Origin of the sequence: Colwellia sp. E2M01 (assembly GCF_018860585.1) — a bacterium.
Classification (GTDB): domain Bacteria; phylum Pseudomonadota; class Gammaproteobacteria; order Enterobacterales; family Alteromonadaceae; genus Colwellia.
The window spans coordinates 1-41,554 of record NZ_JAHKPR010000047.1; the positions used below are offsets into that span (position 1 = coordinate 1).

39 protein-coding genes, 3 tRNA genes and 1 rRNA gene are annotated in these 41,554 nt (G+C 36.9%); 25 read left to right on the plus strand and 18 right to left on the minus strand.

Annotated features, from left to right (window positions below):
• Positions 1–230: 230 nt before the first annotated feature.
• The 3 genes from rrf (at position 231) to KO502_RS10165 (ending at position 2,495) form a co-directional block, all read left to right on the plus strand.
• Positions 231–345: ribosomal RNA gene (gene rrf, locus KO502_RS10155) — 5S ribosomal RNA — on the plus strand.
• Between the two features lie 289 nt (positions 346–634).
• Positions 635–1,822, plus strand: a complete 1,188-nt coding sequence (locus KO502_RS10160) for a hypothetical protein (RefSeq protein ID WP_216022469.1) — start codon at positions 635–637, stop codon at positions 1,820–1,822.
• A gap of 199 nt (positions 1,823–2,021) precedes the next feature.
• A complete protein-coding gene (locus tag KO502_RS10165) occupies positions 2,022–2,495 on the plus strand; it encodes a L,D-transpeptidase family protein (protein WP_216022470.1) in 474 nt (157 codons plus the stop codon).
• A gap of 67 nt (positions 2,496–2,562) precedes the next feature.
• On the opposite strand, the gene KO502_RS10170 is transcribed toward KO502_RS10165, so the two are convergent.
• Positions 2,563–3,516 carry a histone deacetylase family protein gene (locus KO502_RS10170; RefSeq protein ID WP_216022471.1) on the minus strand — a complete coding sequence of 318 codons (954 nt, stop codon included), beginning with the start codon at positions 3,514–3,516 and terminating at the stop codon, positions 2,563–2,565.
• A 37-nt stretch (positions 3,517–3,553) separates the two neighbouring features.
• The gene (locus KO502_RS10175; protein WP_216022472.1) at positions 3,554–5,428 is read right to left on the minus strand and encodes a GNAT family N-acetyltransferase; all 1,875 of its coding nucleotides are present in this window, start codon (positions 5,426–5,428) and stop codon (positions 3,554–3,556) included.
• 470 nt (positions 5,429–5,898) lie between these two features.
• On the opposite strand from KO502_RS10175, the gene KO502_RS10180 reads away from it, so the two are divergent.
• The 3 genes from KO502_RS10180 to KO502_RS10190 all read left to right on the plus strand — a co-directional run bounded on the left by KO502_RS10180 (position 5,899) and on the right by KO502_RS10190 (position 7,963).
• A complete protein-coding gene (locus KO502_RS10180; RefSeq protein WP_354668320.1) occupies positions 5,899–6,534 on the plus strand; it encodes a sulfotransferase in 636 nt (211 codons plus the stop codon).
• A gap of 121 nt (positions 6,535–6,655) precedes the next feature.
• Entirely contained in the window at positions 6,656–7,228 is a 573-nt protein-coding gene (locus KO502_RS10185; RefSeq protein WP_216022473.1) for a tRNA-(ms[2]io[6]A)-hydroxylase, read from the plus strand.
• A 168-nt stretch (positions 7,229–7,396) separates the two neighbouring features.
• The gene (locus tag KO502_RS10190) at positions 7,397–7,963 is read left to right on the plus strand and encodes a sugar O-acetyltransferase (RefSeq protein ID WP_216022474.1); all 567 of its coding nucleotides are present in this window, start codon (positions 7,397–7,399) and stop codon (positions 7,961–7,963) included.
• A gap of 17 nt (positions 7,964–7,980) precedes the next feature.
• Here KO502_RS10190 and KO502_RS10195 read toward each other — a convergent pair whose 3' ends face one another.
• Positions 7,981–8,517, minus strand: coding sequence for a DUF1697 domain-containing protein (locus KO502_RS10195; protein WP_216022475.1), 537 nt, complete (start codon positions 8,515–8,517; stop codon positions 7,981–7,983).
• 137 nt (positions 8,518–8,654) lie between these two features.
• Here KO502_RS10195 and KO502_RS10200 point away from each other — a divergent pair, with 137 nt between their 5' ends.
• Complete coding sequence (locus KO502_RS10200) at positions 8,655–9,068, plus strand: hotdog domain-containing protein (RefSeq protein ID WP_216022476.1); 414 nt, start codon at positions 8,655–8,657, stop codon at positions 9,066–9,068.
• A 100-nt stretch (positions 9,069–9,168) separates the two neighbouring features.
• Positions 9,169–9,513, plus strand: a complete 345-nt coding sequence (locus KO502_RS10205) for a YajD family HNH nuclease (RefSeq protein WP_216022477.1) — start codon at positions 9,169–9,171, stop codon at positions 9,511–9,513.
• A gap of 51 nt (positions 9,514–9,564) precedes the next feature.
• Here the strand turns inward: KO502_RS10205 and KO502_RS10210 are convergent, their stop codons facing one another.
• Complete coding sequence (locus KO502_RS10210; protein ID WP_216022478.1) at positions 9,565–9,768, minus strand: hypothetical protein; 204 nt, start codon at positions 9,766–9,768, stop codon at positions 9,565–9,567.
• Positions 9,769–9,838: 70 nt separating this feature from the next.
• The gene (locus KO502_RS10215; protein ID WP_216022479.1) at positions 9,839–10,666 is read right to left on the minus strand and encodes a viroplasmin family protein; all 828 of its coding nucleotides are present in this window, start codon (positions 10,664–10,666) and stop codon (positions 9,839–9,841) included.
• A 200-nt stretch (positions 10,667–10,866) separates the two neighbouring features.
• Between KO502_RS10215 and KO502_RS10220 the strand changes: the two genes are divergently transcribed.
• The 3 genes from KO502_RS10220 (at position 10,867) to KO502_RS10230 (ending at position 14,302) form a co-directional block, all read left to right on the plus strand.
• Positions 10,867–11,748: a hypothetical protein gene (locus KO502_RS10220; protein WP_252730711.1), complete on the plus strand. Its 882-nt coding sequence runs from the start codon at positions 10,867–10,869 to the stop codon at positions 11,746–11,748.
• Positions 11,749–12,032: 284 nt separating this feature from the next.
• On the plus strand, positions 12,033–12,965 hold the full coding sequence (gene ylqF / locus KO502_RS10225) for a ribosome biogenesis GTPase YlqF (RefSeq protein WP_216022480.1): 933 nt from the start codon (positions 12,033–12,035) through the stop codon (positions 12,963–12,965).
• A gap of 224 nt (positions 12,966–13,189) precedes the next feature.
• The gene (locus KO502_RS10230) at positions 13,190–14,302 is read left to right on the plus strand and encodes an endonuclease/exonuclease/phosphatase family protein (protein WP_252730712.1); all 1,113 of its coding nucleotides are present in this window, start codon (positions 13,190–13,192) and stop codon (positions 14,300–14,302) included.
• Positions 14,303–14,455: 153 nt separating this feature from the next.
• Here the strand turns inward: KO502_RS10230 and lipA are convergent, their stop codons facing one another.
• The 13 genes from lipA to leuS form a co-directional block, all read right to left on the minus strand.
• Positions 14,456–15,442: a lipoyl synthase gene (lipA, locus tag KO502_RS10235; protein WP_216022481.1), complete on the minus strand. Its 987-nt coding sequence runs from the start codon at positions 15,440–15,442 to the stop codon at positions 14,456–14,458.
• On the minus strand, positions 15,432–16,142 hold the full coding sequence (gene lipB / locus KO502_RS10240; protein WP_216022482.1) for a lipoyl(octanoyl) transferase LipB: 711 nt from the start codon (positions 16,140–16,142) through the stop codon (positions 15,432–15,434). The genes lipA and lipB overlap by 11 nt, the downstream gene beginning before the upstream one ends.
• A gap of 49 nt (positions 16,143–16,191) precedes the next feature.
• Positions 16,192–16,455 (minus strand): DUF493 family protein YbeD, encoded by a 264-nt coding sequence (gene ybeD / locus KO502_RS10245; RefSeq protein WP_216022483.1) that lies wholly within the window; start codon positions 16,453–16,455, stop codon positions 16,192–16,194.
• Positions 16,456–16,648: 193 nt separating this feature from the next.
• Positions 16,649–17,761: a serine hydrolase gene (locus tag KO502_RS10250; RefSeq protein ID WP_252730715.1), complete on the minus strand. Its 1,113-nt coding sequence runs from the start codon at positions 17,759–17,761 to the stop codon at positions 16,649–16,651.
• A 305-nt stretch (positions 17,762–18,066) separates the two neighbouring features.
• Positions 18,067–19,077 carry a septal ring lytic transglycosylase RlpA family protein gene (locus KO502_RS10255; RefSeq protein WP_216022485.1) on the minus strand — a complete coding sequence of 337 codons (1,011 nt, stop codon included), beginning with the start codon at positions 19,075–19,077 and terminating at the stop codon, positions 18,067–18,069.
• 169 nt (positions 19,078–19,246) lie between these two features.
• Positions 19,247–20,362 (minus strand): rod shape-determining protein RodA, encoded by a 1,116-nt coding sequence (rodA, locus tag KO502_RS10260; RefSeq protein WP_216022486.1) that lies wholly within the window; start codon positions 20,360–20,362, stop codon positions 19,247–19,249.
• A complete protein-coding gene (gene mrdA, locus KO502_RS10265) occupies positions 20,362–22,326 on the minus strand; it encodes a penicillin-binding protein 2 (RefSeq protein WP_216022487.1) in 1,965 nt (654 codons plus the stop codon). Before mrdA ends, rodA begins: the two co-directional genes overlap by 1 nt.
• Before the next feature lie 157 nt (positions 22,327–22,483).
• Positions 22,484–22,954, minus strand: a complete 471-nt coding sequence (gene rlmH, locus KO502_RS10270; protein WP_216022488.1) for a 23S rRNA (pseudouridine(1915)-N(3))-methyltransferase RlmH — start codon at positions 22,952–22,954, stop codon at positions 22,484–22,486.
• 253 nt (positions 22,955–23,207) lie between these two features.
• The gene (rsfS, locus tag KO502_RS10275; RefSeq protein ID WP_216022489.1) at positions 23,208–23,528 is read right to left on the minus strand and encodes a ribosome silencing factor; all 321 of its coding nucleotides are present in this window, start codon (positions 23,526–23,528) and stop codon (positions 23,208–23,210) included.
• 92 nt (positions 23,529–23,620) lie between these two features.
• Positions 23,621–24,403 carry a nicotinate-nucleotide adenylyltransferase gene (gene nadD, locus KO502_RS10280; protein ID WP_252730713.1) on the minus strand — a complete coding sequence of 261 codons (783 nt, stop codon included), beginning with the start codon at positions 24,401–24,403 and terminating at the stop codon, positions 23,621–23,623.
• An 8-nt stretch (positions 24,404–24,411) separates the two neighbouring features.
• A complete protein-coding gene (holA, locus tag KO502_RS10285; protein WP_216022490.1) occupies positions 24,412–25,476 on the minus strand; it encodes a DNA polymerase III subunit delta in 1,065 nt (354 codons plus the stop codon).
• 94 nt (positions 25,477–25,570) lie between these two features.
• Positions 25,571–26,104, minus strand: a complete 534-nt coding sequence (lptE, locus tag KO502_RS10290) for an LPS assembly lipoprotein LptE (RefSeq protein WP_216022491.1) — start codon at positions 26,102–26,104, stop codon at positions 25,571–25,573.
• A gap of 3 nt (positions 26,105–26,107) precedes the next feature.
• Positions 26,108–28,699: a leucine--tRNA ligase gene (gene leuS, locus KO502_RS10295; protein WP_216022492.1), complete on the minus strand. Its 2,592-nt coding sequence runs from the start codon at positions 28,697–28,699 to the stop codon at positions 26,108–26,110.
• Between the two features lie 343 nt (positions 28,700–29,042).
• On the opposite strand from leuS, the gene KO502_RS10300 reads away from it, so the two are divergent.
• The 14 genes from KO502_RS10300 to KO502_RS10365 all read left to right on the plus strand — a co-directional run bounded on the left by KO502_RS10300 (position 29,043) and on the right by KO502_RS10365 (position 41,404).
• Positions 29,043–29,528, plus strand: coding sequence for a zinc ribbon-containing protein (locus tag KO502_RS10300; RefSeq protein ID WP_216022493.1), 486 nt, complete (start codon positions 29,043–29,045; stop codon positions 29,526–29,528).
• 129 nt (positions 29,529–29,657) lie between these two features.
• Positions 29,658–32,075 carry an ATP-binding protein gene (locus KO502_RS10305; protein ID WP_216022494.1) on the plus strand — a complete coding sequence of 806 codons (2,418 nt, stop codon included), beginning with the start codon at positions 29,658–29,660 and terminating at the stop codon, positions 32,073–32,075.
• Between the two features lie 126 nt (positions 32,076–32,201).
• Complete coding sequence (locus tag KO502_RS10310; protein WP_216022495.1) at positions 32,202–32,843, plus strand: hypothetical protein; 642 nt, start codon at positions 32,202–32,204, stop codon at positions 32,841–32,843.
• Between the two features lie 604 nt (positions 32,844–33,447).
• Entirely contained in the window at positions 33,448–35,238 is a 1,791-nt protein-coding gene (locus tag KO502_RS10315) for a DEAD/DEAH box helicase (protein ID WP_216022496.1), read from the plus strand.
• 242 nt (positions 35,239–35,480) lie between these two features.
• The gene (ybgC, locus tag KO502_RS10320; protein WP_216022497.1) at positions 35,481–35,915 is read left to right on the plus strand and encodes a tol-pal system-associated acyl-CoA thioesterase; all 435 of its coding nucleotides are present in this window, start codon (positions 35,481–35,483) and stop codon (positions 35,913–35,915) included.
• A complete protein-coding gene (gene tolQ, locus KO502_RS10325) occupies positions 35,905–36,591 on the plus strand; it encodes a protein TolQ (protein WP_216022498.1) in 687 nt (228 codons plus the stop codon). The genes ybgC and tolQ overlap by 11 nt, the downstream gene beginning before the upstream one ends.
• A gap of 9 nt (positions 36,592–36,600) precedes the next feature.
• Positions 36,601–37,023 carry a protein TolR gene (tolR, locus tag KO502_RS10330; protein WP_216022499.1) on the plus strand — a complete coding sequence of 141 codons (423 nt, stop codon included), beginning with the start codon at positions 36,601–36,603 and terminating at the stop codon, positions 37,021–37,023.
• A 2-nt stretch (positions 37,024–37,025) separates the two neighbouring features.
• Positions 37,026–37,970 (plus strand): cell envelope integrity protein TolA, encoded by a 945-nt coding sequence (gene tolA, locus KO502_RS10335; protein WP_216022500.1) that lies wholly within the window; start codon positions 37,026–37,028, stop codon positions 37,968–37,970.
• Between the two features lie 64 nt (positions 37,971–38,034).
• Positions 38,035–39,396, plus strand: coding sequence for a Tol-Pal system beta propeller repeat protein TolB (gene tolB, locus KO502_RS10340; RefSeq protein ID WP_216022501.1), 1,362 nt, complete (start codon positions 38,035–38,037; stop codon positions 39,394–39,396).
• Between the two features lie 72 nt (positions 39,397–39,468).
• Positions 39,469–40,026 carry a peptidoglycan-associated lipoprotein Pal gene (pal, locus tag KO502_RS10345; protein WP_216022502.1) on the plus strand — a complete coding sequence of 186 codons (558 nt, stop codon included), beginning with the start codon at positions 39,469–39,471 and terminating at the stop codon, positions 40,024–40,026.
• 37 nt (positions 40,027–40,063) lie between these two features.
• Positions 40,064–40,849, plus strand: coding sequence for a tol-pal system protein YbgF (ybgF, locus tag KO502_RS10350; RefSeq protein WP_216022503.1), 786 nt, complete (start codon positions 40,064–40,066; stop codon positions 40,847–40,849).
• A gap of 184 nt (positions 40,850–41,033) precedes the next feature.
• Positions 41,034–41,109: transfer RNA gene (locus KO502_RS10355), tRNA-Lys, on the plus strand.
• 108 nt (positions 41,110–41,217) lie between these two features.
• A tRNA-Lys gene (locus KO502_RS10360) sits at positions 41,218–41,293 on the plus strand.
• 35 nt (positions 41,294–41,328) lie between these two features.
• Positions 41,329–41,404, plus strand: a tRNA-Lys gene (locus KO502_RS10365).
• Positions 41,405–41,554 lie beyond the last annotated feature (150 nt).

Genomic DNA, 41,554 nt, shown 5'->3' on the forward strand with positions numbered 1-41,554 from the left:
ACACCCAAGTGGTTTTGTATTGACAGGTAAAGTCAAATACTAACTTAGTAATGAAAAATTCGTGTAGAAAAGCCACACGTCATTTTGAATTACGTCGTTATTAGTTGATTTACCACTGTCATTAAGTTTGACAAAGACTATTGAAAAATAGCAATCACGTACTCGTGTTACTTAAAACAAATTTCTTAAATTATTTATATTACTTTCCCAGATAGTTAAACAAGTTTTTATCTAGCGACAATAGCGCTGTGGCCCCACCTGACTCCATTCCGAACTCAGAAGTGAAACGCAGTTGCGCCGATGGTAGTGTGGGAGTTCCCATGTGAGAGTAGGACATTGCTAGGTTTCTATTTAACCAGTAAATGAATCGCAACAGCGCCGATGGTAGTGTGACTTATGTTACAGAAAAGCCCATGTGAGAGCGAAGCGGGACATTACTAGGTTTCTATTCGAGCGAAAGCTCACGAGAAAAGCCCGTTACTAATGTAACGGGCTTTTTGCTTTCTGGTGTTTTTATAATTTGAGTGTTTGCTTGTGGCGATACTTGACTCTCTTATGCTAATACCATTATTTATAACCTTATCCCATTATTTGTTAAATCTTTCACTTATTACATTCGGAGCTGTATTAATAAATGAGAAAGTTATTATCTTCCCCTGTAAAAATGGCATTAAACGATGCTGAAAATTTTTCTTATCAAACCGCGTTAAAACACGTTACTGAAATTAGTTTAAACCTAATGGCAGTTAAAGTAGAAAACCGTCCTGATGACTACTTAGGTTGGTGTAAAGAGTTAATTGACGTATGTCGTAATCGAATTAACATGGATCTTTTAGAAAATGAACAATTACCTAGCTTAAAAAAACTAGAGCAAAGCTTAGTATTGGGTGCTAGTGCTAGTCAGTTCAAAATGGCTCGTATTGCACCTTGGCCAATTTTTACCGCCTTTATTGAGCAACAAGCCAATATTCATGGATTAGATGAACGATTAGCTTTATTAGATTACATTCAATTAATTAAAAGTAAAAAGTTAGCTGATATGACGGAAGTTGAACGATTAGCTTTTGTTGGTAAACATACACCACACCATATACATACAGAATATAACTTTGATGTTGAATGGTTTGCGTCAACTAAAACCGCCAAAGTATTTCATACTTTGATAGCAGAGCATCCTGAGAAATTTGATATAGCACTCAGTTTTATACCTGATGTAGGTGATGTAACTCCTAAACAATATCAAGATTTTGTGAATGCTTATAAAAAAATATTTTCAGATTATAAAGAAAATAAAGAATCAGGTGAAAAAGCACCGTTATCCCCAGCAACACGCTTATTAGCAATGAAACGTCCTGATCAGTTTATTGCGTTAACTAATACAAAAATTGACGTATTATGCCAAGGTTTATCTATTGCTAAGTTTAATAATTTTGATTTTGATAGTTATTGGCAAGATATGATTGGTACGTTAAGAACTTTTGCTTGGTGGCATCAAACTCAACCAGAAGATGAACAAGAATATAAGCTATGGCAAGCTCGTGCAATACTCATAGATTTATTTTTATTTGTAGATGAAGACTTTGCTTTTAATTCAAATTATCTACGACTTAGAGATAAAGCCCAGAATAAAGTAAATACGCATCAATCAACAATTTCCCGAAGCCGAATAAAATTAACCACTGAAGAGTTAGTAGATCAAGCTCTTGCTGAAGAGGGGATGCCTGAATATATTTTAACGAAACGAGATACTATCGTTAATCAAGTTAAAAAAGGTAAAAATACTGATGAAGTGATAGGGTTAATGAGAGCTATTTTTGGATAAAACTTGAATATATCATTACAGCTTTGTTGTTTATTTAATAACCATAACCTTGGTATAATATAATAAAGCTGTAGCTATATTAATCATAAACTTTAATTTTTATAGGTTGTATAATTCAGTACAAACTACGCAATATTTATTTACCTACTTTATAAAAACTATGAAAACCACTATTAGAAAATTATCGATTAAATTCATCATGAAAAAAATTATATTACTCTCATTTTTATATTCATTTCCAAGCTTTGCTTTTGTTGACTTAGTTATGGTTGATAAGTCAGATAATAAAATGTATTTGCTTTCAAGTGGCAAAGTGATAAAGGAGTACCATGTAGCACTCGGTAAAAACCCTGAAGGGCATAAAGAGCAAGAAGGGGATAAAAGAACACCAGAAGGCTTATACACCTTAGATTATAAAAAAGAAGATTCTGCTTTTTATAGAGCCATGCATATCAGTTACCCTAATGAAATAGATTTAGCCAATGCTAAGGATAAAGGTGTTTCTGCAGGTGGCTTAATTATGATCCATGGGCAACGTAATAATTTTGAAGGACTTCCACGTTATACTCAACAATCTAATTGGACGAATGGCTGTATTGCGTTAACAAACCCAGAAATAGACGAATTTATGTCGCTAGTTGATGTTGGTACCCAAATTCATATTAAATGGTAAATAAATAGTTATAAGCTATAAAGGTGAAGTTATTACATTATTATTCAATAATTATACATTACTTATATCAATTACCAATTAAGCCATTGATATGTGCTACAACGCTTCTACCTAAGGCACTTGGCGCATAACCACCTTCAAGCACTGAAATTATTCTTCCTTGGCTATATTCTGTTGCTATCTTTTTAACTTCATCGGTGATCCAGCGAAAGTCTGCTTCAGTTAAGCTTACTTGTGACATTTCATCTTCAATATGAGCATCAAAACCAGCTGATATCAAAATTAATTCAGGTTTGAATTTATGTAACGCAGGTAACCAATGAGCAGTTAATTTTTCTCTAAATTGCTCACCTTTTGTGGTTGCAGGTAAAGGCGTATTAATTATAGGTGGTATGTCACTTTCGGTTACTTCAAAAGGAAATAGAGGATACTCATAACTCGAACAGAATAAATAACCTTTATCGTCTTCAGGTGTCGCTTTAAAATGATTTCTGATGATATCTTCAGTACCATTACCGTGATGCACATCAAAATCAACAATAGCGACACGCTTCAATCCATATTGTTGTTTAGCATAAGCTGCGGCAATGGCGACATTATTGAAAAAACAAAAGCCCATGCCTTTATCGTGTTCTGCGTGATGCCCTGGTGGTCTGGTAGTACAAAAAGCTGAGGTTAATGTATTATCCATCACTAAGTCAACAGCATCAACTGCTGCACCTGCAGAGTAGAGTATTGAAGTTAATGACTTTTCATTCATGACACTATCAGGGCCAACAACAAATTTATCATCACCCTCTTTAGGTGCGTTATTTAAAACAAAATCTATATATTCAGTAGTATGAGCTAGTGATAGTAGTTTTTTATCTATTGGCTTCGAGTCAAATTGGCGCACGACGTAATCTAATCCACTACGTATTAGCTGATCAGATATAGCGCTTAAACGTTTACCGTTTTCAGGGTGATGATCACCCATGTCATGTTCGCTACATTTATAATGTCCAATAATTCCAACCGTCATAATTACTAACACCTTTTATTCTTATTTTATATTTTACTTATGAGTTTTCAGTCTCAGTACTTTCAGCTAATGGAAGTTTTAAATTAACTTCATCAAAGTCTTCACTTGGTTGACGTAAAAAGCCAGCTCTTTCAAATACTTTCAACATAGAGCCATTATCACGTCGAACACTCGCCACTAAGCTATCGAGTTTACGTATTCTGGCAATAGCGATAATTTCAGCTAGTAATGCTGTTGCCATGCCGCGTCCACGTAAGCTTTCTTTTATCACAAAAGCAACTTCACCACTATTGATACTTTCAATATAATAATATCGCGCAACGGCTTGTATAGCTTCACCCAAGGAATCTTTTTGGGTAAAACATAAAGCCAGATCTGTGTGTTGATTAACACTAACCAAGTTACATGACTTTTCACGAGTCATTTGCGTAATGTGGTGGTTATAACGCATGATCAAGGTTTCTTTATTATGTGAATAAAAGAATTCTTGTAACTTACGCTCATCAGCAGGGGCTAATGGACGTAATATGTAATTAGTATTAGCAAAGTTAAATCGCTTCATTTCAATTGAGCCTAATTCAGGCACTGAGCTTGGCGAGCTTTCTTGGTACTCAGGTACCCAATAATGCTTACGAACGTCACTAAGTAATTTATCTCTGAACTTAGGATGAGCAATACGAATTAACTCTAAGGCGCGCTCTCTAATACTTTTACCCTGTAATGAAGCAATACCAAACTCGGTAACCACATAAGATACATGTCCGCGCGAGGTAACTACGCCGCCACCTTCGGTAATGTGCCCGACAATTCGAGATATCTTGCCATCTTTAGTTGTTGAAGGCAGAGCGATAATCGCTTTGCCACCTTTGCTTAAAGAGGCTCCACGTACAAAATCAACTTGACCACCAATGCCGCTATAAAATTGATAGCCTATTGAATCGGCCACAACTTGTCCTGTTAAGTCGACTTCAATAGCACTATTAATAGAGACCATATTATCATTTTTTGATATTTTGACAGGTGAATTAATATGCTCTGATGGATAGAACTCAATGTGCGGGTTACCATCAACAAAATCGTATACCTTTTGACTACCAATACAAAAACTGACAACCGCTTTACCTTTGTGGTAAGTTTTCCGACGGTTATTAATAACGCCTTTTAGCATGAGATCAATCACGCCATCTGAGATCATCTCGCTGTGAATGCCTAAGTTTTTATGGTTGCCTAAATAAGTTAAAACCGCTTCAGGAATTTTCCCTATGCCAATTTGTAAAGTTGAACCGTTTTCAACCAACATGGCAACGTATTGTCCAATTTGCTCGGTTCGTTGATCTATTTCTGGCGCAATAATTTGCGGTAACTCTTGGTCAACATTAATCCATGAATGAATTTGATTTACGTGCACAAAGCTATGGCCATTAGTACGTGGCATTTTGGTGTTTACTTGGGCAATAACATATTTTGCTGCTTTTACAGCGGCAGAAACAATATCAACACTCACACCCATTGAACAATAACCGTATTCGTCAGGCGGGCTGACCATAATGAGGGCGACATCAAGGGGTAATATTTTTTCATGAAACATCTGTGGTACATCAGAAATAAAACACGGTGTGTAATCACCGCGTCCTTCAGCTACCGCTTCTCGAATATTCTTGCCGCCAATAAATAAACTGTTTACTTTAAATAAATCTTTATGCTCTGGTTTTGCCCAAACATTTTCAGATAAGGTGAGCATGTGCACGGTTTCTATATCATGCAAACCTTGGCTATTTGCAATAAGATCATCAATTAAAGCATTAGGTACGGCAGCATTAGAGCCGATAAAAATACGGTTACCCGATTTTAAATAGTCTGCCCATGTAATGGTTTTTTGTTCGGTATATAGGTGTCCATCTTGTGCTGTCATGAAATCCCCTAGACTAAATTTATAAATTGAATATCGATTAAGTATGCGCGCTTAACATGACTATTTATTGATCCCTATCAATTGGATCTTTGTTAAATGAATAAATACGTTATAATCGCCCATTCTACCGTATTTTCATTTTCAATTTCCATGTGACTTTAGTCTCAATGGAAGAATAATAGATACCCGTTTTACTTGAATATGCAGGATTCAGCTGGAATTAGAAACGCCTTTAGGCAAGGCATTGATTGTAGAGAATGGTTATTCCCTTCTCAAAATCAATAACGCTGCGTAAAGCGTTTCTAAACCAGCCTTCGGGAAAGACTGAGCAAATCATACTCAGTGTTACATTTCTTTTTAAGGGAATAATCCTTGATAAAAAATGTGCCTTGATTATGAATCGCTCAGACTTTCTGAAATGAGCATCTTCAAGTGGAACGGGTATACATATAATTAAGGACTTACTTTACGTGTCGACAGAAAAAATATTTATTATTGGTTTACCTCGTACTGCAACCACCAGTGTTTGCTTAGCTATGTTAGAGCAAGGCTTAAAAACAGCACATAATGCCTACACTCAAGAATCCTTTATCCAAGCACAAGTATTAGCCGACACGCCGATATTTTGTGATTATCAAGCCTTAGATAAGCACTTTAGCAACAGTAAATTTATTTACTTAACGCGTAAAGCTGAACTTTGGATCCCGTCTATAAAACAGTTATTACAACGGATGATGGTCAATTTACAGCGAACTGATGGTGGTTTTAATCCACATTTAAAACGTTGTTATAGTGAAACTTTTGCACCATTAACCCTTGATAATGTTAACAGAGATGATTTTTTATTAGATTGCTATAATCGTCATCAGCAAGGTGTTTTTGAGTATTTTAAAGACAGACAGCAAGATCTATTAACCATTGATGTAAGTGATGATGACAGTTATTTAAAGTTATTAACCTTTCTTAATATTGATAATGATAAAGCGCGAGAGGGCGGTTTTAAACAAATTAATATTGGTGGCAAAGTTCGCGCTTGGCAGCATCTTAATAATGACTTTAAGGTGGAGTCGACTAATAAAGGTCGTATTGATAAGAAACTGTATTAATACATCTATAAGAGCTGATGAATAACGCTAGCTATTGTAGGACATAAGCTTCACAGGTAAAATTACGACAATATATTAAAAGCCAATTATCTAAATAGAATTGATGTAGAGAATAATTATTATGTTTGAGTTAAAACACCACACAGGCCAAGACTGGGTTGATGCCGTTATGGCTGATTTTGATAAGTTTTTACAAGATCACGCCGCAGCAGAAAAAAAAGCATCAGGCATGGCAATGGCAATGTTATCGCATTATCCAGACAAAGCTAAGTTAGTTCGTGCGATGACAGATTTAGCTATTGAAGAATTGATCCACTTTAAACAAGTATTAAAGTTGTTAGTTGCCCGTGATGTTACTTTAGGACAAGACAAAAAAGACCCGTACATTACGCAAATACGTGCATTATTTCGAAACGGCACCAGCTATTTTATGATGGATAGATTATTGGTAGCAGCGGTTATTGAAGCGCGTGGTTATGAAAAATTCTTTTTAGTATCAGAAGCATTGCCGCCAGGTCGAGATAAAGACTTTTACGTTGCTATCGCAAAATCTGAAGAGAAGCATAAAAACTTGTTTGTTGAATTAGCTTATGAATATTGTGATAAAGCGGAAGTTGATGCACGGTTAGAAGAGATTTTAATTGCCGAAGCAGAAATTTGTAAGAACTTACCTATTCGTGCAGTACTTCACTAATAGAGACTTATCTTAATACTGTAAAGCATCTTTTCGGCATCAAAATTAAGGCATCAAAAGTACTTATTAACTAACGTTAGTTTTTATTTGAAATTGTCGTACTTTTTTGTAATTACACCTTACAGCTTAAGCTAAATCACTATTGTTAAATTCAATCGATAATATTCTATGAAAATAGCCTTTAACAGCATTACTCCTGATCTGATTGCCAAACGAAAGTCGGTGCATGAGGTCTGTAATCAGTTTCGACGTAGCCCAAGTAAAGGTAATTTAAAACGGGTAAAAGCACTATTTCAACAGTGTGGCGACGGCGTCATTATTGAGTCAGGCATCCACATGGATTACGGCGATAATATTATTGTTGGTGATAGGGTGTATATCAACATCAATTGCACGATGCTTGATGGCGTAGTCACTGACAATCTTACTGATGATGCGACTAGTGATAATACTCCTTTAATTACTATTGGTAATGACTGCCTGATTGGCCCGAATGTTCAACTGTTAGCTGTTTCTCATGATGTTGATCCGCAATTACGTCGCGAGAATAAAACTAACTATGTTGAAAGCATAACTTTAGATAATAATGTTTGGCTTAGCGGAGGTGTTATTGTGCTTAGCGGTGTAACTATTGGTGAAAATAGCGTGATTGGTGCCGGCAGTGTAGTAACTAAAAATGTTGCAGCCAATAGTTTTTATGCGGGTAATCCAGCAGTTAAAATACGCGATTTATAATGCTGGTTATGCTTTATCTAGCCTTTCTTAAGCATACTACTAATCTTATTTACAGTATTTAAATTACGTCCTGTTGCCGATTGCCCAAGACACGCTTCAATATTTGCGACTAACTTAGAGCGGCCAATACCATTTGGCGCGTATAAGTAAAACACCTTATCCTTAACGGTATAATTTTCCGACTTTTCAACCTCTGCAAAAGAAGCTAAATATTTATTTACTTTTTCTTGATTGAGTTTGATATCGCCATGACAAAAATAACAATGCACAAATTTCCCCTCAAACGTTTGATAGGGATTTTTTGACTTTGCCGTAGTAAACTCACCTTCAGTGAAAATAAATAATTCTGGTGAAAAGCCAAAGTTGTCCAATACAATTTTTTGAATCAACTCTTTCGGGTTATTTTCACTGTCTAACACGACATTGCCGCTTTGAATATATGAAGCAACATTTTGAAGGTTATGTTGTATTAATAAAGGCACAAGAGATTTCATTGGTAAAATATTATTGCCACCAACATTTATCCCTCTAAATAAAATAATATAGGTTTTCATTTTTTTCCTTTATTAACAGTCTAGTTTTGTGAGTTTAAATGTTCGGCTATTAAAAGTATTTATAAATACCTTTATATAGCATCTTTACGTTATAGTCATTAATCGATAATTCAGTAGATCATTATATAGGATCAATTATGCATTTTCTTTCTCGTCGTCTTGTTATGCCAAGTGATTTAAATTATGCCAATGCACTATTCGGTGGTCGCGTACTTGAATGGATTGATGGCGAAGCAGCGACTTACGCCATTTGTCAATTAGGCACTAACAGCCTCGTTACCAAACATATTGGTGCCATAAGTTTTCAGTCACCAGCAATACAAGGTGATGTTGTTGAGTTTGGCTTAGCCACGAAGAAAGTAGGGCGAACGTCAATTACGGTAACCTGTTTAGTGCGTAATAAAGCGACTAAAGCTACCATTTGTTTGGCAGACGATATTGTTTTTGTACAACTTGATCCTACTACAAGAAAGCCAGTACCACATGGTAAAACTATGGCAGGTTTAGTTGAACAAACACAAAAAGAGTTAAGCACACTCAATATTAGTTGAGATTAGTTAATGTTTATAACATCGTTGATTTCGTTTCTTGATATGCATAAAGCATAGCAATACACTAGTAACATTATTCCGTTAATATAAAAGTAGAGCTATGTCCTCAGATCGTTTTGGCACCACTGTCCATTACAAACAACAAGAAAAAGGTTACCGAGATCGCGCGTTAAAATTATACCCTTGGGTTTGCGGACGTTGTGCGCGAGCTTTTGAATTTTCTAATTTGAAAGAACTAACGGTACATCATGTAGATCACGACCATACCAATAATCCAAACGATGGCAGCAATTGGGAGTTGTTATGCATATACTGCCACGATAATGAACACGATAAATACACTGATCAAGCTAAATATCAGCGTGAAGTCACAGCTGGCGACAGCAACCAAGATACGGCAACGTATAATCCTTTTGCTGATTTAAAATCAATGTTGAAGAAATAATAGACTTTTCATAAATCAGACAGTTAAAATAACTAAAGTAGATGAGCTATTTTACTCATCTTCTTTAGTTAAGTATTTCTCATAACCATTCACACCAAAAAACCTTAACGACTTTTTTTGCTTTAATTTCTTAGCAATCAAAAGCTCACCACAGTAAATCTTCACCACTTGTTTCTCACCATTACTATCAGTTTCATAATTATGAAGCGGATTTAATCTCAAATTATCAAATTCAGTTTTCATAATAAGTTTCATAGTGAATCCTTCGATTTTAATACTTTTGTTAGGTTAGCATTAGGTTAGCTGTTTAATTTTATGGTAAAGGTTAACCTGATTCCATAGCAAGAATTGCTTTGATATCGATAGCTTCAGCATAACGAGTCATATTTTCTTGCTGTTGCTTTCTAGCCAATACCGCCATTCTATCTGCTAATTCATTACCTTCTATATTGGCATGACCTTTCACATGACGAATGGTGATTTTTGACTGAATGGTTTTATATAGCGCGTAACATTGCTGAACTAAAGCGAGGTTTTTAACTTCCTCGCCTTTACCGCGAGTCCAACCTTTAGCTTGCCAGCCTTTTGCCCACTTGGTAATACAATCTATTGAGTACTTTGAGTCAGACAAGATACAAATACTGTAGTCAGTACCTGCTGTCTTATTTCTTTCAATAAAATGTTGCGCAATTTGAAAAGACGATAATAAACCATTTAACTCGGCTGTGTTGTTGGTGCCGTTAGCTAAGTACAAACCATAATATAACGAGGTCACTTTACCGTGCTCGTAAACTGCAAGCCCAGTGCCTGATTTACCTGGATTAGGTGAGCAAGCACCATCGCAATATATTTCAATATCACTTTTAGCGTTAGGACTAGTAGTAACTGACTTACTCGTCGCAGTGCCTTTTGCTGTGCTTGTTGTTTTTCGTGTTGAAGTAGGTGCTGCAGTTTTTCCGCCTTTTTTACTTAAAGAGCGTTGCATTAATGCTTTGGTATAAGTTGAGGCAAAGGCAGATTCAGCTTCATATTTTGATTCAAAGCCCATGTATTGCGCGTCACTTCGACCCGCAGTATGTTGTTGTACTTCAGGCCAAGTATTAAATATGCCTGTTTTGGCGCCTTTCCAGATAACGTAGAATTTTTTACTCATAGATAACTAACAACTTTTTATGATAAAGAAAATAAATGAACGGTACTAGCTACGTATCTAAGCATGTATATAAACATGTAACGAAACAAGTAACGGACCAATATTATCAGCAATAGTTAACAGCTTAGCTACTAAAAATACTAATAAGTAAGTAATATTAGCGTTAATTTTTAAAGAATACTCATATTGAGGAATACAAAATGTTTACCAAGCGATTTCATAAAAAAGTTAGCATATTGGCAACTGCATTTTTTACCACAGTAATAACAACCATATTATTAAGCAGTTGTAGTAGCTCAGAGGTTAACAATAAACAGAAATGGTTAGTTATAGATAACTTTGAGCAACAATCATTACAAGGTTGGACCAAAGCAGATACGGCCAACAACACTAAACCTTTTAATGAAAACCCACAAGTTACTGAGTTAAGAACAACTTTCAAATCTGCATCATCATCTGTTGATAATCAATATATGATCAAAAAGCCGGCGAAAGACGGTTTAGTCGGCAACCGTAAAGCGTTAACTTATAAAGCTTTGCCGGTAAGCGTTAATGTTGGTGAAACCTATACTTTCTTTAGCCGGATTAATGTGGAATATTTCCCGAATAATCATGCTTTTGGCATAAGTAACCAAATGCCAGAAGATATTGAAAAGCTTGGCTACGATGCTTTTGAACCAACCTTGCGCGTTACTGATAAAGCAGAATCTAATGGTTTGAAAAATGACGGTGCCTTAATGGTAAAAACCGATGATGGTTATAGTAATGTGCAAAATTTTGCAGAACAAAAGTCAGCTAAGCCATTAGTTGCAGGGCAGTGGTATGATATTTGGTATGTGATAAATAACAATACCGTGGCAAACGGTGGTCAAAGTTACGATGTTTACGTTAAAGGCGGCGAGTTTTCAGAACAAACTTTAGTTTTTAAAGGTGCGCAATTTAGAAAGAAACGTGAACTGCCATTAATTTATTTTTTAATGAATTGTAATACAGGGCCCCATAAAAAGCCTTATGGTAATGGCGGTTTACAATACGATGATTTATATATGGTAAAAGGTGTTAATTTAACCTCGCCTATTTAATGTTAGCGACTTAATTATCCTAATTAATATTCATCAGTGTAAATTTTTCTAGTTAAACGAAAAAATTCTAAGAAATAAAAAGCAGCTCAATTGAGCTGCTTATCTGCCTTCTTCATTGGCATTACTTTGGGTGTAATTAACTACTTTAAATTAGGTAACCTATTTCAATATTTAGTTTTTAGTTAACCCATAGTAAATTACTCCCTATTAAACCCTAGGCACTTCCACTAAAATCTTGTTAAAATTAATATCTTAATAATAGAACTCACTCAAATAGGATCTTCATGGCGATTAACTGGTTTCCAGGCCACATGCACAAAGCGCAAAAAGAAATTAAAGAAATATTACCGCAAATAGACGTGGTGATTGAAGTGTGTGATGCGCGCTTACCTTTTAGTAGCGAAAACCCAATGATCACCGATATTAGAGGTGATAAACCCCTTATAAAAATTCTTAATAAAAGTGACTTGGCCGATCCTGAAACAACAAAAATTTGGTTAGATTATTTAGAGTCACAACATAACGTAAAGGCTATTGCTTTAACGACCGATAACCCTGGAGTAGCTAAAAACCTAGTAGGGTTAATTCGTAAGTTAGTACCAAATAAAGATCAAGACGGCAAACAAATTAATGCTGTTATTGTAGGTATTCCTAATGTGGGTAAATCAACACTACTTAATACTCTTGTTGGTAAAGCAAAAGCTAAAGTAGGGAATGAGCCTGCAGTAACCAAAGGACAGCAACGTATACGTTTAGAAGAGGGACTATATCTTTATGATACGCCAGGTATGTTGTGGCCTAAAATAGCCAACGAAAATTCAGGTTATCGTTTGGCAGTTTCTGGCGCAGTAAAAGATACTGCCTTTGATCATGATGATATTGCTTATTTTGCTGCTGAATATTTACTTAACGCTTATCCAAAAAGAGTAATGGAGCGCTATCAACTTGAAGAGCTACCTGAGCATGAAGAGGATTTAATTGAAGCGATTGGCCGTAAACGCGGTTGTGTAAAAAGTGGCGGTAGAATAGATTTACATAAAGCATCTGTTATTTTAATTAACGAAATTCGTGACAAAACATTAGGCGCAATCTCTTTTGAATTACCTGAAATGATTGATGCCGAAAATACTCATTTTGCTGAACTTGAAGAAAAACGTATTGCAGCAAGAGAAGCTAAAAAAGCAGCCCGCGGGCGAGGCCGAAAAAATAAGCGTTAATTTAATGGTTTAGTTACATAGTCAATAGTGCATCTTTAAAGGGCAAGCTATTGATTAAGATCTTATAAATTAAAAGTATGGGATACTTATAGCTACTCGTAGTATCCATAAAATTAATTTATTTAACACTGATTAAGTATAAATCTTAGTCAGCACAATAAACAGGTTAAGTTATTACAACTACATATAACAATACTCATTCGGCAGACGACGCAACAACACACTTGCAACTTAAAATAGCCACCTTTAATTTATTTAACTACCTTGAGCCTCCTAACGCTTGCTATGAGTTTGAGCGTATTTACAGCGCCGAACAATGGCAGAAAAAACAACAGTGGATTACCGATTACTTAGCTGAATATCACCCGGATATTATCGGTTTTCAAGAAGTATTCAGCCCCGAGTCATTAAAAGCGTTAGTAAGCGAGCAGGGCTATGATCATTTTGCGGTAATTGATGAGCCTCACGTGGTTGATGATTTTATTTATTCGCGTCCTGTTGTTGCCATTGCCTCTCGTTACCCCATTGTTGAAAGCGTCGCAGTATCACCTAATATTGAACTGGCGCAAACCTTAGGTTTAACTGATGATTTTTCGTTTAGTCGAAAAGTAATACGCGCAACGATTGATGTACCGCACCTTGGTCAGTGTGATTGTTATGTAGTGCACTTTAAGTCAAAGCGCACCATGATTGAGTTAAATGAATCGGATTTTACAGAAAAAGGTGAAAAACTATCTCCAGAAAAAACAATCATTGAAACTTTAAAAGCTCAAGTCGCTGGCGGTTGGGGCTCTACTATACAGCGTGGTAGTGAAGCGGCATTGTTGATGATTGAAATGATAGCAAGGCGAGAACAGACAAATAAACCAATGGTGTTAATGGGAGACTTTAATAATACTTTGAGCGATGGCGTATTAACCCATTTGCTGACTAACTCTTTACGTTTTGTTTCGACTATTGATCGTGATATCTACCTTGCTAAGTATTGTTTACAAGACTCATGGGATTTATATCAAGCAGTAAAAAACGCTGAGCAAATTGGTATTGAGGAAAATATTGCAGAGCAAGACAATACGCAAATTAATGTAGATACAATAGTTGATGCCAACCAAAGTGTAAGCACTGTTCGTAATCCAACTCATTATTTTGGTGTCACTAGCTCGGTGCTTGATTATATTTTATTATCGTGTGACTTTGATGCAGGTTACCATGACAGTCTGTATGAAGTGAGTGATTACCATACTTACGATAGACATTTAATTAACCCACTTTTTGATCGAGATGGAGAAAGTACTGATCATGGTGTGGTGTTAATTACGCTTACTTTGCGCTCGTAAAGGTCGGGTTCTGTTTTTAAGGGAATATTTATTTTAAAGGTATAGCTTACTTTTAAAGTTTAAATTTACTTTTTAAAGAAGTATAAATAAAAAGACCAGTACAATAACTGGTCTTTTTCAATTCATTATAACAAAGCTTTAAACTTACTTAGCTTATTTAACTTCTTCACCTGCAGCCTGTTTGTCAGCATGGTAGCTTGAGCGAACAAGTGGACCACAAGCTGCATGTGCAAAGCCCATGCGTTTTGCTTCACGTTCAAACATAGCAAATTCATCAGGATGAACATAACGCTCAACGGCTAAGTGATCTTTACTTGGTTGTAAGTATTGGCCAATCGTTAACATGGTTACGCCGTGATCACGTAAATCTTGCATTACTTCTAGTATTTCTTCGTTGGTTTCACCTAAACCAACCATTAAGCCTGATTTGGTGGCAACGGTAGGGTTAGCTTCTCCAAACTTTTTCAATAAATCTAAAGACCATTGGTAGTTAGCACCAGGGCGAACTTTAGTATAAAGGCGCGGTACGTTTTCCATGTTGTGGTTGAATACGTGTGGCGGATGTTGATTTAATATCTCAAGGGCTCGATCCATACGACCACGAAAATCAGGTACTAAAATTTCTACTTTAGTGTTCGGCGCTTGCTCGGCTAGTTCTTTAACACAATCAGCAAACTGTTGAGCGCCGCCGTCACGTAAATCATCTCTGTCTACTGAGGTAATTACTACGTATTTTAACCCCATGTCTTTTAAGCTATCGGCTAATTTCTTAGGCTCATCTGGGTTTGGTGGTAATGGACGACCGTGACCTACATCACAAAATGGACAACGTCTGGTACACAAGTCACCTAAAATCATAAAGGTTGCAGTACCGTGGTTGAAACATTCAGACAGGTTAGGGCATGACGCTTCTTCACATACCGAGTGCAGGTTGTTTTTACGTAAATTGGCTTTGATGTTGTCAATTTTTTCACTAGTGCGTGGTAACTTAATACGTAACCAGTCGGGTTTACGTAGCATAGTTTCTTTTGTAGAGCTGACAACTTTAATAGGAATATGAGCTAACTTGTCTGCATCGCGAAATTTTTCACCGGCAGCGCGGTCAGCTGTTTTTGTTTCAGAAGTTAAATTAGTACTCATTATCTGTATTCTTCTCGCTTGGTAAACCTCTTTGATAGCTAACATTATTAGCCTCAAGTAAGTTTATTAAATGTTTCACTAAGGCAGTACTTGCAGTAGCAGTATCTTGTGGGCCGCTTAAATCAGCCGTTTGCACCATTTCTAAACCAGCATAACCGCAAGGGTTAATACGCAGAAAAGGTGATAAATCCATATTTACATTCAAAGCTAAACCGTGAAAAGAGCAGCCTTTACGAATACGTAACCCTAATGATGCTATTTTTTTGTCATCTACATAAACGCCTGGAGCGTCAGCTTTAGGATAGGCAACAATATTATAATCATCTAACGAGGCAACTATACTGTTTTCAATCAAGGTGACTAAATCTCTTACCCCGACTTTTTTTCTTCGTAGATTAACCATGATATAAATAACCAACTGGCCAGGACCGTGATAAGTTACTTGTCCGCCTCTGTCTACTTTTACTACTTCTATATCTCCAGGAACAAGTAAATGTTCAGCTTTCCCTGCTTGACCTTGAGTAAATACTGGCGGATGTTCAACCAACCATAGTTCATCAGCTGTTGAGTTGTCACGGTTGTCGGTAAAGTCTTTCATGGCTTGCCAAACTTGGCTGTAATCCATGGTATTTAATTGTCGGATCACTAATGAGCCAGCTATGTTAATCGCTTCTTTCTCTACGGTTGAGCTTGAGAGCACTAGGTAAACCTCGTTAATTTACAATAATGACTATGTTGAAGCTTACGAATTATAAAACGTAACGTACTTCTTCGATGGCATTTAATGTTTTATAGATTTTTTCAATATGTTCTTTACTTGTCACGGTAACGGCAAGTGATACTGAATGATAATTGCCCTTTGAACTTGGTTTTATTTTAGGTACGTAATCACCTGGTGTATGTTTTTGCAATTCAGCAATAATAAGATCAGGTAGTTCGTCACAGGCAACGCCCATTACTTTAAAGTTTAATACGGTAGGAAAATCTAATAATTCGTCAAAATGGGTTTTCATTTATAGTTACTTCTTTTCGAGCTAGGTTAAAACTTATCGCGCTATTTTATCATTAAACGTTAACGGCTGATATTACTTTGTTGAATCTCGGCTATACAAAATGGAATATACAAATACGGGCAAAAAAAAACCTCATTATTAATAAATGAGGTTTTTGTTATGCACTTCAGAGCATGAACTTGTTTTTTATGATCTAGTCAGCAAATTGTAGTTTTACGTAATCTACCGCGCGGCTAAATAAGCTACCTTCGTTTACTTCTTCTAACGTTACTAATGGATATTGAGCAATATCTTCTTCATTGAGCTGTAAGAACAAAGTACCAACAACAGTACCTTTAGCTAAAGGCGCTGTTAATTTTTGGTTTAGCTCAAAGTTAGCTTTTAAGTTTTGACGTTGACCACGAGGAATAGTGATCGGTGTATCTGAAATAATACCTAAATCAACGTTCTCTTTATCGCCCATCCATATACGATTGCTAACAAATTTTTCACCGGCTTTATATGGAGTGATTGTTTCAAAAAAGCGGAAACCGTAATTTAATAATTTTTTACTTTCAACTTTTCGGGCGCGTTCGCTTGCTGTCCCCATAACCACGGTAACTAAACGCATACCATCTTTTGTTGCAGAGGTAACTAAGCTATAGCCAGCATTAGATGTATGCCCTGTTTTCATGCCATCAACATTTAAACTCTTATCCCACAATAAACCGTTACGGTTATATTGTTTGATGTTGTTGTAGGTAAACGATTTTTGCTTATAAATGGCGTACTCTTCAGGAACATCACGAATAAGTGCTATAGCAAGTGCAGCCATATCGCGTGGAGTAGTCATATGAGATGTGCTGTCTAAACCATGGCTGTTTTCGAAAAAGCTACTCGACATACCTAATTGCTGCGCATGAGCATTCATTAAATCGGCAAAAGCACTTTCGCTACCTGCAATATGCTCAGCCATAGCAACACAAGCATCGTTACCTGAAGCAACAATAATACCTTGGTTCAGTAAGCTAACAGGTACTTCAGTACCCACTTCAATAAACATTTTTGACGAGTCAGGAAAGTTTTTAGCCCAAGCTTTTTCACTGATCATTACTTTGTCGTCATTACTGATATTACCGTTAAGTAGTTCTTTACCAATAATATAGCTCGTCATTATTTTAGTTAAACTTGCTGGCGCTAATAACGTGTCAGCATTTTCTTCGGCAATAACTTTACCTGTAGTGTAATCAATTAAGATATAGCCTTTGGCATTAATTTGCGGAGCATCAGGAATAATAGATATAGCATGTGCTAATGGAGAAAGCATTAATGTGGCGGTTAATATTGCACCGTTAAAAAAAGCGCTTAGCTTATTGGCGCCTTTACTTGTTAAAGTTGGCGCGTTAAGAATTGTTATATTTTTAATCATAGTATTTGTTATTTGTTCACAGTTAAGGAAAATCAACTGTAACAAAGTATACCATCTCTATAAGTCTTGGCTACGGGCAATAAAAAGATAATGTTAATAACTTCTTACATAAGCCGTTAAAAAGCTCTTTTAAATGTAACAATTTTCATCAAATATAAGTTTTAGTTGAAACTGGGTACATATCAGAACAACTTTATGTTCATTTAATGTTGTTCACTTCTCGCATAAGCATTTGGATAGCCATTTTCTTTTAACGAGGAAAGTAAAGTGTTTAAGGTAGCAAGATCATTAATTGGCCCTATCTGAATTCGATACAGTCCATTTTGCTCAGGATAACTTGTTTCTTGGTTATATTGACTTGTTAATTTTGTCGCTGTGTTTACAGCAACATCTTTATTACTGGTTGCTAATACTTGAATATAAGGAGTAGCAATACCTATATTGGTTTCTTGTGTGGTACTTACTGATGCGGATTTTTCAAGATTGTCTACGATAGAAGTTTGCTCATTTATAACGGTAGAAGTGTTCTGTGAATTAGTTTCTAAGTTAGTTATTGAGTTAGTTATTGAGTTAGTTATTGAGTTAGCAGTGTGATCTTTTGTTAGATTAACAGTAGGCAAAAGTGATTTATCTGCGGGTAGTTTTACCTTATCTGTTTTAAGATCAAATTCAGTGATTGCTTCAATATGTACTTGGGCTGTTCCCGTTTTTAGCATATCGAGTTTATAAGCGGCGCTGTATGATAAATCAATAATACGTGATTCATGAAAAGGCCCCCGATCATTAACACGAACAATAACCGACTTGTTATTTTCCATATTCGTAACTTTTACATAAGTAGGGAGCGGTAAGTTTTTATGCGCGGCACTCATGGTATACATGTCATAAATTTCACCATTAGAAGTGTAATGGCCATGAAATTTATTGCCATACCATGAAGCAATACCTGTTTGTTGAAACCCTTGGGCTGAGCTCATTACTTTGTATGGTTTACCAAAAACTTGATAGTCTTTATTACCGCCTCTACTATGTGGCTCTGCGCGAGCAATAGCATCTTGTTGCTCAGCAATACTCGGTAAACGTGTCGGCGTACTATCATGTGTTTGTGCATAACGACCAGAAGTACTACAAGCATTAAGTAATGTAACAAAAAACGTTATAGAAAATAATGTTAGTGCTTGTTTTTTAGAGTAAAGAATAGTTAGTGATTTCATAAAATATTTAATATTTCAACTGTATTTACGGTCAATAAAAGTAAGATAAACCAAACATCTATAACAACATTAAGTTGAACATATTTTAACAAGCTAAAAAAGTTAAATGTAAGTTTTATGGTAAAAAATATAAGTAAGCACTTGTAAGTAAAAATAATAAATTTATATGTTAAGCGTGGAACCGACGGTGAGTACTGATAGCCATTAAAATGCCAAAACCAAGCAATAATGTCACCATGGAAGTACCGCCAAAACTTACCAAGGGTAATGGCACACCAACAACAGGTAATAAGCCAGATACCATACCAATATTAACAAACACATAAACAAAAAAGGTTAAGGTAAGGCTGCCTGCCAATAATTTAGTAAAAGCTTGTTGCGCGTTAACTGCAATCCATAAACCACGCATTACTACAAACAAATACACAGCAAGTAAGGCGGTAACGCCAACTAAACCAAATTCTTCACTAAAAACTGAAAAAATAAAGTCGGTATGACGTTCAGGTAAAAACTCAAGTTGCGATTGAGTGCCCTGTAGCCAGCCTTTGCCTTCTATGCCGCCAGAGCCTATCGCAATTTTAGATTGAATAATATGGTAACCAGAGCCAAGCGGATCTTGCTCAGGATTTAAGAAAGTTAGTACTCGTTGTTTTTGATAAGGCTTCATCAAAAACATCCATAAAATAGGAATAAACGCAGAAGTTAACGCAATACATACACTAATAAGTTTCCAGCTCGCACCCGCTAAAAAGATAACAAAAATACCAGAGCTAGCAATAAGTAATGAGGTACCTAAATCCGGTTGTTTGGCAATAAGTAATGTGGGTAATAATACTAAGATAAATGCTTGTATTACGGTTGATAGTCTTACCGGAAGATTGTCTTGACTCACAAACCAAGCAATCATTATTGGCACGATGAGTTTCATTATCTCAGAGGGTTGAAATTTGATGAAGCCTAAGTCAAGCCAGCGCTGTGCACCTTTGCCAACATGACCAAACAATAACACACTAAGTAACATTAATAAGCCTACTACGAATACAGGTACAGCCCATTTTCGATAAGCTAAAGGTGGGATTTGAGCGACGATGAACATACCAAGTAAGGCAACACCAATACTTCTCGCTTTTAAATAAACGTAAGCTGTTTCTTGGCCTTTTGCACTATATACAAGAAATAGCCCTAAAGCTAACAAGGTTAGAATGCCGAGCAATAATGGAACATCTATATGCAGGCGTTGCCAGATAGAAATTGCTTTTTTTTGGTCTTGTCCAGTGCTGCGCATTAATCAGTCTCGCGAGTTTGCTTAGTATTATTAATACTGGCTTTAGTTTGTACTTTAGCGGTTTTTATTTCAGCTTTAATATCTCTATTACCAAAATATTGATCCATTATTTGTCTTGCTACAGGGGCTGCATTGGTTGCACCACCACCTTTTTCTACGTTTTCTATAGCTACCGATACAACAATTTCAGGATTGTTATAAGGGGCGAAAGCGATAAACATAGCATTATCACGCTTGTTTTCAGAGGTTGATTCAGCATCATATTTTTCATCTTGCTTAATACGAGCAACTTGCGCAGAGCCGGTTTTTCCTGAAGCATCATACTTAGTACCCTTAAAAGGTTTATAAGCCGTCGCGCTTGGTTTTTGTACCGTATTGTGCATCGCTTTTAAAACCACATCCCAGTTTTTTTCGTCATTAATTTCTAATGGTGCGCGTGGCTCATAAACAATCGGTGTGACTTGATGATAAGCGTTACCATTGCTTTCAATGATTAACTCGCTGCTTGCTTTTAATAAATGTGGTATTTTACGTTCACCATGATTAACTAAAGTGGTAAGCGCCTGCGCTAGCTGTAACGGTGTTACTGTCCAGTAACTTTGTCCAATACCAACGGATAACGTTTCACCAGTGTACCAGGACTTTTTGTAACGCTCTCGTTTCCAAGCAACGCTAGGCATAATGGCTCTACTTTCTTCGTGAATATCAACGCCGGTGTAATCACCAAAACCAAATTTTTCCATCATGGTACTAATTTTTGTTATCCCTAACTTAAAAGCAAGATCATAAAAATAAATATTACATGATTGCTCTATCGCAGTAGTTAAATCTACCATGCCATGACCCCAAGGTTTCCAGTCACGGTATTTATTTGGCAAACCATCAAGTTGATACCAACCAGGATCATAAATTTTGGTAGATGGGGTAATAACCTTTTCTTCTAAACCTGTTAATGCCAAGAAAGGTTTAACCGTAGAAGCGGGTGGGTAACCTTGCACGCTTCGGTTAATTAACGGTAAATCACTTGAGTTAAGTAACTTTTTATAGTTTTTACTACTGATACCATGAACAAATAAATTACCGTCGTAACTTGGATTAGAATACATAGCCAAGATTTCACCACTTCGAGGGTCCATCGCAACTATTGCTCCACGCTTACCTGACAGCGCGCGTTTGGCAATCATTTGTAACTCAATATCTAAAGATAAAGTCAAATCTTTACCTGGAATAGGCGGTGTGTAATTTAAGGTACGAATAACGCGACCTTGGTTATTAATTTCAACTTCTTGGTGACCAATAAAACCATGGAGCACATCTTCGTAATAACGTTCAATACCCAGCCTGCCTATAGCGTAAGTAGCCGCATAGTTGTCTGATTTACCTTCTTGCTCTAATTTATTGGCATCTTTACGGTTAATACGTGCCACATAACCAAGAGTATGCGTTGTTAAATCAGAAAAAGGGTAATAACGCTTTAGTCGTGCATTAACAAATATACCGGGGAATTTATGTTGGTTGACAGAAAATAAGGCAACTTGTTGATCGCTTAACCGTGAATGTAACTCAACAGGTTTGAACCGACGATTGCTCTTCATGTTTTTGAAAAATCGTTCTTGACGCTCTGGACTTATATCAAGCAATGAGCTTACTTGAGCAATACTGGCTTTTATGTCATCAACGTCTTCGGCAATAACTTCTAAACTATAAACAGGCTTGTTATCAGCCAGTAATACTCCATTTCTATCAAAAATTAAACCACGGTTTGGGGCAACAGCAACAAGCTTTATACGATTGGAATTAGAGCGTGTTTTATACTTCTCAAATGACTCAACTTGCAAGCTATAAATATTACCAAGTAGTAATAATAAAATAACGACTACACCACAAAAGGTGATAAACGTACGACGAGCAAATAAGTTTGCTTCAGCGGATTGATTACGAATGACATTACGGCGAGGAGGCATTATTGGTTTCTAACCTCAGTAATACATGACACATAAAAAAGGGATAGTATTTTACGTGATACTTTACCTAATACAGTACATAAAATGGCACTATTAGGTGTTGTGGCAGATAGATTTTTAATCTGTAGTAATATACGTAAAATAATAATTAACAAAATTATTCTCTATGATAGGGGTGGTTAGTGTTAACACTCCAAGCGCGATATAAGCTTTCTGCGATGAGTACCCTAACCATGGGGTGAGGTAGTGTTAATGCAGATAATGACCATTTTTGTTCAGACGCTGCGATACACGCTGGCGCTAAACCTTCAGGTCCACCCACTAATAATGCAACATCTCTGCCGTCAAGTTGCCAGCTCTCAAGTTGTTTAGCAAGTTTTGGGGTTGTCCATGCTTGACCTTCAACTTCAAGCGTAACAATACGACTTCCTTTCGGAATAGCGGCAAGCAATAGCTCACCTTCTTTGGCAAGTATACGGGTAATATCTGCATTTTTACCGCGTTTACCTGCGGGTATTTCAACTAAGTGGAAACTTAAATCACGTGGAAAACGACGGCTATATTCAGCGAAGCCTTGACTAACCCATGCAGGCATTTTGCTGCCTACGGCATATAAAGTAAGTTTCATAAATCGATAGTTATTAGGAGGTTAATTATCATTTCAACACTGTCTACCTTATTTTTTAGTATTTTACCTTATTGTGTCGTGTTATTGTAACTTACGTTTTAGCTCATAAATCGACGCTAGATAATACACAAAACTCAATAACAGAGTTATCCATTATTGAGTTATCAGTTGAGACCTATTAAGTCTCAAGAGTGATCAAGTAACAAGCTTTGGCTAAATAGCTAATGCTTTGAATTAAATAATTAGCTGAAATTTATTCGGCCCAAAGTTGTTCAAGGTTATACTTATCACGTTGTTCATCAGTCATAACATGTACGATAACATCGATTAAATCAACTAACGCCCATTCTCCAATATCGTTACCTTCCATGCCTCGTGGTTCAACACCTTGAGCACGACACTCAATGGCAATTGACTGAGCGATAGATTTTACATGACGATTTGAGTTACCTGAACAAATAATCATGTAATCAGCAAAGCTTGCTTTGTCGCTAATGTTAAGAGCAATGATGTCTCGGCCTTTCATGTCTTCAAGTTGTTCTATTACAAATGCTTTAAGTTGTTCAGTTTGCAAGGCGTTATTCCTATCGTTAATCGAACTTAGATTGGCTCTGTTTGAGCTATATAAAATAATTAGTGCAATATTAACACTTTTTACGCCAAGGGTTAACGGTAAAGATTATTTTTATTAATATAATCTAAAACTTTTGGGTGAAGTTGCTGTTCAGTGCTTTGTCGCTGTGCAATACGTTGGCGTATTTGAGTGGAGGATACATTGAAAAGAACAGGCTCAGCAAAGAATATTTTACCGGCTTCAAAATTTAATAGGTCGGCTTTATTTGTTGTTTGTCGTGCTGTTAATAATGCTTTTGTTTCGGTGTTTATTTTATCTACATTATAATTTGGTCGAGTGTTAACAATCAAGTGGCATAACGCTAATATTTCTTGATATTGATGCCATTGGCTAAAGGTAAGTAAAGAGTCCATACCAATAATAAAATGCAATATATGTTCAGGATATTGTTGTTTTAAAGCATTAAGAGTATCTACAGTATAGGAGCGGCCAGCACGAGTTAATTCTTGTGTGTCGCAAGAAAACAAGTCACTTTGTTGACAGGCAAGCTCCACCATTGATGCGCGTTGCTCAGCGCTTGCATGAGGAACTAAATCAGGAGTCACTTTAAGCGGAGAAATATACGCCGGAATTAACAATATATGTGATAGCGCTAATTCATTGGCAACAGCTTGTGCTGATTGCGTGTGACCTAGATGAATAGGGTCAAAACTCCCCCCTAAAATACCAAGCCCTGATTTTTTAGTCGTGTTAATATGACTTGGAGAATTATTTTTACTAGCGGGTTTAAAACTAGTCGCTCTGTTATAAAAGCCACTAAGAATTGGCGTAGCTCGCATTACGCTTGCTTTAAAATAAGTCGTTTTAATAGGCATTAAGGTTATCAGCCATAGTTTAAGCTAAGCGGAGCTGTTTTTTCACCATGATATAAGGTGATACATAAATCGGCTAATAAAATAAAAATATTAAATTCACTACTGGTTTTACTTAATAAATCTATATCAGCAATACGTATTATAGCTTGTTTTATATTATCAAGTTTAATATGTGTTAGCGCATGTTGATACAATGGTTTGCGCTTATCCCAAACTCGATATTGTTTATAGACTTGCGTAATATTTTCACCTTGCGCTAATTGATTGAGCATGGCATATAACTGGTGAATTTCTTTATGGAATACCCAAATGAGTTGTGCTGGCGCCATACCTTCTTGCTGAAGTTGATCAAGCATGGCAATACATTTAGCACAATCACCAAGTAACAAGGCATCAATTACTTGAAAAGGATTGAATTTAGCTTGCTTAAGAATGATCTGTTCCGCATCTTCAATATTAATGCGTTGGTTACCAAAAAGTAGAACAAGTTTTTCTAACTCTTGGGATAGGGCAAGTAAATTGCCTTCAAATAACTCGATAAGTAGAGTATTTAGCTCAGGTGAAATATTAAGTTGTAACTGTCTTGCCTGATTATTTAACCACTGTGGCATTGATTTTAGTTCAATGTCATATAAGGGCAGGTAACAGCCTAACTCAGTTAAACTTTTAAACCATTTACGGTTAGCGCTTGGCCCATCAAGTTTAGCGCCATGAAAAATAAACATCACATCTTGCGGTACATTACCACTGTTAATGTCTTGGTTTAAACGCTCAGCTAAGGCGAGTAGGGCTTTATTTCCTGCATCACCTACTTTAACCGTAGTCAGTTCAACTTCAATAATACGTTGATTCGCAAAAAGACTTAATGCTTGGTATTCATCAATGATAGATTGCCAATCAAAGCTAGTTTCACTACTAAAGCGTATAACTTCACTAAAACCTAGACTTTTTGCATGATTTTTAATTGCCGCTAAGCTATTGTTTTTTTGCCAAGGCTCATCACCAAAAACCAACCAAACAGGTTTGAAACCTTGTCGTAGGGTATTATCGAGTTGGTTATGGTAAATTTTCATAATAAACCTATGGTAAATATTTGCTAAACATTGGATAAATTACCTAGCACCTAGCACCTAGCACCTAAGCTCTAGGACCTGTAGTCTAGCAAAACTAATCTGGTTGAATTCTCGCTAAATCTCGTAATATTTTGTCCGCAGCAGCAGTTCTCATTTCACTTAATAGTAACGATAATTCACGACTTTTTGCCAGAGCAAGGTTTGGATCGTCTTGATAATCACGGTAAAGCTCAAAGCGAAAGTTACGAGAGTCTTGCTCTGGAAAACGCACTTGATAATGTACAGCATAGATTAATTCATACTCAGCAACTTGACCATTAGAAAACAACGACAAAGTACGTCTATCGAGCTTATCTGAAACAATGCGTAATTCAGGCGTGCTTGATTTAGAGTGCTTTAACACGTTAACTTGATTATTGGTCAAATTAAGTTTAACCAATCGAGTTAATTCACCATGCACATCACTCGAGGTAACGTAAAGGGTTTGCAACTCATCATCAAGTAGGTAATCACCACGTAACTGAAAGCCACAAGCTGATAATAAACTTGTGAACAATAAAGTAAGAGCTAAACGTTTAAACGTTAAGCCCTTAGTTACTTTTTTTATCTTAACTATAGCGTTAAACATAATTTAGTTAGCAACAATGTTAAGTAGCTTACCTGGCACATAAATTACTTTACGTATGGTATTACCGTCGGTAAATCTCAATACGTTTTCGTCATTTAAACCAAGCGCTTCAACATCGTCTTTACTTGCGTCAGCTGCAACGGTAATTTTTGCGCGTAATTTGCCATTAACTTGCACAATAATGAGTTTTTCATCTTCAACTAAGGCGCTGTCATCAACTACAGGCCAACTAGCATCTTCAACACTTAACTTGCTGCCACCAACTAAATTCCATAAATGATGACATAAATGTGGGGTGATTGGTGTAAGCATTAACACTACAGCACGAACTGCTTCTTGCATTACCGCTTTATCTTCAATACTGTCTAGTTTCGCTTTATTTAGGTGGTTCATTAATTCCATAATGGCAGCAATTGCCGTATTAAACGTATTACGACGACCTATATCATCGGTTACCTTAGCAATGGTTTTATGTAATTCACGACGTAAATTCTTCTGATTGCTGTTTAAAGATAAGGTTGAAGTATCAGGAATTGCTGCGCCATTAGTGCTTTCAACAAAATCATGTACTAATTTATAAACACGTTTAACAAAACGATGTGCGCCTTCAACACCGGCATCAGACCATTCTAACGTTTGCTCTGGCGGTGAAGTGAACATGATAAATAAACGCACGGTATCTGCGCCATATTTTTCAATTACTTCTTGTGGGTCAATACCATTAGCTTTTGATTTTGACATTTTGCTCATACCCGCAGATAACACAGGTAAGCCATCAACTTTACTCACTGCCGAGGTAATATTGCCTTTTTCGTCACGTTCAACGGTTACATCACTTGGTGCAATCCATTCTTCTGCACCGTTATCAGCTTGGCGGTAGTAAGTTTCAGCTAATACCATGCCTTGACATAAAAGCTTTTTAAATGGTTCATCACATTCAACTAAACCTACATCACGTAATAATTTATGGAAAAAACGTGAATAAAGTAAATGTAAAATAGCATGTTCGATACCGCCAATGTATTGATCAACCGGTAGCCAGTAATTGGCTTTGGCAGGATCAAGCATTTGCGTATCGTCATTTGGTGAACAGTAACGAGCGTAATACCAAGAAGATTCCATAAAGGTATCGAAAGTATCTGTTTCACGTAATGCGTCTTCACCGTTGTAAGTCGTTTTTGCCCACTCAGGATCGTCTTTAATAGGTGATGTTGTACCGTTCATTACCACATCTTCAGGTAAAATCACTGGAAGTTCGTTTTCTGGTACAGCTACAGATTCACCATTTTCAAGGTTAATCATCGGGATTGGTGTACCCCAGTAACGTTGGCGAGAAACGCCCCAATCGCGTAAACGGTAATTAGTTGTGACTTTGCCTTTACCTTCACTGGTTAGCTTTTCACTAATCGCGGTAAATGCTTGTTCGAAATCTAAACCGTCAAATTCACCCGAATTAATTAATGTTGATTTTTCAGTGATTGCTGCTTTGCTAATATCATCAGATTCAGCACCTGCAATAACTTGTTCAATCTCTAAATTATATTGTAATGCAAACTCATAATCGCGTTGATCATGGGCTGGCACAGACATAACCGCACCTGAGCCGTAATCCATTAATACAAAGTTTGCAGCCCATACAGGTACTAATTTACCTGTTAGTGGGTGAATCGCTTGAAGACCCGTATCAACACCTTTTTTCTCCATTGTCGCCATATCAGCTTCAGTGGTTTTGCTGTTTTTACACTCATCAATAAAAGCAGCTAATTCGATGTTATCTTGTGCTGCTGCTAATGCTAGGGGATGCTGCGCAGCAAGCGCTACATAAGTAACACCCATTAAGGTATCAGGGCGTGTGGTGTATATATCAAAGCTTTCGTTAGAATTGGCAACTTCAAAAGTCATCTCAACACCTTGCGAGCGACCAATCCAGTTGCGCTGCATGGTTTTAACTTGCTCAGGCCATTCGTCTAACTTGTCTAAATCTTCTAGCAATTCTTCAGCGTAATCAGTAATTTTGATAAACCATTGTGGGATTTCTTTACGTTCAACAATCGCGCCAGATCTCCAGCCTTTACCGTCAATTACTTGTTCGTTAGCTAATACTGTTTGGTCAACTGGATCCCAGTTAACTGTAGCATTCTTTTTATAAACTAAACCTTTTTCGAAAAGCTGCGTGAAAAACCATTGTTCCCAACGATAATAATCAGGCTTACAGGTAGCTAATTCACGGCCCCAGTCGTAACCAAAACCAAGTGATTGAAGTTGATTACGCATGTAGTCAATGTTTTGATAAGTCCAGTTACCCGGCGCAGTTTTGTTTTTAATCGCTGCGTTTTCAGCAGGTAAACCAAATGCATCCCAACCCATTGGCTGCATAACATTTTTACCTTGCATGCGCTGGTAGCGAGAAATCACATCACCCAAGCTATAGTTACGTACGTGACCCATGTGTAAACGACCACTTGGATACGGGAACATAGCTAAACAGTAAAACTTTTCTTTGTCTGGGTTTTCAACAGCTTGAAAGGTATTGTTATCAGTCCAAAATTTTTGTACTGTGGCTTCAATTGACTGGGGATTGTAAATGGCTTCCATTTAGGGATTCTCTAATACTTTTGAGGTGTTAACGGCTTACCTAGCATTTTGCAAAGTAGTCTAAATTTTTATCGAAACTATTATCGAAATTATTATTTAAATTAAAGTGCAAAACCGCAAGTAAAGCGACGTGAGATTATCGCAGTAGAATACCTTATCTAGCGGGGTAACAACAAGTATAACTTTGAAATTTTCCTAGGGATAAATGCGCAGTTAGGTCTATAGTTAGCTTGATAATTAAATAGTTAGCCCAATATCTAAATGGTTAGTTAGCTAAATAGAACGCTTTTTTATAAGCCTATTTAGAACAAGTTATTAATCAATAATATTGAGAGGAAATACCATGTCACAACAAAATGATTACTTTGCTGATGTATATAAAAAACTCAATAACTGGTTAGTTGAGATGAAAATACAACAAAAACCGAATATTGATGAATTTATAAAACAGGCTAAATTGTATGCGGGTGCTATTGAAAGCATGTCGGAAGAAAAGTTACAACAATTTACCGCTAACCTAAAATATGACTTGCATGATTTTTATCAGTTAAATAAAAACCAAGCAGAACATTCTGTTTATTTAGGTTTGTTAAATGAAGCGCTATGGGAAAACCTAGCCAAATTAACCGACAAATCACAAGTAGAATGGGCTGAATTAGTTGATGATTTTGACCACGATGGTGTATATAAAAGCGGTGATTTTATTGGCTTTGGTGAGCTACAGTGTGAGCAATGCGATGCAAAAATATCGATTACCCATTTTAGTGAAATTAACGATTGTGCCCATTGCGGATCTAGCGACTTTATTCGTCAACCACTTAACCCTTAAACTTTAACCATGCAGACATGGTGATAACCTGACAATCAACTTGTTAGCAAAAATGTTAACAAGTACACTACCGACAAAATATATTGATTATCCAGCAAACATGCTTTTGATAACCCTTAAAGGATTTATATGACTAAAACTGCTTCTAGCCTTGCAGATCAAACCCGCTTGGGTGTTGATGAACTGACTTCTTCTCTATCCACTTCATTATTTTCTCAAAATAAAAAATCAGCTAGTAATGTTAAGGGCAATAAACCACAGAGTTTTGTAGGTCATGACCGTGCAAAAGAGGCACTCGAGTTTGGTTTATCTATGTCTGCTATTGGTTTTAATGTTTTTGCAATGGGTGAGCATGGCACAGGCCGACAAACCTTAATTAAGCAAATGTTAACAGCACTTGCCATAGAAAAAACCGCTCCAGATGAGTGGTGTTATACCAATAATTTTGATGAAAGCCATATCCCGTTAACCTTGTCAGTAAAACCAGGTGAGGGTAAAGCATTACTAAGTAGTATGAATAAGTTTATTGATGGCTTGATCAGCTTATTTCCTGATGTTTTTGATAATCCGGGTTACCAACGTAAAAAATCAGCCATTGATAGAGAGTTTAATCAAAAATACGATCAAGCTATTAGTGTTGTTGAAGAAATCGCTTTAAAAGAAAATGTAGTGTTATTTGAAGAAAATGGTGAGGTAGGCTTTTCACCTTTAGTTGACGGTAAGCCGTTAAGTGAAAAAGAGTTAGCAAATCTAGATGACACTGCCAGAGCAAGTTTTTATCAAGTGATCACCGAACTAGAAATTGTCTTAACCGAACAGTTATTAGAATTACCGCAGTGGAAACGTTTGTCATTTGAGCAATTAAAAAAATTAAAAAATGCAACTGCTGAACAAGCCATTAAGCCATATTTAACTGAACTAGAAAAAGAGTTTAGTGAAAACGAAGGTGTTTTAAAATATTTAGGCGCAGTAAAAAACCATGTGGTTGAAGCAGTTTTAGAGATTTTAATATCTGAATCAGACGACGCACCAACTGATAGAGAACTACGTAAATTGATGGTTGAACGTTTTTTACCTAATTTATTGGTTCCTCGTGATATTAAACAAGGTGCTCCTGTAGTTTATGAGCAAAACCCAACCTACCAAAATTTATTTGGTCATAATGACTTTGCTAGTTTTCAAGGCAGTAGTTATACCAGTTATCGTTTAATACGCCCCGGCGCATTACATAAAGCTAATGGCGGTTATTTGCTGCTTGATGCTGAAAAAGTATTAAGCCAACCTATGATCTGGTCACGTTTAAAACTGGCCTTAAAAACACAACAAATTACCATTGAAAACCCGTATTCAGATTACAGTCAGCCGAGTGGTTATAGCTTACAGCCTGAAAAAATACCCTTACAAGTTAAAGTAGTGCTTCTGGGTGATGCTGAAATTTATTATACCTTGCAAGATTACGATCAAGAGTTTACCGAGCTATTTAGAGTACTCGCAGACTTTGATCGCCACCTTGATAAAACCGACGATAACTTAACAGCTTTTGGGCAACTTATTCGACAACGTGCTGAGCAGCATAATTATCCGCAAGTAAGTGATGATGCGGTATTAGAATTAGTACGCTACGCCCTTAGACGCGGCGAGCATAAACATAAAGTTTCCGCCAATATTGTGCAGGTAAATGACCTACTTGATGAAGCTAATTACTGTTGGCAAAAGCAGGGCGGTAAAGGCTCACTTACCGCCGAGCATATTGCTTTAGCACAAGCGGCTAAAAAACGTCGTGTTGGTCGTTTAAGTGAAACTTGGCTAAGTGAAATTAAAGAGCAACAAGTACTTATACACACTGAAGGCGAATTTATCGGTAAAGTAAATGGCCTAACGGTACTTGAAATTGGCGACAGTGTTTTTGGTACTCCTGCGCGCATTACAGCAACCGTTTATGCTGGTAGTGAAGGTGTTACAGATATAGAGCGTGAGGTTGATTTAGGTAAATCTATTCACTCGAAAGGTGTATTACTGTTAACAGGATATTTAGGGCATAAGTACGGACAAACATTCCCAGTGAGCATTTCTGCCAACATTGCTATTGAACAATCTTATGGTCATATCGATGGTGACAGCGCTTCAATGGCGGAACTTTGTGCACTCATCTCAGCAATTACCTTATTACCAATTGATCAGAGTTTAGCGATGACGGGTTCAATTAACCAACATGGTGAAGTACAATCCATTGGTGGTGTTAACGAAAAAATTGAAGGCTTCTTTCAATTATGTCTCGATAAAGGTTTAACAGGAAAACAAGGGGTTATCATTCCTAAAACCAACGTGATTAATCTAATGCTTAATGATGAAGTAATGAATGCGGTATCTCGCGGTGAGTTTGTTATTCATGCTGTTGAAACAATAGATCAAGCGCTTGAGTTATTGATGAATGTAGACGCAGGTAAAATTAGCAGAACAGGCCGATACCCACGTAAATCTATTCATGGTTTAGCGCTCGATAAACTTGAAAACTTTGCCAATATCCTTAATGGTGATGAAGAATAGGAATTTGAATATTAGGTAAAGTTTACAAAATTGTAAATAAGGCCTAACATAATTGTTCATTTATTGCACTTTAGTTTAGTCTTTGTTATCTTGTTTAACATAAAAGTAACAATTGATTGGGCTAAAATGCAATTTTCGTCGGAAGAGCTAGACTTCTTCAGTAATATTTTTACTGAGAAAACAGCCGATGTTCAGTTGGTTGATGAGCAGCTTGAAAACTCAGGTAATCAACCTAAAATAACACGTCAGAAATTGAGCGTGCAATCCGACGTGCCTCCATACTTACGACAAGTTTTAGCGGAGAGTAAATTAACGCTTCTAGCTGAAATTAGTCACTACCAGTTATGGTTTCCTGTTAGTTTGTCTTTTACTAACGAAGGCGACTTTTTACCTAAACTAGGCACACCTGAAATCATTGATGTTAAAGGTAATGAACGTAGCTGGCGAGTAAACACACCGAAAGATGTTGCACTTATTGATGTATTGAGCGACCAAAAAATTGAAGTATTATCATTGTCTGCAACAGGTATTACTTTAAATATGCCAAGTGTTGAGGGTGACGCTTTAGACTTGCTACAAGCACCTTTAGAAATGAGATTTGCAGATGAAACGGCACTTAAACTAGAGCTTGATATCGTACGCCATGAAAACAACGTAGTGGCCGCTAAATTTAAAGATTTAGATCAAGGTAGAGAATCGTTAAGAAAGTTTTTATTCAATTCACATAAAGTCAAACACGCTAACCTCTACCAAGATGTTATTTTATAAATTACTTGCCAACCCCCTTAACTTCTGTATAATGCGCGCTTCGACAACAGGGTAAGTGATATTAGACATTCTTAAGAATGATTTTTATACGAATTCTTCCATGATTTTTGCATGGTAAGATATTCTGTATAAGCATTACTTCTTCATAAAATGCTAATCAGTGGCTAACACAACGAACATTACACTCTCTTATACACCTTGTTGGTTCTATAAAGACTGCTTATACCAACGGTTTTTACTGCTAATTATTAGTCAGTGAATTGTTACCGTAAAATGGATGTATAAGATAATCGAGATGAGTGGGGTTTTACCGCCCAATAGACTTGCCCAGCTAATTCACTCCTAGAGTTAGCAAGAAATATAGTGTTAATAGAACACTGTGTGCCTAAAGTCTTCCTGGTGGTTTCCTCGTAACTATTTACGCAGGTTAAGACTTAGCAATTTAAAGCAAAAGCTATAGCTAGCTACTTTAAGCGCTGTAAGGTAACAATAAATTTTGTTAGCTTAGCGGGAGTTTAGCAGCTGTTTAGCTATTGATTTTTATAATTACACCCTGTAATTACGCTCAAGTAATGTGCCTGTCTTGAGAAGATGAAAATTATTTATGACTGATCAAAAAACTGAAATTCAACCAGTAGAATTTGCCTCTTTAGGTTTACCTGAAAAAATATTATCTGCTGTTCTTTCTATTGGCTTTAATGCAGCTACCGATATTCAAGCAAAAACAATTCCCCCATTACTTGCTGGTAAAGACGTATTAGGTGAAGCACAAACAGGTACTGGTAAAACAGCAGCATTCGGTTTACCTGGCCTTGCTAAAATAGACACTTCAATTAAAAAACCACAAATGATGGTTTTAGCACCTACGCGTGAGTTAGCAATGCAAGTTGCAGAAGCGATTGAATCTTTCGGTAAAGACATGAAAGGTTTACGTGTAGCTACATTATACGGTGGTCAATCTTACGGACCTCAATTTCAACAACTAGAGCGCGGCGCGCAAGTTGTTGTTGGTACGCCAGGTCGTTTAATGGACCACTTACGTCGTAAAAGCCTAAAATTAGGCGATTTAAGTGTATGTGTATTAGATGAAGCTGATGAAATGTTAAACATGGGCTTTTTAGAAGACATTCAATGGATATTGGATCACTTACCTAAAACAGCGCAAATGTGTTTATTCTCAGCAACTATGCCACCAGCAATTCGTAAAATTGCTAACAAGTTCTTAAAAGAGCCTGAGCATATTAAAATTGCAGCAGTGAAAAAAGCGAAAGCAAACATTACCCAATACGCATGGAAAGTAAGCGGCATTACTAAAATGACTGCACTAGAGCGTATTGCGGAAGTAGTTGATTACGATGCAATGATAATCTTTGTTCGTACCCGTAATGATACTGTAGATATTGCTGAAAAATTAGAGCGTGCTGGTTACCCTGCATTAGCGCTTAATGGTGACATGAACCAAGCACAACGTGAGCGTTGTATTGACCAAATGAAATCAGGCAAATCCTCTATTTTAGTAGCGACTGATGTTGTTGCACGTGGTTTAGATATTCCGCGTATTTCATTAGTAATTAACTATGATTTACCAGGTGATAATGAAGCGTATGTTCACCGTATTGGTCGTACAGGTCGTGCTGGTCGTGAAGGTATGTCAATTGCATTTGTACGCCCACGTGAAATGTACTCATTACGTCATTACGAGCGTTTAACGTCAGGTAAAGTACTTGATTACCAATTACCAAATATTCAAGAAATTGGTAAAATTCGTATTGAACGTACACGTCTTGAAGTAGCAAGTATTATTGCAGATAAAGACATTGCAAGTATGCGTGAAATTGTTGAAGGCATGGCGGCGGAATCTGAAGTATCTATGCTTGACCTTGCAGCGGCTTTCTTGTTCCAAAAACAAATGAAGCAACCATTGCAACCAAAAGAAGATCCTAAACCACGTCGTGAAACGCGTGAACGTAACGACAGGAATGATCGTGGTGATCGTAACAGCCGTGGTAACGACAACCGTCGTGATTCTCGTGGTCGTAACGAAGGTCGTAACAACCGTGATGACAAACCACGTAAAGCTAAAGTAGCGCGTGATGATGTTGATTGGCAGACTTACCGTTTAGAAGTAGGTAAAGAGCATGGTGCACGTCCAGGTGATATTGTTGGTGCTATTGCTAATGAAATATCACTTGATAGCAGCTACATTGGCGCGATTAACTTACACGAAAAACATAGTTTTGTGCAGTTACCTAAAGGTATTCCAACAGACTTGTTTAACCAATTAAAAGGTGTACGTGTTCGTCGTCAACCGCTTGCTATTAGTACATCAAATGAAGCAGTTGTTAGCCAACAACGTTCAAACCGTCGTCCAGAAAAAGCACAACGTCATAACTAGAACATACTAGTCGTTAACTAAAGGATATTTTGTTAACGATTATATGATGCAAATTGTTTTAATCTGAAAAGCGCCTTTGGGCGCTTTTTTGTTTTTTGACGGTCAAAAAAATGATTTTTATGGCTTTTATGCTAAAAAGTGTAAGTATTTATCTCCATCATCTTGTTTGCCTATTGCTTTATCTATTACTATAGAGCCATCAAAAAAATAGGCAACTAAAGAGTATTTAATCGTATCTCATAATGTTTGAACTCACTCCACAATCAATACCTGCAAAAAATCATCAACTCGCTATTCGTATTTATTACGAAGATACTGATGCTGGTGGTATTGTATATTACGCAAATTATTTAAAATTTTTTGAACGTGCTCGTACCGAGTGGTTGAGAGAAATAGGTGTAAACCAAGAAAGCTTTTTGCAACAAAAATTAGGGTTTGTAGTCAGACACGTAGAAATGAATAATATTGCTTCGGCAAAGCTCGATGACTTATTGGAAGTACACTCAACCATAATCACCTTGAAACGCGCAAGTTTAGTGTTTCAACAACAAATAACTAATCAACAAAAGCAAGTTATATGCACGGCAAATGTACGTATCGCTTGCGTAGACTTTAGTCAGAATAAACCCTGTGCTATTCCTGACTTAATACTAGGAGCGTTTAAACGTGTCAGCTGAAATCTCTATTTTCCATTTGTTTTTAGAAGCAAGTATATTAGTACAAAGCGTTATGCTTATCTTACTCAGTTTTTCAGTTATCTGTTGGGCAATGATCTTTCAGCGCAGAAAAATTCTTCGTACCGCCGCGGCAGAATTAAAAGCCTTTGAAGATAAGTTTTGGAGTGGGGCAGATTTAAGCAAGTTATATAGCGAAATATCGGCAAAGCCACAAGTACAAGGTATCGAGAGCTTATTTGTTGCAGGCTTTAAAGAATTTGCTCGTCTAAGAAAAAGTCATATTGATAACCCACAAATTATCGTTGATGGTACCCATCGTGCTATGCGTGTTGCTTTATCCCGTGAGGTAGACAACCTAGAAACACACTTACCTTTTATGGCAACAGTTGGCTCTATTAGTCCTTATATTGGCCTGTTTGGTACAGTATGGGGAATTATGAATTCATTTATTGCATTAGGCTCAGTAAAACAAGCGACCTTAGCAATGGTTGCGCCTGGCATTGCTGAAGCGTTAATTGCTACAGCAATGGGCTTATTCGCCGCTATTCCTGCGGTCATGGCATATAACCGCTTTAGCCATAAAGTAGAAAAGCTAGAAAATAGTTACGGTAACTTTATGGATGAATTCTCTAGTATTTTACAGCGCCAATCTGCAGCTGAGCAATCATCTAAGTAAGGTCGTACTATGTATCAAAGAGTTAGACGCCGTAAAGTGGCTGAGATAAACGTAGTGCCATATATTGATGTAATGTTGGTATTACTCATTATATTTATGGTAACTGCGCCGTTAATTACCCAAGGGGTGAAGGTAGATTTACCGCAAGCTGAAGCAGAGCCTCTTGACGAAGACAGTAAAACACCACTTGTTGCTAGTGTTGATGCTCAAGGTCGCTATTACATAACTGTTGGTGCTGATGACAAAACGCCAATGTCAGCAGAAGAAGTTGCTGTATTAGTAAAAGCACACCTTGAACTTGAGCCAGGTACTCCCGTTGTTGTGAATGGTGATGGTGCAGTATCGTACAATGCAGTTATACAGTTAATGGTAATGTTGCAAACAGTTGCTGGCGTACCATCTGTTGGTTTAATGACTGACTCGGTGGATTAAGCATGACTAAACAAACGTCTCCAGTAAATATTACTAAAACCAATAACGCTAAAGCTTTTTGGCTAAGTATTGCTTTGCATGTTGTTTTATTGATTGGTTTATTATCGGGGGATTTTGCTTCAATGCCTAAACCAACGCCAACACCTGCACCACAAACAGGTGAACCAATTAAAGCTGTTGTTATTGATAAAGCGAAACTTGATCACGCAATTAATAAGATCAAAAAAGAAAAAGCCAACCAAATTAATGCCGAACAAAAACGTATTAAAGATGCTGAAAAACGTGAAGCAGATGCAAAAAAACGTCGTGCTAAAGAAGAAGCACGTATTAAAAGTTTAGAAGCGCAACGTAAGAAAAAAGAACAAGAGAAAATTAAAGCCGACAAGGCAGCAAAAGCGGCAAAAGTGAAAGCCGATAATGCTGAAAAAATCCGTAAACAAAAAGAGCAAGAGAAACAAGCGGCGGAAGAAGCGGCTGCAGCAGCAAGATCAAAACGACTTAAAGAAGAGGCGGCAGCTAAAAAAGCAGAAGAGCAGCGACTTGAAAAAATTGCAGAGCAAAAGCGTCAAGAAAAAGCGGCGAAAGAGCAAGCAATACAAGATGCTATGTTAGCTGAACAAATGGCCGTTGAAATGGCGAGTCGTAATCAAGCTCGTCAACAACAAGTAATGACTGAAATTCAACGTTACTCAGCATTAATAACGCAAAGTATTAATCAACGTATGATTAAAGATCGAAGCACGATGGAAAATAAATCGTGTAAATTAATGCTTAAACTAGCTCCTTCTGGTTTTGTTATTGACGTTAAAGCGGGCCAGGGTGATAAAGTGGTTTGTGATGCCGCGACCATAGCTATTGGTAAAGCGGGTAACTTACCCGTGTCTAAAGACCCTGAAGTGTTTAAAGAAATGAGTAATTTATCAGTGTTAGTAATACCGAGTTTTTAATAGAAATGTTTACTCTAGGTAATTAATAACTAACTATTTTCATAAAGCAGGAAAATAATAATATATGAAATCATTATCAAAATGGTTACAAAAAATAACCATCAGTGCTTGTCTCGCGTTTAGTTCAACGTCGGCAATGGCTGCCTTAGAAATCGTTATTACTGGTGGCGTAGATAGCGCTCGACCTATCGCAATAATGCCTTTTGAATGGAACGGTATAGGCGAACGACCAGAGTTCATGTCAAAAGTCATTAGTGATGACTTATTACGTAGCGGTAAGTTTAGCCCTATATCGGCAAATAATTTTCCACAACAAAAGGTTAGTGCCAATAATGTTGATTACAGCGCATGGGCAGGTTTAGGTGCAGAAGCACTACTTATTGGTAAAATAAATGAAACAGCCCCAGGCCGTTATACGGTAAGTTATCAGCTTATTGATGTGATCCGCGGACAATTACTAGATAGTAATAGTTCAAAGTTAAGTAATGGCGAATTAGTTAAAAGTAATGAACATTTATTAGCACAAAGCAGTGCTATCCTTGCTAAAAATCAAACACGTCGATATGCACACAGCATAAGTAATGTTATCTACGAGCAACTTACTGGTACTAAAGGTGCTTTTTTAACTAAAATTGCTTACGTTATCGTACGTGATGAAGGCGCTTATCCATACCAATTAGCTTTTGCTGATTATGATGGTTTTAATGAACATGTATTATTAAGTTCAAAAGAGCCATTAATGTCACCAGACTGGAGCCCTAATGGCGAACAAATTGCTTACGTGTCTTTTGAAAATCATCAAGCCGAAATTAACAGTATTGACATTTATACCGGTGAGAGAAAACTAATCAGCTCATTTAAAGGCATAAATAGTTCGCCACGTTACTCACCAGACGGTAAGCAAATGGCCATGGTATTATCAAAAGACGGTAATCCTGAGTTATACATAATGGATCTTGCAACCAAAAAACTACGTCGAGTCACTCGTAATCGTGCTATAGATACTGAGCCAAATTGGACACCTGATGGAAAATCATTAGTATTTAGTTCAGAACGAGGTGGTAAACCGCAGTTATATCGCGTAGATTTAGCTGGTGGTAAAGTAAGACGTTTAACCTTTGATGGTGAAATGAACCTTGGAGGCTCAGTAACACCAGATGGTAAACAATTGATCATGGTAAACAGAACGCGTGGCCAATATCGCTTAGCTAAATTAGAATTAAACTCTGGTTTATTTCAAGTGTTAACCGAAACGCGTTTAGATGAATCACCTAGTGTTTCACCTAATGGTGGCATGATCATATACAGCACCTCGCACAATAATCGACAAGTGTTGGGATTAGTGTCGGTAGATGGACGTTTCAAAGCAAGACTACCTGCCCTTGATGGTCATGTAAAAGCACCTGCTTGGTCGCCATTTTTATAACAAGAATAATAAGATATAAAAAATTAATTGAGTTAACTCAAAACTCATCACTTTAGAATATAGGAAAATATAATGCGCTTTAATATAAAAAAAACTAACCTAGTAAAAAGCTTAGCAATCGCTTTACCGCTTACTGTTTTATCAGCTTGTAGTTCAATGTCTGACTCTGATGAACAAAGTCAAATTGATACTAATGCTCAAGTTACCCAAAATGCAGAAGCTACAGCTGAAAGCGTACAAGTAACTGCAGCAAAACGTGCCGCAGAAATAGAAGAGCAAAAACGTCAAGAATTAGCAGCATTACGTGCTGAACATATCATCTACTTTGATTTTGATGTATCAAATGTAAGTGAAAAATATGGCGCTATCTTAGATGCACACGCAAGCTTTTTAAATGCTAACCCAGAAACAAAAGTACTTATTGAAGGTAATACCGATGAACGTGGTACGCCAGAGTACAACATCGCATTAGGTGAGCGTCGTGCTAAATCAGTAGCTACCTACTTAGAAAACATGGGTGTTCCAGCTGAGCAATTGACTGTAGTTAGCTACGGTGAAGAAAAGCCAGCAGACAGAGAACGTAATGAAGCAGCTTTTGCTCAAAACCGTCGTGTTGTATTAGTTTACTAAGAAATATTTATCACTTGTATATTAAGCAGGTACCTAAATGAAACTCAATAAAGTTTTATTTGGCATGATGTTTACAGCTAGCGCATTCAGTGCGCTAGCTGTTGCTAAAGCGCCAGTCATTGATGTTAACGCTAATTCTATCGACTCAGCAGCGTTAATGGACCAACTAACAACGCTAACACGTAAGTTAGACTCACGAAATAAAGCGCAAATTAAACTTCAACGTCAACTTGACCAATTACAAAATGAAGTCAGCGAACTTCGTGGTGTAACCGAGTTGCATACTCATCAATTAGGTGAAGTATTAGAGCGACAGCGTGAACTGTATCAAGAAATTGATCGACGTGTTAATGAAGTACTTAAATCTCCGAACAAACAGAAAGCAAGCACAGCTAATACTACTATCGCGGCGGTAAAAACGACGACAGAGTATAGTAACAACCTAACTGAAAATGAAAGCTATGATCGTGCGGTTAATTTTGTATTAAAAGATAAAAATTACCAACAAGCTATTGTCGAGTTTAAAGCTTTTAATAAAAACTTCCCTAAATCTAGCTACGCGCCAAACTCACACTATTGGTTAGGACAGCTATTGTTTAACCAAGGTGAGCTTACAGAAGCGCATAATGAATTTTTAATTGTTGTAAATGCTCATAAAGACTCATCAAAGCGTCCTGATGCTTTACTGAAACTCGGTATGATTGAAGAAAAACAAAAAGATAATAACAAAGCTATTTTATCCTATCAGCAATTGCTAAAAGAGTATCCAGATTCAACCTCTGCAAAACTCGCAAAACCACGTTTAGCCAGTTTAACTAAATAGTATAAATAGTAAATAAATTGTAGCACTATTACTTTTGCTGATGATTAATGTAGCGTATTGTTGAGAAAATGCGCTAATAGTAAATTTTATCGAGAAAAAAGCAAGAAAAACGAAGTTTATAGTTGCACTTCAAAAAATTATGAGTATTATATGCCCCGCGTTGAGGCAGTGACTCAACACATGTCGGCCGTTAGCTCAGTTGGTAGAGCAGTTGGCTTTTAACCAATTTGTCGAAGGTTCAAATCCTTCACGGCCGACCACTTTCATAACTTAAGTTATAATATTAATTATTACTTACAGTTAGAATAAAAGTCTCCTTATCTTTATCGAAAATGGAGCAAGTAAATCGTAAATATAAAATCTTGTATCGGCCGTTAGCTCAGTTGGTAGAGCAGTTGGCTTTTAACCAATTTGTCGAAGGTTCAAATCCTTCACGGCCGACCACTTCAAGATTATTTATTGTTTACTACAATTAGGAACGGCCGTTAGCTCAGTTGGTAGAGCAGTTGGCTTTTAACCAATTTGTCGAAGGTTCAAATCCTTCACGGCCGACCACTCCTAATTAGTAAAATGTAAAACCTCAATGATAAAGTTAATCAATATTTATCCCTAGTTAAAGTTGAGTTATAAAGTACAGGAACGGCCGTTAGCTCAGTTGGTAGAGCAGTTGGCTTTTAACCAATTTGTCGAAGGTTCAAATCCTTC

Bases quoted from the DNA above. Each gene is read 5' to 3' on its own strand.
- KO502_RS10250 (WP_252730715.1), bottom strand. From the start codon at position 17,761: ATGCTTTCTCCATTAGCACATGCTATATCTATTATTCCTGATGCTCCG.
- KO502_RS10310 (WP_216022495.1), top strand. From the start codon at position 32,202: ATGCAATTTTCGTCGGAAGAGCTAGACTTCTTCAGTAATATTTTTACT.
- ybgC (WP_216022497.1), top strand. From the start codon at position 35,481: ATGTTTGAACTCACTCCACAATCAATACCTGCAAAAAATCATCAACTC.
- KO502_RS10215 (WP_216022479.1), bottom strand. From the start codon at position 10,666: ATGAGTAAAAAATTCTACGTTATCTGGAAAGGCGCCAAAACAGGCATA.
- KO502_RS10255 (WP_216022485.1), bottom strand. From the start codon at position 19,077: ATGAAATCACTAACTATTCTTTACTCTAAAAAACAAGCACTAACATTA.
- leuS (WP_216022492.1), bottom strand. From the start codon at position 28,699: ATGGAAGCCATTTACAATCCCCAGTCAATTGAAGCCACAGTACAAAAA.
- KO502_RS10165 (WP_216022470.1), top strand. From the start codon at position 2,022: ATGAAAAAAATTATATTACTCTCATTTTTATATTCATTTCCAAGCTTT.
- tolA (WP_216022500.1), top strand. From the start codon at position 37,026: ATGACTAAACAAACGTCTCCAGTAAATATTACTAAAACCAATAACGCT.
- nadD (WP_252730713.1), bottom strand. From the start codon at position 24,403: ATGCCTATTAAAACGACTTATTTTAAAGCAAGCGTAATGCGAGCTACG.
- KO502_RS10315 (WP_216022496.1), top strand. From the start codon at position 33,448: ATGACTGATCAAAAAACTGAAATTCAACCAGTAGAATTTGCCTCTTTA.
- pal (WP_216022502.1), top strand. From the start codon at position 39,469: ATGCGCTTTAATATAAAAAAAACTAACCTAGTAAAAAGCTTAGCAATC.
- lipA (WP_216022481.1), bottom strand. From the start codon at position 15,442: ATGAGTACTAATTTAACTTCTGAAACAAAAACAGCTGACCGCGCTGCC.
- KO502_RS10190 (WP_216022474.1), top strand. From the start codon at position 7,397: ATGAAAATAGCCTTTAACAGCATTACTCCTGATCTGATTGCCAAACGA.
- ybeD (WP_216022483.1), bottom strand. From the start codon at position 16,455: ATGAAAACCCATTTTGACGAATTATTAGATTTTCCTACCGTATTAAAC.
- mrdA (WP_216022487.1), bottom strand. From the start codon at position 22,326: ATGCCTCCTCGCCGTAATGTCATTCGTAATCAATCCGCTGAAGCAAAC.
- KO502_RS10305 (WP_216022494.1), top strand. From the start codon at position 29,658: ATGACTAAAACTGCTTCTAGCCTTGCAGATCAAACCCGCTTGGGTGTT.
- ybgF (WP_216022503.1), top strand. From the start codon at position 40,064: ATGAAACTCAATAAAGTTTTATTTGGCATGATGTTTACAGCTAGCGCA.
- ylqF (WP_216022480.1), top strand. From the start codon at position 12,033: ATGGCGATTAACTGGTTTCCAGGCCACATGCACAAAGCGCAAAAAGAA.
- KO502_RS10170 (WP_216022471.1), bottom strand. From the start codon at position 3,516: ATGACGGTTGGAATTATTGGACATTATAAATGTAGCGAACATGACATG.
- KO502_RS10205 (WP_216022477.1), top strand. From the start codon at position 9,169: ATGTCCTCAGATCGTTTTGGCACCACTGTCCATTACAAACAACAAGAA.
- KO502_RS10195 (WP_216022475.1), bottom strand. From the start codon at position 8,517: ATGAAAACCTATATTATTTTATTTAGAGGGATAAATGTTGGTGGCAAT.
- KO502_RS10200 (WP_216022476.1), top strand. From the start codon at position 8,655: ATGCATTTTCTTTCTCGTCGTCTTGTTATGCCAAGTGATTTAAATTAT.
- KO502_RS10175 (WP_216022472.1), bottom strand. From the start codon at position 5,428: ATGACAGCACAAGATGGACACCTATATACCGAACAAAAAACCATTACA.
- KO502_RS10160 (WP_216022469.1), top strand. From the start codon at position 635: ATGAGAAAGTTATTATCTTCCCCTGTAAAAATGGCATTAAACGATGCT.
- KO502_RS10300 (WP_216022493.1), top strand. From the start codon at position 29,043: ATGTCACAACAAAATGATTACTTTGCTGATGTATATAAAAAACTCAAT.
- KO502_RS10210 (WP_216022478.1), bottom strand. From the start codon at position 9,768: ATGAAACTTATTATGAAAACTGAATTTGATAATTTGAGATTAAATCCG.
- tolB (WP_216022501.1), top strand. From the start codon at position 38,035: ATGAAATCATTATCAAAATGGTTACAAAAAATAACCATCAGTGCTTGT.
- lptE (WP_216022491.1), bottom strand. From the start codon at position 26,104: ATGTTTAACGCTATAGTTAAGATAAAAAAAGTAACTAAGGGCTTAACG.
- tolR (WP_216022499.1), top strand. From the start codon at position 36,601: ATGTATCAAAGAGTTAGACGCCGTAAAGTGGCTGAGATAAACGTAGTG.
- rodA (WP_216022486.1), bottom strand. From the start codon at position 20,362: ATGCGCAGCACTGGACAAGACCAAAAAAAAGCAATTTCTATCTGGCAA.
- KO502_RS10185 (WP_216022473.1), top strand. From the start codon at position 6,656: ATGTTTGAGTTAAAACACCACACAGGCCAAGACTGGGTTGATGCCGTT.
- KO502_RS10220 (WP_252730711.1), top strand. From the start codon at position 10,867: ATGTTTACCAAGCGATTTCATAAAAAAGTTAGCATATTGGCAACTGCA.
- rlmH (WP_216022488.1), bottom strand. From the start codon at position 22,954: ATGAAACTTACTTTATATGCCGTAGGCAGCAAAATGCCTGCATGGGTT.
- holA (WP_216022490.1), bottom strand. From the start codon at position 25,476: ATGAAAATTTACCATAACCAACTCGATAATACCCTACGACAAGGTTTC.